General features: G+C 62.0%; 56 protein-coding genes (1 of these 56 cut by a window edge). 18 read left to right on the plus strand and 38 right to left on the minus strand.

Going from position 1 to position 55,363, the window contains the following annotated elements; translation table 11 throughout:
* Positions 1–856 precede the first annotated feature (856 nt).
* The gene (locus ROG8370_RS11325; RefSeq protein WP_085827195.1) at positions 857–1,186 is read right to left on the minus strand and encodes a DUF8846 family protein; all 330 of its coding nucleotides are present in this window, start codon (positions 1,184–1,186) and stop codon (positions 857–859) included.
* 61 nt (positions 1,187–1,247) lie between these two features.
* Positions 1,248–2,324 (minus strand): hypothetical protein, encoded by a 1,077-nt coding sequence (locus ROG8370_RS11330; RefSeq protein ID WP_085827196.1) that lies wholly within the window; start codon positions 2,322–2,324, stop codon positions 1,248–1,250.
* 150 nt (positions 2,325–2,474) lie between these two features.
* On the opposite strand from ROG8370_RS11330, the gene ROG8370_RS11335 reads away from it, so the two are divergent.
* The gene (locus ROG8370_RS11335) at positions 2,475–2,873 is read left to right on the plus strand and encodes a rhodanese-like domain-containing protein (RefSeq protein WP_085827197.1); all 399 of its coding nucleotides are present in this window, start codon (positions 2,475–2,477) and stop codon (positions 2,871–2,873) included.
* A gap of 16 nt (positions 2,874–2,889) precedes the next feature.
* Here ROG8370_RS11335 and ROG8370_RS11340 read toward each other — a convergent pair whose 3' ends face one another.
* The 11 genes from ROG8370_RS11340 to ROG8370_RS11390 form a co-directional block, all read right to left on the minus strand.
* On the minus strand, positions 2,890–3,564 hold the full coding sequence (locus ROG8370_RS11340; RefSeq protein ID WP_085827198.1) for a DUF6639 family protein: 675 nt from the start codon (positions 3,562–3,564) through the stop codon (positions 2,890–2,892).
* Positions 3,565–3,714: 150 nt separating this feature from the next.
* Positions 3,715–4,542 (minus strand): 2,3,4,5-tetrahydropyridine-2,6-dicarboxylate N-succinyltransferase, encoded by an 828-nt coding sequence (gene dapD, locus ROG8370_RS11345; protein ID WP_085827279.1) that lies wholly within the window; start codon positions 4,540–4,542, stop codon positions 3,715–3,717.
* A gap of 170 nt (positions 4,543–4,712) precedes the next feature.
* Positions 4,713–7,160 carry a GcvT family protein gene (locus ROG8370_RS11350; RefSeq protein WP_085827199.1) on the minus strand — a complete coding sequence of 816 codons (2,448 nt, stop codon included), beginning with the start codon at positions 7,158–7,160 and terminating at the stop codon, positions 4,713–4,715.
* Between the two features lie 110 nt (positions 7,161–7,270).
* Complete coding sequence (locus ROG8370_RS11355; RefSeq protein ID WP_085827200.1) at positions 7,271–8,167, minus strand: homocysteine S-methyltransferase family protein; 897 nt, start codon at positions 8,165–8,167, stop codon at positions 7,271–7,273.
* A gap of 63 nt (positions 8,168–8,230) precedes the next feature.
* Entirely contained in the window at positions 8,231–9,313 is a 1,083-nt protein-coding gene (locus tag ROG8370_RS11360; protein WP_085827201.1) for an alcohol dehydrogenase catalytic domain-containing protein, read from the minus strand.
* A complete protein-coding gene (locus tag ROG8370_RS11365) occupies positions 9,310–11,757 on the minus strand; it encodes a GcvT family protein (protein WP_085827202.1) in 2,448 nt (815 codons plus the stop codon). The genes ROG8370_RS11360 and ROG8370_RS11365 overlap by 4 nt, the downstream gene beginning before the upstream one ends.
* 14 nt (positions 11,758–11,771) lie before the next feature.
* Positions 11,772–12,143 carry a GFA family protein gene (locus ROG8370_RS11370; protein ID WP_085827203.1) on the minus strand — a complete coding sequence of 124 codons (372 nt, stop codon included), beginning with the start codon at positions 12,141–12,143 and terminating at the stop codon, positions 11,772–11,774.
* Positions 12,140–12,529, minus strand: coding sequence for a GFA family protein (locus ROG8370_RS11375; RefSeq protein WP_085827204.1), 390 nt, complete (start codon positions 12,527–12,529; stop codon positions 12,140–12,142). The genes ROG8370_RS11370 and ROG8370_RS11375 overlap by 4 nt, the downstream gene beginning before the upstream one ends.
* The gene (locus ROG8370_RS11380; RefSeq protein WP_085827205.1) at positions 12,529–13,149 is read right to left on the minus strand and encodes a LysE family translocator; all 621 of its coding nucleotides are present in this window, start codon (positions 13,147–13,149) and stop codon (positions 12,529–12,531) included. The genes ROG8370_RS11375 and ROG8370_RS11380 overlap by 1 nt, the downstream gene beginning before the upstream one ends.
* Positions 13,150–13,160: 11 nt before the next feature.
* Positions 13,161–13,733: a helix-turn-helix domain-containing protein gene (locus ROG8370_RS11385; RefSeq protein ID WP_085827206.1), complete on the minus strand. Its 573-nt coding sequence runs from the start codon at positions 13,731–13,733 to the stop codon at positions 13,161–13,163.
* 141 nt (positions 13,734–13,874) lie between these two features.
* On the minus strand, positions 13,875–14,801 hold the full coding sequence (locus tag ROG8370_RS11390; protein ID WP_085827207.1) for a threonine/serine dehydratase: 927 nt from the start codon (positions 14,799–14,801) through the stop codon (positions 13,875–13,877).
* 80 nt (positions 14,802–14,881) lie between these two features.
* Between ROG8370_RS11390 and ROG8370_RS11395 the strand changes: the two genes are divergently transcribed.
* The 3 genes from ROG8370_RS11395 to ROG8370_RS11405 all read left to right on the plus strand — a co-directional run bounded on the left by ROG8370_RS11395 (position 14,882) and on the right by ROG8370_RS11405 (position 17,290).
* Entirely contained in the window at positions 14,882–15,697 is an 816-nt protein-coding gene (locus ROG8370_RS11395) for an LOG family protein (RefSeq protein ID WP_085827281.1), read from the plus strand.
* A gap of 161 nt (positions 15,698–15,858) precedes the next feature.
* Positions 15,859–16,518: a hypothetical protein gene (locus ROG8370_RS11400; protein ID WP_139838118.1), complete on the plus strand. Its 660-nt coding sequence runs from the start codon at positions 15,859–15,861 to the stop codon at positions 16,516–16,518.
* A gap of 88 nt (positions 16,519–16,606) precedes the next feature.
* Entirely contained in the window at positions 16,607–17,290 is a 684-nt protein-coding gene (locus tag ROG8370_RS11405) for a hypothetical protein (protein ID WP_085827209.1), read from the plus strand.
* Here the strand turns inward: ROG8370_RS11405 and ROG8370_RS11410 are convergent.
* From ROG8370_RS11410 to ROG8370_RS11430, 5 genes are all read right to left on the minus strand, one after another.
* Positions 17,278–17,916 (minus strand): TetR/AcrR family transcriptional regulator, encoded by a 639-nt coding sequence (locus tag ROG8370_RS11410; RefSeq protein ID WP_085827211.1) that lies wholly within the window; start codon positions 17,914–17,916, stop codon positions 17,278–17,280. The genes ROG8370_RS11405 and ROG8370_RS11410 overlap by 13 nt on opposite strands.
* A 40-nt stretch (positions 17,917–17,956) precedes the next feature.
* Positions 17,957–18,757, minus strand: a complete 801-nt coding sequence (locus ROG8370_RS11415) for a DUF2145 domain-containing protein (protein WP_085827213.1) — start codon at positions 18,755–18,757, stop codon at positions 17,957–17,959.
* 20 nt (positions 18,758–18,777) lie between these two features.
* A complete protein-coding gene (locus ROG8370_RS11420) occupies positions 18,778–19,137 on the minus strand; it encodes a hypothetical protein (protein WP_139838119.1) in 360 nt (119 codons plus the stop codon).
* 107 nt (positions 19,138–19,244) lie between these two features.
* Positions 19,245–19,952 carry a sulfotransferase family protein gene (locus ROG8370_RS11425; protein ID WP_085827217.1) on the minus strand — a complete coding sequence of 236 codons (708 nt, stop codon included), beginning with the start codon at positions 19,950–19,952 and terminating at the stop codon, positions 19,245–19,247.
* A 39-nt stretch (positions 19,953–19,991) separates the two neighbouring features.
* A complete protein-coding gene (locus tag ROG8370_RS11430) occupies positions 19,992–21,026 on the minus strand; it encodes a succinylglutamate desuccinylase/aspartoacylase family protein (RefSeq protein ID WP_085827218.1) in 1,035 nt (344 codons plus the stop codon).
* A gap of 205 nt (positions 21,027–21,231) precedes the next feature.
* Between ROG8370_RS11430 and ROG8370_RS11435 the strand changes: the two genes are divergently transcribed.
* On the plus strand, positions 21,232–21,834 hold the full coding sequence (locus ROG8370_RS11435; RefSeq protein WP_085827220.1) for a methyltransferase: 603 nt from the start codon (positions 21,232–21,234) through the stop codon (positions 21,832–21,834).
* Positions 21,835–21,865: 31 nt separating this feature from the next.
* Here the strand turns inward: ROG8370_RS11435 and ROG8370_RS11440 are convergent, their stop codons facing one another.
* The gene (locus ROG8370_RS11440) at positions 21,866–22,519 is read right to left on the minus strand and encodes a peroxiredoxin (RefSeq protein ID WP_085827282.1); all 654 of its coding nucleotides are present in this window, start codon (positions 22,517–22,519) and stop codon (positions 21,866–21,868) included.
* Between the two features lie 134 nt (positions 22,520–22,653).
* Between ROG8370_RS11440 and ROG8370_RS11445 the strand changes: the two genes are divergently transcribed.
* The 4 genes from ROG8370_RS11445 to ROG8370_RS11460 all read left to right on the plus strand — a co-directional run bounded on the left by ROG8370_RS11445 (position 22,654) and on the right by ROG8370_RS11460 (position 26,842).
* On the plus strand, positions 22,654–24,096 hold the full coding sequence (locus ROG8370_RS11445) for an aldehyde dehydrogenase family protein (protein WP_085827222.1): 1,443 nt from the start codon (positions 22,654–22,656) through the stop codon (positions 24,094–24,096).
* A gap of 4 nt (positions 24,097–24,100) precedes the next feature.
* Positions 24,101–24,874: a glycosyltransferase family 25 protein gene (locus ROG8370_RS11450; RefSeq protein ID WP_085827223.1), complete on the plus strand. Its 774-nt coding sequence runs from the start codon at positions 24,101–24,103 to the stop codon at positions 24,872–24,874.
* Positions 24,871–25,719: an alpha-1,2-fucosyltransferase gene (locus ROG8370_RS11455; protein WP_170925227.1), complete on the plus strand. Its 849-nt coding sequence runs from the start codon at positions 24,871–24,873 to the stop codon at positions 25,717–25,719. The genes ROG8370_RS11450 and ROG8370_RS11455 overlap by 4 nt, the downstream gene beginning before the upstream one ends.
* Positions 25,720–25,795: 76 nt before the next feature.
* Positions 25,796–26,842, plus strand: coding sequence for a serine/threonine protein kinase (locus ROG8370_RS11460; RefSeq protein WP_085827226.1), 1,047 nt, complete (start codon positions 25,796–25,798; stop codon positions 26,840–26,842).
* Here ROG8370_RS11460 and ROG8370_RS11465 read toward each other — a convergent pair.
* The 3 genes from ROG8370_RS11465 to ROG8370_RS11475 all read right to left on the minus strand — a co-directional run bounded on the left by ROG8370_RS11465 (position 26,839) and on the right by ROG8370_RS11475 (position 29,269).
* On the minus strand, positions 26,839–27,483 hold the full coding sequence (locus ROG8370_RS11465) for an RluA family pseudouridine synthase (protein ID WP_085827228.1): 645 nt from the start codon (positions 27,481–27,483) through the stop codon (positions 26,839–26,841). The genes ROG8370_RS11460 and ROG8370_RS11465 overlap by 4 nt on opposite strands.
* Positions 27,484–27,607: 124 nt before the next feature.
* Positions 27,608–28,063 carry a free L-methionine (R)-S-oxide reductase MsrC gene (gene msrC / locus ROG8370_RS11470; RefSeq protein ID WP_085827230.1) on the minus strand — a complete coding sequence of 152 codons (456 nt, stop codon included), beginning with the start codon at positions 28,061–28,063 and terminating at the stop codon, positions 27,608–27,610.
* Between the two features lie 33 nt (positions 28,064–28,096).
* The gene (locus ROG8370_RS11475) at positions 28,097–29,269 is read right to left on the minus strand and encodes a thiolase family protein (RefSeq protein WP_085827231.1); all 1,173 of its coding nucleotides are present in this window, start codon (positions 29,267–29,269) and stop codon (positions 28,097–28,099) included.
* 96 nt (positions 29,270–29,365) lie between these two features.
* Between ROG8370_RS11475 and ROG8370_RS11480 the strand changes: the two genes are divergently transcribed.
* From ROG8370_RS11480 to ROG8370_RS11490, 3 genes are all read left to right on the plus strand, one after another.
* Positions 29,366–29,704 carry an STAS domain-containing protein gene (locus ROG8370_RS11480; protein ID WP_085827233.1) on the plus strand — a complete coding sequence of 113 codons (339 nt, stop codon included), beginning with the start codon at positions 29,366–29,368 and terminating at the stop codon, positions 29,702–29,704.
* 49 nt (positions 29,705–29,753) lie between these two features.
* The gene (locus ROG8370_RS11485; RefSeq protein WP_245827338.1) at positions 29,754–30,200 is read left to right on the plus strand and encodes an ATP-binding protein; all 447 of its coding nucleotides are present in this window, start codon (positions 29,754–29,756) and stop codon (positions 30,198–30,200) included.
* A gap of 235 nt (positions 30,201–30,435) precedes the next feature.
* Positions 30,436–32,013, plus strand: coding sequence for a gamma-glutamyltransferase family protein (locus tag ROG8370_RS11490; protein WP_085827286.1), 1,578 nt, complete (start codon positions 30,436–30,438; stop codon positions 32,011–32,013).
* Between the two features lie 45 nt (positions 32,014–32,058).
* Here ROG8370_RS11490 and hspQ read toward each other — a convergent pair whose 3' ends face one another.
* Entirely contained in the window at positions 32,059–32,385 is a 327-nt protein-coding gene (gene hspQ, locus ROG8370_RS11495; RefSeq protein WP_085827235.1) for a heat shock protein HspQ, read from the minus strand.
* Between the two features lie 203 nt (positions 32,386–32,588).
* On the opposite strand from hspQ, the gene ROG8370_RS11500 reads away from it, so the two are divergent.
* Positions 32,589–33,185 carry a transglycosylase SLT domain-containing protein gene (locus ROG8370_RS11500; RefSeq protein ID WP_085827236.1) on the plus strand — a complete coding sequence of 199 codons (597 nt, stop codon included), beginning with the start codon at positions 32,589–32,591 and terminating at the stop codon, positions 33,183–33,185.
* A gap of 87 nt (positions 33,186–33,272) precedes the next feature.
* Here the strand turns inward: ROG8370_RS11500 and ROG8370_RS11505 are convergent, their stop codons facing one another.
* The 5 genes from ROG8370_RS11505 to ROG8370_RS11525 all read right to left on the minus strand — a co-directional run bounded on the left by ROG8370_RS11505 (position 33,273) and on the right by ROG8370_RS11525 (position 40,416).
* On the minus strand, positions 33,273–33,878 hold the full coding sequence (locus tag ROG8370_RS11505) for a LolA family protein (protein WP_085827238.1): 606 nt from the start codon (positions 33,876–33,878) through the stop codon (positions 33,273–33,275).
* 117 nt (positions 33,879–33,995) lie between these two features.
* A complete protein-coding gene (locus ROG8370_RS11510) occupies positions 33,996–34,706 on the minus strand; it encodes a dimethylsulfonioproprionate lyase family protein (RefSeq protein ID WP_085827240.1) in 711 nt (236 codons plus the stop codon).
* A gap of 77 nt (positions 34,707–34,783) precedes the next feature.
* Positions 34,784–37,696, minus strand: a complete 2,913-nt coding sequence (locus ROG8370_RS11515; RefSeq protein ID WP_085827287.1) for a DNA translocase FtsK — start codon at positions 37,694–37,696, stop codon at positions 34,784–34,786.
* 17 nt (positions 37,697–37,713) lie between these two features.
* Entirely contained in the window at positions 37,714–38,892 is a 1,179-nt protein-coding gene (locus ROG8370_RS11520; protein ID WP_085827241.1) for an aminotransferase class I/II-fold pyridoxal phosphate-dependent enzyme, read from the minus strand.
* A 195-nt stretch (positions 38,893–39,087) separates the two neighbouring features.
* Positions 39,088–40,416, minus strand: coding sequence for an amidase (locus ROG8370_RS11525; protein WP_085827242.1), 1,329 nt, complete (start codon positions 40,414–40,416; stop codon positions 39,088–39,090).
* Positions 40,417–40,473: 57 nt separating this feature from the next.
* On the opposite strand from ROG8370_RS11525, the gene ROG8370_RS11530 reads away from it, so the two are divergent.
* Entirely contained in the window at positions 40,474–41,727 is a 1,254-nt protein-coding gene (locus tag ROG8370_RS11530) for a UbiH/UbiF/VisC/COQ6 family ubiquinone biosynthesis hydroxylase (protein WP_085827243.1), read from the plus strand.
* Here the strand turns inward: ROG8370_RS11530 and rsmD are convergent.
* Both rsmD and ROG8370_RS11540 read right to left on the minus strand, forming a co-directional pair.
* Entirely contained in the window at positions 41,724–42,284 is a 561-nt protein-coding gene (gene rsmD / locus ROG8370_RS11535; protein WP_085827244.1) for a 16S rRNA (guanine(966)-N(2))-methyltransferase RsmD, read from the minus strand. The two genes, ROG8370_RS11530 and rsmD, sit on opposite strands and share 4 nt — an antisense overlap.
* Positions 42,281–43,492, minus strand: a complete 1,212-nt coding sequence (locus ROG8370_RS11540) for an NAD(P)/FAD-dependent oxidoreductase (protein WP_085827245.1) — start codon at positions 43,490–43,492, stop codon at positions 42,281–42,283. The genes rsmD and ROG8370_RS11540 overlap by 4 nt, the downstream gene beginning before the upstream one ends.
* A gap of 91 nt (positions 43,493–43,583) precedes the next feature.
* On the opposite strand from ROG8370_RS11540, the gene ROG8370_RS11545 reads away from it, so the two are divergent.
* Positions 43,584–44,072 (plus strand): peroxiredoxin, encoded by a 489-nt coding sequence (locus tag ROG8370_RS11545; protein ID WP_085827246.1) that lies wholly within the window; start codon positions 43,584–43,586, stop codon positions 44,070–44,072.
* 217 nt (positions 44,073–44,289) lie between these two features.
* Here the strand turns inward: ROG8370_RS11545 and ROG8370_RS11550 are convergent, their stop codons facing one another.
* From ROG8370_RS11550 to ROG8370_RS11580, 7 genes are all read right to left on the minus strand, one after another.
* On the minus strand, positions 44,290–45,489 hold the full coding sequence (locus ROG8370_RS11550) for an MFS transporter (protein ID WP_245827339.1): 1,200 nt from the start codon (positions 45,487–45,489) through the stop codon (positions 44,290–44,292).
* Positions 45,455–45,754 carry a 4a-hydroxytetrahydrobiopterin dehydratase gene (locus tag ROG8370_RS11555; RefSeq protein ID WP_073196742.1) on the minus strand — a complete coding sequence of 100 codons (300 nt, stop codon included), beginning with the start codon at positions 45,752–45,754 and terminating at the stop codon, positions 45,455–45,457. Before ROG8370_RS11555 ends, ROG8370_RS11550 begins: the two co-directional genes overlap by 35 nt.
* Positions 45,751–46,938: a GNAT family N-acetyltransferase gene (locus ROG8370_RS11560; RefSeq protein ID WP_085827289.1), complete on the minus strand. Its 1,188-nt coding sequence runs from the start codon at positions 46,936–46,938 to the stop codon at positions 45,751–45,753. Before ROG8370_RS11560 ends, ROG8370_RS11555 begins: the two co-directional genes overlap by 4 nt.
* Positions 46,939–46,991: 53 nt before the next feature.
* The gene (locus ROG8370_RS11565; protein WP_085827248.1) at positions 46,992–47,759 is read right to left on the minus strand and encodes a glycerophosphodiester phosphodiesterase family protein; all 768 of its coding nucleotides are present in this window, start codon (positions 47,757–47,759) and stop codon (positions 46,992–46,994) included.
* A complete protein-coding gene (locus ROG8370_RS11570; protein ID WP_085827250.1) occupies positions 47,756–48,217 on the minus strand; it encodes a RidA family protein in 462 nt (153 codons plus the stop codon). The genes ROG8370_RS11565 and ROG8370_RS11570 overlap by 4 nt, the downstream gene beginning before the upstream one ends.
* Before the next feature lie 94 nt (positions 48,218–48,311).
* Positions 48,312–49,619, minus strand: coding sequence for an HlyD family type I secretion periplasmic adaptor subunit (locus ROG8370_RS11575; protein WP_085827252.1), 1,308 nt, complete (start codon positions 49,617–49,619; stop codon positions 48,312–48,314).
* A complete protein-coding gene (locus ROG8370_RS11580; RefSeq protein ID WP_085827254.1) occupies positions 49,616–51,355 on the minus strand; it encodes a type I secretion system permease/ATPase in 1,740 nt (579 codons plus the stop codon). Before ROG8370_RS11580 ends, ROG8370_RS11575 begins: the two co-directional genes overlap by 4 nt.
* 168 nt (positions 51,356–51,523) lie before the next feature.
* Between ROG8370_RS11580 and ROG8370_RS11585 the strand changes: the two genes are divergently transcribed.
* The gene (locus ROG8370_RS11585) at positions 51,524–52,324 is read left to right on the plus strand and encodes an MlaA family lipoprotein (protein ID WP_245827340.1); all 801 of its coding nucleotides are present in this window, start codon (positions 51,524–51,526) and stop codon (positions 52,322–52,324) included.
* Entirely contained in the window at positions 52,314–52,919 is a 606-nt protein-coding gene (locus tag ROG8370_RS11590) for an MlaC/ttg2D family ABC transporter substrate-binding protein (protein ID WP_085827256.1), read from the plus strand. Before ROG8370_RS11585 ends, ROG8370_RS11590 begins: the two co-directional genes overlap by 11 nt.
* 55 nt (positions 52,920–52,974) lie before the next feature.
* Here ROG8370_RS11590 and ROG8370_RS11595 read toward each other — a convergent pair whose 3' ends face one another.
* Entirely contained in the window at positions 52,975–55,101 is a 2,127-nt protein-coding gene (locus ROG8370_RS11595) for a transglycosylase domain-containing protein (protein WP_085827257.1), read from the minus strand.
* Between the two features lie 255 nt (positions 55,102–55,356).
* Here ROG8370_RS11595 and ROG8370_RS11600 point away from each other — a divergent pair, with 255 nt between their 5' ends.
* A protein-coding gene (locus ROG8370_RS11600) for a P-II family nitrogen regulator (protein ID WP_085827259.1) crosses the window boundary here: on the plus strand, positions 55,357–55,363 show its 5' end (the start). The gene runs 332 nt beyond the window's last position; only the first 7 of its 339 coding nucleotides appear in the window; its start codon is at positions 55,357–55,359; the stop codon falls past the right edge of the window.

The raw sequence follows: 55,363 nt of genomic DNA on the forward strand, positions 1-55,363 counted from the left end.
CCTCCGCCAACGTCATCTCCTCGCGGATCGCCTCAAGCGCAACACGGGCTTTGAATTCGGGTGAATGGTTTTTGCGTTTCTTCATACCGGATCACTTCTTTCGTCATGCGATCCACCTTAACAACTGATCCGAAATTTCGCGACCACCTCTTACTAACCATGGTAATCAAACAGTGCCACCTTATTTTCAGCGCAGCTTACTCTGAATAAATTCGCTCGACGCAAGGCGATGCCATCGCAGAGGATGGCATAAAAAATCGGCCACGACACCACGGTTGCAAAGACGTTTTTTGCGTTTGAAATGTAAATCTGAGCTTGAGGTTATCAAATGCGCTAACTGCGCATAGCTGACCTTGGTGCGTGTCGCAGAAAATGCCTGCTTTCCGCCCTTTTGGCATGCGTCACGAATGGCCCTTAGCGGTCATTCGTGATGGCCACAGCACAGGACGCGAAAGGGCTCGCGGCGTCGCGTGTCTGCGCTGCAACGTATGGTCCCGAATTTCAGCGGGTCAGCTGCCTGAGTTGATAGAGCGCGATGCCAGAGGCAAGCACGGCCAGAGACAGCCAAACTCCTCCGGACTGCTCCAGATAGACGACCCCGGAGTCACTGTCCAAGCATCGGCCCAATTCATTGAGACAGCCGCGCCATTTGAAATGAGACAGCCGCGCCATTTGAAATGAGACTCGTAATACGCAAGGCCGAAAACTGCCGCCAATCCCGCAGACACACCAAAGACCGTTTTTCGAACCCCCTGCTTCATCGCCTTAGATTACAGGCCATCGCGGCAAGTTCAATTGTTGCGTGCTCCGCAAGCCTTCTCCGCGCCAAGGCGGCTCACGGCCTGCAAGCGCGCCCTTAGTCGAAGAACGGGGTGACCTGCGCGACGATAACCGCGTTTTCATCACGGGCGCGCTGCATCAGGTGGCGCTCTTCGTCGGTAATGTCGTGGCCTTCTTCTTCGCGCTCGGCCAGCGTGCCATAGCCCGACACGTCAAGCGGCGCGGTATCGGCCTGTTTCAGGATCGCCACCGTTTCACGCACCGCCTCGGCCTCGTCCACGCCGCTGGCATAGACCATAAGCGCCGCGCCGGTCGCCTTTTCGGGCAGGCCGTCACCGTCTTTGCGACCGATTTCCACCAACAGGGTATAGACTTGCTGACGCGATGGTTTTTGCTCTTTGCTCATCCGCCCGCCGTACCCCGCCGCGCGCGTCTTGACAAGCCATAGCGCTCAACCCGCCTGCCATTTAATCAAGCGTCACGCCAAGCCCGTTTTTCAGACCCGCCTTGCGACAGAGCGCATCAAGCCTTTTGAGATCGCCCTTGTAGACCCCTGGCAGGTCCGCCTTGGGGATCACCTTGTCGGTGACGATATCATAGGGCATGGTCCGCCCCAGAGAAGGTTTGAGAACCGTCGCGCACCAGCTCAGGGTCGGGGTGGCAAAGCTCTCGTGACACTGCCCGCACCCGGTATCCGTCAGGGCCACCTTGCCGTCATTCTCCCAGCCCTTCTGGCGCACCGGCACCGGGCCATAGCGTTTATCGGGGAACTCCGAGGCCCCCTCAAGGCTGGTGCCGGGAAAGGCGATGAACACGTTTTCGCCCCGGTGACAGCCCGTGCAATTCAGCGCCAGATCATCGCCACCGCGCAGATCCTCGGGCTTTTTGCCGCGCAACTCCGCCGGGGTCGTAAGCCGCTTGCCGGTCTTTTTGTCCTGCGCCGCCCAGAAACAGGCCTTTCCGGTGGCCTTGCTCTGGCAGATAAAGCCGATTTCCTGAATTTGCGTCCCGTCATCCTTGTTGAACCGCGGCAAGGCGATGCAGGTGCCCTTCTCGGTCTTGAACTGCCAGACCTGCACCGGGTTGTAATCCGGGGCATTGAAAATCTTGTCTTTTGGCAGATCCTTGAGCCGCTTCCATGGCGGCGCGGCAAGCGGCAATGGCGGAAAGATCGGCACCCCGGCATCGCGGCAACGCTTGGTATATCCAAGCGCAAGCGCGCCTTTGGGGGCGGGGTCGTCGCCCTCTTTCGCGCCCTCGCCCGCTGGCCTGTCGTCCTCGCCAATCTCATAGGTCACCGGCCCCGGCGGCGCGCCTTTCTCACGCTCGAAATAGGTGCGTATCTCGGCCTCGTTGAGGTCAAGAAGGCGAGAGTCCTCGTCGAAAAACCGCACATGAAATTCGCCCGCGACCCGAGAAATATTTTCCATATCGACCTCAAGCGAGGCTTGCGCGCTCGCCCCTGTCACGCCGGAGGCGCTGATGAGGCAAACAATTGAAATCTTTTTGTAAAAACGCAAAACAGAGCCGGATTTACCAAACATAATCCCACTCCTTTTCATCCTGAAATACCGCCGCAGCCTACCATGATTTGGCCTTTGCGACAACGCGCCCGCGACGGCACACTCAATGCTTTCCAATCCGGGCTTGCCCAACTAGGCTTGGCCACATCAGATCAAAAAGGGACTACGCGGATGAAACACATCAAGGATATGGTGGCCGAGGCTAACAAACTAGTGGATCACGCCCCCGCAACCGAACTGCTTGATCTGCACGGCCAAAGCGGCGTGACCTTTGTCGATCTGCGCGACCCGCGCGAGCTTGAGCGCGAGGGCATGATTCCCGGCGCTTTTCACTGTCCGCGCGGGATGCTTGAATTCTGGATCGACCCCGAAAGCCCCTATGCCAAGCCACAGTTCCAGACCGGCAACCGGTTTGTGTTCTACTGTGCCTCTGGCTGGCGCTCGGCGCTTTCGGCGCGCACCGCAAAGGATATGGGGCTTGAAAACGTAAGCCACGTCGAGGATGGGTTTTCAGGCTGGAAAAAGGCCGGTGGGCCGGTCGGTGACAAGCCGCAAAAACCTGCGCGCTAAATCCCGCGCTGCGCGCTCATTCGAACCGTTCGTAATCCAGCAGGACAGTCCCTTCAACGATTTGGCCGATAAATCCGCAGGGATCTTCGCGCTGCGTAAAATGCAGCCAGGATTTGCGCGCAAAGATGTCGGGCGCCATGAAATATATCATTTGGTTCAACTCGTCCCGCGAGATTTTACTGTCAAGATCGGCCCCTTTGAGGAACTGAAGCTGCGCCTCGGGGGACAGTGACCTGATCTGCATGACATAGGCCAAGTATTCATTCGCAATCAGGCAATTGTCGAACGGGCATGGCACATCCTTGATCGCCGCATGGGTCAGCTCGTGTACGAGGATGCTCTGGAAAAAGGCGTCATCGGGCAGATCTGCGTAAATACTTCCGGGCAAATGCTTTGCCTTCATTGCAGAGGGCGACAACAGCTCGATCCAGTCTTCGCCGCAATGATATTGCCCAAAGCAATTGGCCTCTAGGGTCTCGACAAGGTCGATGCGCAGGGGCCGCGTGATCGGCGGAACATTGCAGCTTTCAAACGTCTGTTTTGCCCGTGCCACAGCCGCACAGGTCAGCTGCGCGTCTTGCGGGCGTGCGCCATACACCGTGACGTCAGAGCCGTCGCAGGAAACAGGCCCGGCCTGTGCAGACCAGGACAGCAGCATCAGAACCGCGGTCGTCGCTTTTAGCGCATGCATTGATTTCCCCCTCTGTCAGAGCCAGCAAATCACATCGTTTGCCCCCCGGCCTTGAGATTTATCAGCCCCGCCCGATTTGGGCAAACGCCCCGCCACAAAAAAACGCCCCTCGTGAAAGGGGCGCTTTGGTTCGCGAAAATCCTGAAGGCTTCAATCGCGCAACAGCTCGTTGATCGAGGTTTTCGAGCGGGTCTGCGCATCGACCTTCTTGACGATCACGGCGCAATAGAGGTTGATACCGTTCTTGCTCGGCATCGAGCCGGCCACCACGACCGACCCTGCCGGCACTTCGCCATAGCTGACCTCACCGGTTTCGCGATCGACGATCTTGGTCGATTTGCCGATGAACACGCCCATGCCCAGAACCGAACCTTCGCGCACGATACAGCCCTCGACCACCTCGGAGCGCGCGCCGATAAAGCAGTTGTCCTCGATGATCGTCGGCCCCGCCTGCATCGGCTCTAGCACGCCACCGATTCCGACGCCGCCCGACAGGTGCACGTTCTTGCCGATCTGCGCGCAAGAGCCGACAGTGGCCCAGGTATCCACCATGGTGCCCTCATCCACATAGGCGCCGAGGTTCACAAAGGACGGCATCAAAACGACGCCCGGCGCGATAAAGGCCGATTTGCGCACGATACAGTTCGGAACCGCGCGAAAGCCGGCCGTTTTCCACTGGTTGTCGCCCCAGCCCTTGAACTTGCTGTCGACCTTGTCCCACCAGCCGCCGCCCTGCGGACCGTTGTCGTGGATTTCCATATCCTTGATGCGGAAGCCAAGCAGAACCGCCTTCTTGGCCCATTGATTGACATGCCAGTCGCCATTTGCCTGGCGCTCGGCCACGCGCAGCTTGCCACTGTCGAGCGCGTTCAACGTGGCCTCGATCGCCTCGCGGGTTTCACCTCCGGTGCTTGTGGTGATGGTGTCGCGCGCCTCCCAGGCGGCTTCGATGGCAGTTTCGAGTTGTGCGTTCGACATGGTCTTATCCTCGGGTTCAACAATCAGGTTGCCCTCGGCTATATGCGCAAGCCGGGACAGGATCAATCCGCCTGCATGCAAATGCGCATTGTATACCTGCGCATTCACCGTTCCAGAAATACTCCCGCCGGAGGCATGACACGCGCGCCGCCATACCCCCGGCCCGTGGCTCAGACCTTTACCCGCTCCGAGCGCGGATCATACATCGGCCTAAGGCTCGCCTCGGCGCGCACCCGCGTGCCCGCCACGTCGATCTCATAGCTCGACGCAAGCACATCCGCCGCGCTCTCGCCCGCACAGGGCACATAGCCAAGTCCTATGGCGCCGCCAAGGTGATGGCCATAGGCGCCCGAGCTCAGATAGCCGACGATCTTGCCGTCGCGCAAAACCGGCTCGTTGTGGTAAAGCATCGGGTCGGGGTCGCTCAGGCGGAACTGCACAAGGCGGCGCTCTAGACCCGCCTCGCGCTTGCGCAGCACCGCGTCGCGACCGATGAAATCGGGCTTGTCGGTCTTGACCGTAAAACCAAGCCCGGCCTCAAGCACATGATCCTCGCAGGTGATGTCGTGGCCGAAATGGCGAAAGCCCTTTTCGATCCGGCAACTGTCCATCATGTGCATGCCGCAGAGCTTGAGCCCGTGATCCTGCCCGGCCTCAAACAGCGTCTCGAAGGCATGGCTGGCCATGTCGGCGCCGACATAGATTTCCCATCCCAGCTCGCCCACATAAGACACCCGGTGCACCCGCGCGAGGCCGAGGCCAAGCTCGATGTCCTGCGCGGTGCCAAAGGGGTTGGTGGCATTGCTGAAATCATTGGGTGAGACCGCGTTGAGCAGATCGCGCGCCTTGGGGCCCATCACCGCCAAAACGCCCTCGCCCGCCGTCACGTCGGTGATCACCACCGCGCGCTCGCCAAGATGACGGCGCAGCCATGTTTCATCCGCCAGCCGCGTCGCCGCCGGGGTGACCACAAGATAGGCGGTCTCCGTGAGCCGGGTCACGGTGACATCGGCCTCGATCCCGCCGCGCGCATTCAGGAATTGCGTATAGACGATCCGCCCCACCGGCACCGACATCTCGGCGCCACAGACGTGGTTGAGAAAGCCCTCGGCGTCGCGCCCCTCGACGCGCAGCTTGCCGAAGGAGGACATGTCATACATCCCCACCTCGCTGCGGATCGCGCGGTGCTCGGCGGCGGTGTTGTCAAACCAGTTCTGGCGCTTCCAGGAATAGGCGTACTCGCGCTCCTGACCGGGATTGGCGAACCAATTGGCGCGCTCCCATCCGGCAAGTTCGCCCATCACCGCGCCTTGATCGAGAAGCTGGGCGTGAAACGGCGTGCGCCGCACACCGCGCGCGGTGGCCTTTTGGCGATAGGGGAAGTGATCGGCGTAAAGCAGCCCCAGCGTTTCCGTGGAGCGCTCAAAGAGATAGCGCTTGTTGCCCTGAAACGGCTGCATCCGGGAAATATCGACATCGCCTAGGTCAAACGGTTTCGCGCCATCCTCCATCCATTGCGCAAGCGCCATGCCGGCCCCGCCAGCCGATTGAATGCCGATCGAATTGAACCCGGCCGCGACCCAGACGTTGTCCATCTCGGGGGCAATGCCAAGGTGATAGGCATCGTCGGGGGTAAAGCTTTCGGGGCCATTGAAGAAGGTATGAATGCCAGCCTCGCCGAGCATCGGCATGCGGTTCACCGCCCATTCAAGGATCGGCTCAAAGTGGTCGAAATCCTCAGGCAGCTGGTCAAACTCAAAGCTCTCGGGAATGCCCGCCATGCCCCAGGGCTTGGCGGTCGGCTCGAACGCGCCAAGCATCATCTTGCCCGCGTCCTCCTTGTAATAGGCGCATTCATCGGGCACCCGCAGCACCGGCAATTGGGTCAACCCGGCAATCGGTTCGCTGACGATATAGAAATGCTCGCAGGCCTGAAGCGGCACGTTGGTGCCCGCCATCCGGCCCACCTCGTGGCCCCACATGCCCGCGCAATTGACGACCATTTCGGCCTCGATATGGCCCGCGCTGCCGTCTTCTGCGGCCCAGTCAACGCCGGTCACCCGGCGGCCCTTGCGCGCAAGCCCGGTAACCTTGACACGCTCCTTGATCAGGGCGCCGCGCATCCGCGCGCCCTTGGCCAGGGCCAGCGCGATATTGGCCGGATCGCCCTGCCCGTCCTTGTCGAGGTAAACCCCCGCAACCACGTCATCGGTGTTGAGATGGGGGTATTTCGCCTTGACCTCGGTGGGGCTGATTTCCTCGACATCGACACCAAAGGCGCGCGCCATGGCGGCAGAGCGAAAGATTTCCTCGCGGCGTTCTTCGGTCAGGGCGACGGTTATCGAGCCGACTCGCTTGAAGCCGGTGGCAACGCCGGTTTCCTCCTCCAGCGCGCCGTAGAGTTCCTGGCTGTATTTCGCCAGTTTGGTCATGTTCGCGGTCGCGCGCAGCTGTGCGATGAGGCCTGCCGCGTGCCATGTGGTGCCCGAGGTCAGCTGCTTGCGTTCGAGCAGGACAACATCCTGCCAGCCAAGCTTGGTCAGGTGATAGGCCACCGAACAGCCCACCACACCACCGCCAATGATGACCACACGGGCCTTTTGGGGAATGTCAGTCATAGTCAGCCTCGCGTTATGAAGTGAGGGGTTTCGGACGCTTGCGCGTCCGACCGGCGCGAGGGGCTGCGCCCCTCGCGATTGAGTATTTGAACCAAGAAGAAGGGCGCAGGTCAGACAATCGTGTGGCCCGCCCCGGTGATGCGTCGCGCCAGTTCGGCGATGTGATCGGGGCCGACCTCGCAGCAGCCGCCCAAGATCGAGGCGCCCTGAGCAAGCCAGCCCATGGCGATATCGGCGTAGGCGGCGGGGGTCATCTCGGGGCGCTGTTCGAGGGCATCGACGGTCGGGGCGTCTTTGAGAAATCCGTCGGTGATACGGGTGAAGCCGTTGGCATAGGCACCGAAGGGTTTGCCAAAACCGGCTATGATATCAAGCGCGGGGGCGACCGCCTCGGGGCGGGTGCAGTTGATCAGCACGGTATCCGGCGCGTGCCGCGCCACCACCGGGGCAAGATCGCCAAGCGGTTCGCCCGAGCGCAGGCGCGTGCCGTCTTCGTCCATGACCGTCGCCGCGAGCCAGACCGGCATCCCCTGGCCGGTGGCCGCGCGCAAAGCGCCTTCGGCCTGATCGACGGAGGACATGGTTTCAAGCAGCAGGAGATCGACCCGCCCGGCAAGCGCCTGCACTGTCTCGGCGTAGAGCAATGCGGCCTTATCGGCAGGCGGGCAGATGTCGGGGCGGTAGGACGCGATCAGCGGCCCAATCGCGCCCGCCACCCGGCCACTGCCATGGGCGTCACGCGCCGCGCAGGCCGCGGTGATCGCGGCATCCATCAGCGCGCCAAGCTTGTCTTCCTGACCAACCCGCGCCAGCCGGTCGCGCAGCACCGCATAGGTATTGGTCGTGGCCACGCTGGCACCGGCGGCAAAGTAGGCGTCATGCACCTCGCGCACCAGATCGGGGTGCTCGATCATCACCTGCGTAGACCAGAGCGGCGTGGCCCGGTCGCCTGAGCGTTTGACGAGTTCCTGTCCGATAGATCCGTCCAGAAGGGTGATTGCGGTCATGGGAAAATCTCCGAGAATTTCTGTTCGTTGGGCGCCATCATGTCGCTCAGTGCTTTGACGTTATCATTCAGCGGCATCCGATACCTCGGCCGGGGGCAGCAAGACAAGCTTGCCGACATAACGTTTGCTCTGAAAATCGGCCTGCGCCGCGCCAATTTCGGTCATCGGATAGGTCTTTGACACCAAGGGGCGTAACTGACCGGCATTCACGCGGGCAATCAGGTCGGCGAAGACCGCGGGCGGCTGGAAGGTACAGCCGTGGATGGTGATGTCGCGCAGGTAGATGCGGCGCAGGTCGGCCGTCACCATCGCCCCGCCAATCGCCCCCGCCACCGCGTAATGCCCGCCCGGTTTGAGCGCCTCTATCAGGGCGGGCCAGATGTCGCCCGCGACCACGTCGATCACGCAATCAAACCGGTTTTCGGGGATCGGCGCACCGCGCTCGATCACCGTTGCGGCACCCTGATCGCGCACCGTTTGCGCCTTGCTGGCCGAGGCGATGCCGGTCACCTCTGCGCCCATTTTTGCGGCCAGTTGCACCGCCGCCAGACCCACCCCGCCCGAGGCGCCGGTGACCAGAACCTGCATGCCAGAGGCAACACCCGCGCGATGCAAAAGCCCCGCCGCAGTGCCGAAGGCGCAAGGTATGGCCGCGATTTCAACGTCGCTCAGCGGCGATCCGGTCACGTCATAAAGATCACGCGCGAAGACCAGACAGTACTCGGCAAAGGCCCCGTCATATTCCGAGCCGAGCGCGATAAAGCCGACCGGATTGTCGGCGTTGGGCCGCGGTTGGTTGATCGGGCAGGTCACCCGCTGGCCGGGTTCGAATTGCGTCACATCCGGCCCCACGGCCACAACCCGGCCGCACAGATCACCGCCCTGTATCAGTGGAAAGGTCAGCGCCCCGGACCAGCCACCGGCCTTGACCTCATCGTCGGTCTCCTCGGTGGCGCCGGTCACCTCGGGGGCGTACCAGCCGACGCGGGTGTTGATATCGGTGTTATTCACCCCCGCCGCCAGCACCTTGACCAGAACCTGCCCCGCCCCCGGCACCGGCACCGAGAGATCATCACGCCATTCCAGCGCCTCTGGCCCGCCGTGGCGGGTCAGGGTCACGCCAGACATGGTGGCGGGCAGGGTCATGCCCTTAGCCGCGCATTTTCGGGGTCCCAAAGCGGCGCGTCGGGTTGCACCACGGCGCGGCAACGCTCGCCATAGATCTCGACCTCGACCTCGGTGCCCGGCACAGCGAGATCGGCACGGATCATCGCCAAAGCAACCGAGGCGTTCACCCGATATCCCCAGGCGCCGCTGGTGGTTTCGCCGACGATCTCTCCACCCTGCCAGAGCGTCGACATATAGGGCGCATCGGCCTCTTTGGCGTCGACGACGAGGGTGACAAAGGCCTTTGTGCGGCCCGCCTGTTTCTCGGCCAGAAGCGCCGCCTTGCCGGTGAACTCCTGTGGCTTGTCGAATTTCACAAAGCGTTCAAGCCCGGCCTCGAGCATCGAATAATCGGTGCTGAGGTCGCCTTTCCACGCGCGATAGCCTTTTTCCATACGCAGAGAGTTGAGCGCGTACATCCCGAAGGGCTTTGCACCCGCCCCAAGCAGGGCGTCGTAGATCGCCGGGATCGCGGCGTTTTCTGCGTGCACCTCCCAGCCAAGTTCGCCGGTGAAACTGACCCGGACCAGAAAGGCCTTTTGCCCGGCCACGGTGCAATGCTGATGGGTGAGCCAGCCTTGCGACAGATCGGCATCCGTGAGACCCGCAAGCACCTCGCGGCTGGTCGGCCCGGCCACCAAAAGCGCGTCGCGCTCGGTGGTGGTTTCGCTCACCGTGACACCCTCGGGCACCGAGTTGCGCACCAATTCGCCGTCATGCCACTGCGCGGTGGCGGCGGTGATCAGCACGAAACTATCCTCGGCCAGACGGATGCAGGAAAACTCGGTCAGAACCCGACCGCGCGTGTCGGCCACATAGACTAGGTTCATCCGCCCCACGCGCGGCAAGCCACCGGTCACAAAGCCGCGCAGCCACTCGTCGGCGCCCTCGCCCGCAACCCAGAGCCGGGTAAAGCCCGGCAGATCGAGCACGCCACAGGCATCGCGCACCGCCTCGCATTCTTCGCGAATGCGCGCCTCCCAGGGGCCTTTGCGGTTCCAGGTCTGGGTGGCCTCTTCGCTGGTGTCATCACCGGGCTTGGCGAACCAGTTGGCCCGCTCCCAGCCGTTATAGGCCCCCATCACGCCGCCAAGATCCTTGACGCGGTCATGCACCGGCGACAGTTTGCGGTCGCGCCCGGCGGGCCATTCGTGCCAGGGGAAATGCATGGCGTATTCGTGGCCGTAGACCTCCAGCCCCTTGTCGACGCAATACTGGTGGTCGGTATAGTCGGTATAGCGGCGCGGGTCGCAGCTCCACATATCCCATTCGGTGACGCCATCGACGATCCATTCGGCCAGCACCTTGCCCGCACCGCCGCCCTGGGCGATGCCAAAGGTAAAGACGCAGGCCTCGAACGCGTTTTTCACGCCCGGCATCGGCCCCAGCAAGGGCATTCCGTCAGGCGCATAGGGGATCGGGCCGTTGATGATCTTGGAAATACCCGACTCCCCCAAGAGGGGCACCCGTTCCATCGCGTCGGTGACGATTTCCTCGATCCGATCAAGGTCTTCCTGCCAGAGCTGAAAGCTGAAATCGTCCGGCATAGGGTCGCTCGCGTCAGCCCAATGCGCCCTTCCCCGCGGCTCGTAGGGGCCGAGGTTGTAGCCGTGCTTTTCCTGCCGCAGATAGTACGAAACATCGACATCGCGCAACAGCGGCAACTTCTTGCCCGTCGCTTTGGTATGAGCCTCGACTTCGGGGATCTCCTCGGACAGCAGGTATTGGTGGCTCATCACCATCATCGGCACCGTCCGCCCGCCGTATGGCTTGAACCATTCGCCGACCCGCCCGGCATAATACCCGGCCGAATTCACGACATAATCGCAGTCGATATCGCCCTTCTCGGTGTGCACGATCCAGCTTCCGTCAGGCTTTTGCGTCACGCCGGTGGCAGGGCAAAAGCGCACCACCTTGGCGCCCATGTCGCGCGCGCCCTTGGCCAAGGCCTGGGTCACCTGCGCCGGATCAATATCGCCATCGTTGGGGTCATAAAGCGCGCCCTTAAGGTCATGGGTTTCGATGAACGGGTAGCGCTCCTTGATCTCCTCTGGGGTGAGGATATCCATGTTCATTCCCTGATGCAGCCCCATTCCCTTGGCACGCTCGAATTCCTGCATCCGTTCGCGGGAATGCGCCAGCCGGATTGATCCGGTCTGGTGGTAATTCATCGGGTAATCGACCTCTTCACCAAGGCGGGCATAAAGCTCGGTCGAATAGCGCTGCATGTTCATGACTGACCAGCTTGTCGAGAAGGTCGGCACATTGCCCGCCGCATGCCAGGTGCTGCCCGCCGTCAGCTCGTTCTTTTCCAGCAAGACGCAGTCGGTCCAGCCCTTCTTGGCCAGATGATACAGCGAAGAAGCGCCAACAACGCCCCCACCGATGATGACCACCCGTGCCTTGGTTGGTAAATCCGCCATTGGTACTCTCCCTGTCAGTCTTTTTGCGGCACGCCGTCCGCGATGTCGTAATAATCGCCCTTGTCGGCGACAAAGATGTGCTTCTCAATCGTTATGCCGGTGGGGTCATCGAGCGCGCCCAAGGCAAAGCTCATGGTGTCCTCGGCATGCGCCTTCCAGAACAGGAACGACCCGCAATTGGGGCAAAAGCCGCGCTTGGCCGTCGCGCTCGCCGCATACCATTTCACCGTTCCGGAAATACTCAAATCCGCCATGGCCACATAGGCCGACGCCCAGATATGCCCCGACTGCTTGCGGCATTGGCGACAATGGCAAACGCTGGCGCCTTGCGGCGTTGCATTGACCTTGAACGAGATATCGCCGCACAGGCATCGCCCCGTCGTCATCCCTCAAACTCCTGTTCCTGCGGCAAGCCATCGCCAATCCGGTAATAGTCGCCCTTTGAGCGCACCCAGACGTGTCGACCCAGCTTAAGTCCGGTCGGCTCATCAAGCGTCCCAAGAGCAATGGCAATCTCCCCGCCCTTGTCCGACCGCCAGAACAGGCTTGACCCGCAGGTCCGGCAAAACCCTCGCGATGCGCTGTCACTGGCGCGATACCAGGCAAGGCCCTCATCGTTTGCGAAAACCACATCCGCCTCGGGCGCATGTGCGGCGGCAAAATAGTGGCCTGATTGCTGGCGGCATTGCTTGCAATGGCAGGCCACCGGATCATTCAGGGCCGCACTGATGGAGAAGCTTACCGCGCCACAAAGACATGAACCGTGGTGCATTACACCCTCCCCGGCGTTGCGGCACTGCCCAGAAGGACGCCGTAGAGGATGAAGCACGCCGCAAGGCCGCGCCGCAGCCAGACGTTGAACACAGCGCCCAGCGCCGCGCGGCCAATCCCGGCACCAAGCGCCGTATAGGTGACATAGCTCAGGCAGGTGAGCGTCAGAGCCGTGGGAAATATCACCCACATCTGGCTTGTGATCGGCACATCGGCCTGGACAAACTGGCTAAAGGCGGCAAGGTACCCGGCCACCGATTTGGGGTTGATCGTGGCAATCGCGAAGGCGCGCCAATAGACCGATCCGCCGGGGCGCTCGTCGGCCCGCACAGGCCGCCTCGCCATGATCCAACCGCGAACTCCGAGATAGATCAGCACCCCCGCGCCCGCCAGTTTGGCCAGATGAAACGCCTCGGGCGAGGCCACGATAAGCGCCGTGATCCCCGCCGCCGACAGGCTCAGGAACAGCACCGCCTGCGTCAGGATCGCCAGCACCCCCCAAAGGGCGCGGCGAAACCCGATGGTCATGCCGTTGGTGATACAATTCACCGCATTCGGCCCCGGCGTGGTCACGAAGACCGCCCAGAACACCGCGAAAACAGTCCAGCTTTCCCAGTTCATCGCATCCCCCCTCAATAGACCGGCGGGGCGATGACCCAGATCGCCACAACAGGTTCATCATAAGGATTGGCCCAGGCATAGGGCTCGCCGCGAAAACGAAAACTATCGCCGGGGCCAACGCTAAAGCAGCGCTCTGCAATCGTAAGGTCAAGCCGCCCCGAGATGATATAACCGACCTCCTGCGTCGGGCGCTGTGCCGGGGTCTGCATCTTCGAGCGGGGGCGAAAGGTCGAGTGGATCACCTCAAAGTCGTCGGTCAGATCGGGCGACAACAATTCTTCGACAAGCCCCTCTTCGCCTGATCCCATCGGGCGGCGCGCGCCTGCGCGCACCACATATCCCTGCTCTTCGGCGGGTGCACTTGCATGACCGAACAAGAGCGACATCGGCACGCCAAGGGCCTCAGCAATCTGGCGCAGGTCGCTGATCGAGGGCTCGGACAGATCACGTTCCACCTGACTGAGCCAGCCAACCGAGCGGCCAAGCGTTTCGGCAAGATCGACAAGCGTCAGCCCGCGCGCCTTGCGCAACGCCCGAATATCGGCGCCAAGGCTTTGCGCCTGCCTGATTTCGCTTTGGTGCATAGCTTCCCGCTCGTGAAAAAAACTTGCCTAATTTCACGCTGCGCCGATTCCGTGAAATAATCAAATGAAATTTCACGCGCCCTGCACTTTCATCGTTCCAAAATACTCCCGCGCGGAGCGCATCCCGCCCCCTCCCCGCGCTCAGCCCTCACCAAAAGGATCGGGCGCTATGTTGCCGCCGCAGACAAGCACCGCCACCCGCTCGCCCGGCGCCGGGCGATAAGCGCCCGACATCAGCGCCGCCAAGGCCGTGGCTCCGGCCGGTTCCACCAGTTGGCGCATCTCGCGCCAAAGGGCGACCTGCGCGGCGGTGATCGCCGCATCGCTCACCAGAACGCTTTCGATCCCTTCGGCCCGCGCCAGATCGAAACAGATCTGCCCGATACGGCGCGCTCCAAGCGCATTGGCCGCCACGCCCGACACCTCGACATCCACCGGCGCCCCCGCGCTTAGCGCGGCGTGCAGCGCGCAGGATGTTTCCGGCTCGACCGCCACAACCCTGCGCCCCTTGCCAAGCCAGGCCAGCGCGCCGGCGATCAAGCCGCCGCCGCCCACGGCAATCAGCACCGTATCGGCCACAAGCCCCTGCTCTTCCCATTCGGCCATCACCGTGCCCTGCCCAATCACGGTGGTCTCGGCGTCATAAGGGTGCACCTGCATCGCGCCGGTTTCGGCCTGATAGAGCGCGGCGTGCTCTGCGGCCTCGCCGTAAGCACCGGGCACCACCACAAGGTCGGCGCCCTGCTCACGGATAAGGCCGATTTTGGCCGGGCCCGCGATGTCAGGCACATAGATCCGCGCCCTATGGCCAAGACGCGCCGCGCCGTAGGCCACCGCCGCGCCGTGATTGCCCCCCGAGGCCGCAACAAGCCCGGCCTCTGGCACCTCGGCACTCAGCAAGGTGTTGAACGCTCCACGCGCCTTGAAGCTGCCGGAGTGTTGCAGTTGCTCAAGTTTCATCTCAACCGGATAGGCCAGACCAAAGCCGTTCACCTGCACCACGGGCGTGCGCCGCACATGCGGTTTGATCCGCGCCATGGCCTTTGAAATTTCGCCCCGTCGTGTCATGCGTCACACCTCTGTCACTTCCCTTGCTCGCGCAAACCCTATACGCCTGAAACGAAAGACCCAAGCAAGGACAGCCCATGATGAAAGACGATCGCCTGAGCCAATTCCGTGATGCCCATTCTGACCGCTCCAGCGCCGAGCAGGTACCGGATACCGCCCAGACCCGTGCACCGGCCTACCGCCTTGCCTTTGCCGATCCCGACTTCATGTTGCGCGACGAATTGCGCCCGGTGCGGCTTCAGCTTGAGCTGCTCAAGCCCGAACTGATCCTGAATGAACGCGGCATCGAAAGCACCGTGGTGCTGTTTGGCGGCGCGCGAATTCCCGAGCCCGCCAATAAGGCCAGTGCCCGCACCGAAACCCTGGCTGACCTGTCGCGCTATTACGATGAGGCCCGCAAATTCGCCCGGTTGATCACCGAGAAATCCATGGCAACCTATGGCCGCGAACTGGTGGTGGCCACCGGCGGTGGCCCCGGCGTGATGGAAGCTGGCAATCGCGGCGCGGCGGATGCGGGCGGCGCGTCGATCGGGCTTAACATCGTACTGCCGCATGAACAGGCGCCCAATGAATACGTGACGCCGGGGCTGTGCTTCAACTTTCATTACTTCGCCATCCGCAAGATGCACTTCCTGATGCGCGCCAAGGCGATCTGTGTCTTTCCCGGCGGCTTTGGCACGCTGGACGAGACGTTCGAAGCCCTCACCCTTATTCAGACCGACCGGATGAACAAGGTGCCCTTCCTGCTGTTCGGCGAGGCGTTCTGGCGTTCGATCATCAACTGGGAAGCGCTTTCAGAGGCCGGCACGATAAGCGCCGAAGACCTGGAGCTTTTCCGCTTTGTCGAAACCGCAGAAGAGGCAATCGAGGCAATCGACACATGGCCAGCAAGTTAGGGGCCAGCGAGTCAGGGGCCGACAGGCCGGGAACTGGCGGGCAAATGGGCATCGGCCATCTTGCGCCCAGCCCCGGAAGGGCGGCATGATCGCTATTGATGCACCCGCGCCCCTCACCTATTGGAACCCCTGTTCGTCCAATCCGCATGAAAGACCTTGCGATGACCGTTGAAACCATCGACCGCATGCTAATGGCCCTGATTGCCGCGACGCTGGCGGCCACTGTCGTGATCGCCCTGATGTACCCGACCTATTTCCACATGGTGTTTGCCGCCGAGGACCGCCTTGTTGAAAACGGCACCGCGCTGTTTCTGCTGATTGCGAGCGGTGTTCTGGCCCGCAACGCCCTGAGCCTGCGCAGGCGCGGGCTCTGGCTGGCGACGGCGCTGACCGGGTTTTACGCCTTCCTGTTCTTCTTTGCCTCGGGCGAAGAGATTTCCTGGGGCCAGCGCATCTTCGACTGGCAGAGCGGCGATTTCTTTGCCGCGAACAATTACCAGGGTGAAACCAACCTGCACAACCTGATGGTCGGCGACATGCGTCTGGCGCGGGCGGTGTTCGGCGGGCCGCTGACCGTGGTGATCCTGCTCTATCTGGTGGTGTTTCCGCTTTTATATCCGCGCGTGCACTTTATCCGCTCCCTCGCCGACAGGTTTGCGGCGCCGGTGCCAGGGATGCGGCACGCGTTTTTCGCCGTCCTCGGCAGTGTGATCATCCTCTTGCTCGATGTGCCCCGCAAGTGGGAGGTTTACGAGCTTATTTTCGCGATCATGGCGACCTCGACCTTCCTGTTGCCGCAAAACCCGGACAAGACCCGCTAGCCATGACCGCCCAAACCCTTCATTCAGCGACGCACTCATGGCCCATCCCGGCCGCCCGTCGCCGTCTTCAGCCGAAAAGAGGTTACCCATGTTCCGCCTGAACGCGCCCTCGCGCCTTAGCGTTGCCGATAGTTTTCTCTTTGGCATGGCCAATGCCACCCTGCTTTTCACCATCATCTATTACATCACCGGGCTGCACGAACCCTTCCGCTTTGGCTTTGCCACCGAGGACGGGCCGGTGGAATGGGGCACGGCGATCTGCCTGTTCCTGTCGTCGGTGGTGCTGTTTCGCAATGCCTTTGTCCTCTGGGGCAAGCGCGGGGTGACGGTCGCGCTTTTGACCGGCTTTTACGGGTTGCTGTTCTTTTTTGCCTCGGGCGAGGAAATCTCCTGGGGGTTCCGGCTGTTCCATTGGCAGCCGAACGAATTTTTCCTGCAAAACAACGCCCAGCAGGAAACCAACCTGCACAACCTCGTGGTGGGCGATGTCAAGCTGGTGAAAACCGTCTTCGGCAGCGGCCTCACGGTGGTGATCATGCTCTATCTGCTGGTGATGCCGCTTTTGTACACGCGCCTTGGCTTTGTGCGCCGGATCGCCGATGCGGTTGCCGCGCCGGTGCCCGACACGCGGCATATGATTATGACCGTAGCGGCGACCGTAGTGATCCTGAGCGTGCAGATGATGACGAAATGGGAACCCTACGAGTTCATCTTCAGCCTGATGACCCTGTCGATCTTTCTCAAACCGCGCAACGCGGATCAGGTCACTTGAACGGGGCGGCGGCGCAGGTCTCCGGCGATTGGAAAAGTGTTAAGCCCCGCCTCAACCAGATCACCGATATAGGTGCGGGCAACCTCTGGGTTGATCGCCACGATGGTTGGCCGACACGCAAGCGACACCAATCCATGCACCGACGCCCATAACAGAAGAAAGAACTGTCGGTGCTGCTCCGATTTCGGATCGCCATCGCCCGCCCGGATCAGCATTTCCAGAAGCCCGAGCTGAAAGTCCTGAACCTTGCTATCGGGTGGCGCGTTCGATTTATACTCGAACAGCAACCACCACCGCTGTGGCTCTGCTGTGGCAAAATCAAAATATGCTTCGCCCAGGGCGACGACCCGCGACCGCCTGTCCTGTGGCGCGGTCTCTACCGCCGCGTGCAGTGTGTCCGCAAGCATCGCGGCGGATTTTGCGATGACGGCGCGAACCACCGCATCCAGATCTGCGAAGGCATTATAGAGCGAGCCGACAGAGACCTTGATATCCTTGGCAAGCCGACGCGCACTCAGCGCATTGATGCCTTCTTCAAGAACGATGCGCTCGGCAACCGTGGTTGCGCGTTCACGAATATCCGCAAGGTTACGGTCGCGTTTGGAAAGGCGGTCGGTTTGTGTCATGGCACGCTACTTGAGACAACTTTTCAACCAAGTCAATTTTTTAGAAACGCATAACCTTGTCAGGGGTGAACCGATAGACATCCTTAACCAGATTGTTTGCGGTCATGAACCGGGCGATTGACCCGAATGTGGCCGTCGCAACGCCAGAGCCGTGATCCGCAGTGGTGAGCGCTTGCGAGGCGGCCGGGGCCAGAAGCCGCTTCAATCCACCAAGGCGAATGGCCTGCGGCTTGAAATGGGCCTCTATGTTGGCTTTGATCTGGGGTACGCTTCTGGTGTTGTAAAGGCTGGCCATCAAGACATCGAGCGTGTGCTCGGTACAGTTCTGGAATTGGATGGAATTGGGATTGGCGAGCACCGAATAGTTCGCATTGTGCAAGGCGGCGTAAGTCGGGCTTGCAATCACCTTCAACAGCTTTTTCTGCAACCGCACATCAGGGATGATGATGCCTGCATCCAACTTGTGCGCGCCTGCAAAGAAATCCGCCGGGGTGTCCTGAACAAGGCGGCTCCGGGTTTTGTTGCCGTCCTCCTGGTAGAGGTTATAGACTTGATAACCCTGCCCGCGGCTTCCATCGCTGCGCGTGATTTTCGAAAAGACCCAATAGCTTACATGCGTGTATTGCACGCCGCGCGGCAAGACCCGCGGGTCGCGCCCCATCCGCGCCACGATGGCAACATGCGCACCACGCGCGGCAAGGTCCTGCTGAACACGATTTGAGAATTCCGCCACCTCGGCGGCCGGAAGGACAGCTTTTCCCGCTTCGCTGCTCCCGGCAAGTGCAAAGGATGGCAAGACAGCGACCAGCGCGATGAACATCAATGAAAAAAGACGGGCCATAAGGTTATCCTTTGAGTGGGTCAGTCGAGAACCGGAGCGCCATTCGGCTTGACGCGACCGGTTTGGACGGGCTTCCCGGTGCCGACGCGTGACAGGTCATTGCCAAGCGCAAGCGAGCCTTCACCAACCTCTTCAAGTGCGGCGCCGGACACTGCGAGCGCGGAGCCGAAGGCGAAAATCGGAACTGCGGTGACCGATGCCGCCCCGGTAGAAACGGCAGCCGAGCCGTGGCTGGAGCCCTGAGCACTATGATCGACGGACTGCGCAGAATGCTGACCGCTTGGGCCGGCAAAGGCCGGTGTTACCAAAAGACTGGCAAACACAGCGAAAGAGGTGGCGCGAATGAGCATGACAAATTCCCATTTGTGAACGTTGTTCACAAGAGGTACGCCGTCACGCTCGCTGCGTCAACGCTCTTGTGAACGCAGTTCACGAAATGCCACGCCGAGTCCCCGCGGGATCGGCTGCGCTAGCGGGTCAAATCAGGTTATTCGACAAAGCGAAGGGTATCTCGTGCAGCCAAAAGCGCGGGTTGACGTGCACCGTGAAGTTTCGACACAAGACAACCGCGACCGGCCTCTTCCACGAGGTCGAGCGCCTCCAGCGCGGCCTCGATGTTGGCGGCGTTCTGTTCCAGCTTGGGGCGGTTCGAGACATTGTTCACCGCGCCCTCGGGCGGCTCTTTCACGGAAAAATCACAGAAATCGGCGACCGCGCGCACCGCGCCGGGGGCCTCAATATTGACGGCGATGAAATCGTCGCGGCCCTGAAAATGCTCAAGCACCCAGGCGAAATAATCGGCCCGGCGATAGGCCTCGTTGATGAAATTCTGCACGCTGAACACCTTTTGATGGTGCGTTGCGATGCTGTTGAGGTATTTGCGCAAGGGGCGGAAATTCAGGATGAACCGGGCGTTGGGATAGGTCCGGTCATAGGCCGCGACGGGGCGCACCTGGCCGAAATCCGAGAACGCATCATAACGCCCGGTTTCCCAATCGCGGGAATCGTGAAAGCTTTTGAGCCCATTGGCCACGAACAGCTTGTGCATCGTGGTGGTGCCGTTGCGCGGATGGCCGATCACGAAATACTTGACCGCCTGGCGGTCGCCCTTGGGCGTCACAATGAAATGAAGCCGCATGCGCGTGCGGATCACGCCAAAGGCGATGTCGTTGATATCGGTGGTGCGTTTTGCCATGTCGTTGTCCTTTCATCCCTCCAGGCGCGGCGCGCGGGATCAGATGATTTCATCCTCGTCAAACAGCGGGGCGGCGTCCTGATGGGCGCTGATGTCTTCGGCGGCGGCCTCGCCGCGCGTGGTTTCGGCGACATGGAACAAGGCGTCGCCCTCATAGACCACCGGCATGTTGGTGCGCCCGATCACGATGCCGGCCACCTCGGCCAGCACCTCGGATTCGACATCGCCAAAGGCATTGGCAATCGCGCCAAGCACCGTGCCCGGCTGTACCGCGTCGCCAACCGCTAGATAGCCCCGGAAAAGCCCGCCACGCGGCGCGCGATACCAGCTTGAGCGGCTTGCACGCACCGGCACACCACGGGTGCGCGGCACGCCCTTGCCGCCGATCATCTGCAATTGATGCATGACGCGCAGGATACCGTTAAGACCGGAGCGCGCGGCAAATTCGTCGAACCGAAGCCCCTCGCCGCCCTCGTAAAGCAGCACATCAACCCCGGCCTCTTCGGCGGCCATGCGCAAAGACCCCTCGCGCAGCTTGGATTCCATCATCACCGGCGCACCAAAGGCAAGGCCCAGCTCGGCCAGCCGCGCATTGCCCGGCGTCAGGCGGATCTGCGGCAGGTTGGTGCGGTGGATCGCCGCAGAATGCAGGTCGATCCCGAAATCGGCGCGCTTCACCACCTCGGTCATGAAGATATGCGCCAGCTGTGACGCCATCGACCCTTCGGGCACGCCCGGAAAACAGCGGTTGAGATCGCGCCGATCCGGAAGATAGCGCGAGTGGTTGAGAAACCCGAAGGTATTGACGATCGGCACCGCCAAAAGCGTGCCCGCCACCGATTTTAGCGGCGTTGCGCGCAGCAGGCGGCGCATGATCTCCACGCCGATCACCTCGTCGCCATGAATGGCCGCAGAGACGAAAAGGACCGGCCCCGGCCGTTTGCCGTGGATGACATGCACCGACAGGTTTACCGGCGTGTGGTTGGACAGGGTGCTGACCGGGATATCGACGGTGCGGCGAGTGCCGGGTGCGATTGCCTCGCCGTTGATCTCGAAGGGGGCGCGCCGATCCATACTATCCTCGCTTGTGTCACCTGGCCAAGCGATAGGCAAAAACGGCGCAACTGTCCATGCCAGAGCAAGTTCCTCAAAAGTGGCAACCGGTTTTGGGCGTCTCGAACATGCGACACCCTCTGCCCCCGCTTGATCCCGACCCGCCCGCGGGGCTAAGGCAACGGGGCAACAGCAAGGACGCGCCCGAGATGCCACCGATCACGCCATGACAACTGCCCTGCACGAAGATCGCCTGCGCGCGATCATCGCCGCCGTGGTACAAAGCGGCGCGCGCACCCTGCTTGATCTGGGCTGTGGCGATGGCGACCTGATCCTGCGGCTGGCGCCCCTTGACCAGATCACCCGGATTACCGGGCTTGATATTCACAGGCCCTCGCTCACGGCGCTTCAGGCAGAGATGCGCACGCTGCCCGACGCCGCCCGCGCCAAGATAAGCCTTGCGCAGGCCTCGATGACCAAGGCGCATCCCAATCTGCGCGGCTATGATTGTGCCTGCCTTGTGGAAACCATCGAGCATCTGCCGCTTGGCGATCTGCCCCGGCTGGAAAACGCATTGTTTGGCGATATGCGCCCCCAAACCGCGCTGATCACCACGCCGAATGCCGATTACAACCCGGTTCTTGGCGTGCCCGCGCACCGGTTTCGCCATCCGGGTCATCATTTTGAATGGGGTCGCGAGACCTTTGGCAAATGGGCAAGAGGGGTTGCGGCGCGGCGCGGCTACGCCGTCAGCCTGAGCGATATCGGCGGCGCACATCCCCATCTTGGCGGCGCCAGCCAGATGGCAGAATTCCGGCGCGACAGATAGGGCCTAACCCGCCGCGCCGGTGGGTCGGGGCTTAGCCCGGAAGCTTGGTCTTGCGCAGATAGGGCAGAACGGCATCGAAATCGCCGAACTTGGCCTTGGCATCCTCGTTATTGACCGAGGGCGGGATGATCACATCCTGACCGACGGTCCAGTCGGCGGGCGTGGCCACGCCATTCTTGGTGGTGGTCTGAAGCGCATCAAGCGCGCGCAGCACCTCGGCAAAGTTGCGCCCCACGCTCATCGGATAGGTCATCGACAGCTTCAGCTGCTTGTCGGGGCCGATGATAAAGACGCTGCGCACGGTGGCGCTGTCGTTGGGGGTGCGGCCGTCGGGCATATAGGCCTCGGCGGGCAGCATATCAAAGGCTTTTGCCACCGCCAGCCCCTCGTCGGCGATGATCGGAAAGGTCGGCTTGGCGCCGCCATAGCTCTCGATATCGGCCTTCCATTTCTTGTGATCTTCGACGCCGTCAATCGACACGCCGATCACCTTGGTGCCGCGCTTTTCCCATTCATCGGCCAGCCGCGCCACGGCGCCGAATTCGGTGGTGCAGACGGGAGTAAAATCCTTGGGGTGCGAGAACAGGATGGCCCAGCTGTCGCCAATCCACTCATGCAGTGCAAACCTGCCCAGATCTGTTTCAACGCTCAGATCGGGGATGGTGTCATTGATACGAAGGCCCATAGGAAGCATCCTTTCTTGTGTTTCAGTCGTCCGGAAGCCCCGGAATTTGATCAAATCCCAGAGCCGCGGAGAATCCAACCTTGCAGGTCGGCATTACCCCTGACACAGTGCCGCCAAATTTATGGAGGTCAACCATGATCGAGAAACGTCAGTTCTATATTAACGGTGCCTGGGTCAACCCCACTGTGTCCAATGACCACACCGTAATCAACCCCTCCAATGAGGAGCCCTGCGCGGTGATCTCGCTTGGCGGACAGGGCGATACCGATGCCGCCGTCGCCGCCGCCAAGGCCGCCTTTCCGGCATGGATGGCAACCCCGCCCGCCGAACGGATCGCCTATTGTGAAAAGATTCTAGAGGCTTACAAGGCCCGCGCCGAAGATATGGCGCAGGCGATCAGCCTTGAGATGGGCGCCCCGATCGACATGGCCCGCGAACAACAGGTCGGCGCCGGAAGCTGGCATATCTCGTCCTTCCTCAAGGTCGCGCGCGATTTCCAGTTTGACGAACCGCTTGGCGATCATGCGCCAAACGACCGCATTATCCACGAAGCCGTCGGTGTCGTCGGCATGATCACGCCTTGGAACTGGCCGATGAATCAGGTCACGCTCAAGGTGATTGCGGGTCTGGTTGCGGGCTGCACCATGATCCTCAAGCCTTCGGAAGAATCGCCGCTGAACGCCGTTATCTTTGCCGAGATCGTTGATGCGGCCGGCCTTCCCAAGGGCGTTTTCAACCTTGTAAACGGCGATGGCGCCGGTGTCGGAAGCCAGCTTACCGCGCATGCCGATGTCGACATGATCAGCTTTACCGGCTCGTCACGCGCGGGCGAACTCATCTCGAAATCCGCCGCCAACACCCTCAAGCGCGTCAGCCTTGAACTTGGCGGCAAGGGCGCCAACCTGATCTTTGCCGATGCCGATGAAAAGGCCGTGAAACGCGGTGTTCTGCGCTGCATGAACAACACCGGCCAATCGTGCAACGCCCCCACCCGGATGCTTGTGCAACGCGAGATCTATGACGCCGCCGTTAAAACCGCTGCCGCCGCCGCCAACAGCATCGCCGTCGGCCCGGCAAGCGTCGAGGGCCGTCATATCGGCCCGGTGGTCAACGAGGTGCAGTTCAACAAGATCCAGGGCCTGATCCAGAAAGGCATCGACGAGGGCGCGCGCCTTGTGGCCGGGGGCACCGGTCGCCCCGACGGGCTTAACCGCGGGTTCTTCGTAAAGCCCACGGTATTTGCCGATGTGAACAACGACATGACCATCGCGCGCGAAGAAATCTTCGGGCCGGTTTTGGCGATCATCCCGTTTGACAGCGAAGAAGACGGCATCGCCATCGCCAATGACACGCCTTACGGCCTGACCAATTATGTCCAGACGGGCGATCCGGCACGCGCCAACCGCTGCGCGCGCGCGCTGCGCTCTGGCATGGTGGAAATGAACGGTCAGTCACGCGGCGCCGGGTCGCCGTTTGGTGGCATGAAGCAATCGGGCCACGGGCGCGAAGGCGGCAAATGGGGCATCGAGGATTTCCTCGAGGTCAAATCCGTTTCGGGCTGGACGCCGGGCGCCTGAGGTTATGCAGATACACGCATTCGTCCTGCATCTTTTGCGTGCCACGGCACGACGGGACAACGTGCGCGATCTGCTTGCCACCTGCGCGCTTGAGGGCGAAATCTGGGAGGCGGTCGACGGCGCGACACTGTCGTCGACCGAGCTTTCCGCAACCATCGGCGCGGGGCTTTTCGCCCCCGCCTATCCGTTTTCTCTCAAGACCGGCGAAATCGGCTGTTTCCTGAGCCATCGCCAGATCTGGGCCGAGATCGTGCGCCGCGACCTGCCCGCCGCGATGATTATCGAGGATGACGCGGCAATCACCCCCGAGATCTATGGCGCCGCCCTTGGCCTTGCGCGCGCGCATATCGAGACCCTCGGATATATCCAGTTTCAGACGCGCGCCCAAAAGGGCCCCTCGACATTGATCGACATGGCGGGCGCCTGTGCGCTTAGCGTGCCGGAACGCGGCGGGCTGCGCACCACCGCGCAAATGATAAGCAACGCGGCCGCGCGCCAGCTTTTGGCACTGAGTGATCGGTTTGACCGGCCTGTCGATACCTTCGTACAAAGCCATTGGCAGACCGGGCTTCGCCCCGCCACGATCCTGCCTTCGGGGATCAGCGATATCGCCGATCAGCTTGACGGCTCGACCATTCAGGGCGGCGCGCGCAAACCGCCGCTGGCCAAGCTTGGCCGCGAATGGGCGCGCTATCGCTATCGCCGGGGCGTGGTGCAGGCCTCGCGGCACAGCATGGCGCCCACCGAGGGCGGCTTTGCGCCGAGGGATTCAGAATGATCATCAGCCGGTTATTTGGCGGGGCTGGCAATCAGCTTTTCCAATATGCGGCCGGTCGCGCGCTTGCCGATCATCTGGGCTGTGATCTGGCGCTTGATAGCCGCTATGTCGGCAGCGGCAAAACCCGGAACGATTGTTTCGAGCATTTCGGCGCCGCGCGTTTTACCCGCGATGTTGCCTTGCCACCGGCCAAGTCGGACGGCGCCTTGCGCTATGCTCTGTGGCGGGCGTTTGGCCGCAATCCACGTTTTCACCGCGAAGCGGGCCTTGGCTTTGAACCGGGGTTTTTCAACCTTGCCCCCGGCACCTATCTGCACGGCTATTGGCAGTCAGAGCGCTATTTCGCCCCGATTGCCACGCAGTTGCGCGATGATCTGGTGATGACCAGCCCGCTGACGGGCGCCAATGCCGAGATGGCCGCGCGGATCAAGGCGGCAAAACTGCCGGTATCGGTGCATGTGCGGCGCGGCGATTACCTTGCCACCGGAAGCTATGCCGCCTGCACCTCGGCCTATTATCGCCAGGCGATCGAGCGGCTGGAACGCGATCTTGGGCACCCCCCCGCGTGCTTTATCTTTTCGAACGATCCCGGCTGGGCGCGCGCCAATCTTGACCTCGGGCAGGATCAGGTGGTCGTGGATATCAATGACGAAGAGGGGGGGCATTTCGATCTTGCCCTGATGTCGCGCTGTGCCCATCACGTGATTGCCAATTCAACGTTTTCCTGGTGGGGGGGCTGGCTAAACCCGTCCGCCGAGAAGCGCGTGATCGCGCCGCAAAACTGGTTCGGGACAGACAAGCTTTCGAACCCTGATCTGATCCCTGATGGCTGGACCCGCCTCTGAGGGGCTTATCCGCCTCTTGCGTGGCGGCCTCGCAAGGCATCTTTCACACCGTCGAAAAACCCACTACACCCGCGCCATGACCCAGATTCAAGATATCGCCAAAGCCCGTTTTGTGGCCGAAACCGTGCACAAGCGCGATATCTTTTCCGAGACCATTTCGGGGCATCTTGAGGGGCATCCGGATTTTCCGGTGGTGTTGCGCAAGCTTGACGGCGTGCCGCTTTATGCCCGCCCCATCGCCTGGTTTCTGGCCCGCAAGGAAATTCGCGGCCTTGCCGCCGTGCAGGGGATCGAGGGCTGTCCGATCCTGATCCGCGCGGACAAGACCGGCCTGTTGCGCAGCTGGACCAGCGGCACGCCGCTGCATCTGGCCAAGCCAAGTGATCCGGCGTGGTATCGCGATGCCAGGCGCCTGTTGCGCGAAATGCGCCGCGCCGGGGTAACCCATAACGACATCGCCAAGCCGCAGAACTGGTTGATGACACCGGAGGGCCGCGCCGCCGTGATCGACTTTCAGCTGGCCAGCACGCATCGTCGTCGGGGGGCCTTGTTCCGCACCATGGCGCGCGAAGACCTGCGCCATATGCTGAAACAAAAGCGCGCCTATGCGCCGCATCTTCTGACCCCCTGCGAGCACCGGATGCTGACGCAAAAGGCGCTGCCGACGCGACTCTGGATGGCGACCGGCAAGCGCGCCTATAACTTCATTACCCGGCGCCTGATGAACTGGTCCGATGGCGAGGGCACCGAAGACCGCAGTCTGCGCGACGGCCCGGCGTTGCGCGCGGCGCTTTTGGGGCACGAGCAGGTCACCGAAATTGCAATCTGCACCTATGCTCTGCCCGCCAAGGGTGTCGGGCTCTATGTCTTTGCCGAATGCGATCTCTCTGCCAGCGCGCTTGCGAAACTGGCCCCTGCCCCCAAGCCCGAGCTGATCCAGCCCGTCGCCGCGCTTCCGCGCCACGCTGATGGCAGCCCGCGCATGGATGCGCTGACGCTCATTGCCACCAATCGGCTGGATGAGTTGGAGCAGATGATGGCGCATGAGCCCGGTCTTGCCGAGGGTCTAAGGCCGATTATCGCTGCGCGCCTTAATCTCACCGATCGCGTGCTGCGCGCCTAGAACGGCACCTTGGCGCGAAATTTCACGCCCGCGCCGCCGTCGGGGTGACGAATCCGAAGCTCTTCGGAATGCAGCATCAGCCGGGGGAACTCCAACGCCGCGCCTTCGGCATAGAGCGGATCACCAAGGATCGGATGGCCAAGCGCCAGCATGTGCACGCGTAACTGATGGCTGCGCCCGGTCTTAGGGATCAGCCGCACGCGGGTTTCATCGCTGCCATAGCGCATCACCCGCCATTCGGTGAAGGCCGCGCGCCCGGTCTCATGACAGACCTTTTGCAAGGGCCGGTTGGGCCAATCCACGATAAGCGGCAGGTCAACCTCGCCGGTCTTCGGCTCAAGCTTGCCCCAGACCCGCGCGACATAGGTCTTTTTCGTCTGCCGCTTTTCAAATTGCAGCCCAAGATGACGCTGTGCATGCGGAGTCAGCGCGAAGATCATCACACCAGAGGTGTCGCGGTCCAACCGATGCACCAAAAGCGCCTGCGGATAGGCATCCTGCACCCGTGCCAACAGGCAATCGGCCAAATGCTCGCCCTTGCCGGGCACGGACAAAAGGCCGGCGGGCTTGTTCACCACCACGATCTCGTGATCGTCGTGCAGCACGTCAAGCGGGTCGGTGGGCGGGTTATAGTCAGACATGGGTGCCGCTTACACCACCCCGCCCTGTTAGGCCACTGCCGGGTTTCTTCTTGCTCGAAATATCCCCGCCGGAGGCTCCCGCATCACCCACAAGAACGATCCCCTGCGGTGGCCCCGCCCGTGATCAAAGCCGCCCAAAGACCATCGCCACGATCTCACTCAGACGCTCTGCATCCGTTTGCGTGAAGGCCGCAGCCTGATCACTGTCGATATCCAGCACCCCCAACAACGCGCCCTGCCCGTCACGCACCGGCAGGACAATCTCAGAGCGGGTAGAACTGGCGCAGGCGATGTGATCCGTGAACGCCTCCACGTCATCGACAAGCTGTACCTCGCCGCTGCGCGCGGCCGCGCCGCAAACACCGCGCGAAAACGGGATTTGAAGGCACCCGTGCCCGCCCTGATATGGCCCGATCTTGAGCATCTCCGGCCCCGTCACCCGATAAAACCCGGTCCAGTCAAACCTGTCATCGGCGTGATGCAATTCGCACACGACCGTCGCCATCAGCGCCACCGCATCGCTCTCACCCGCCGTGAGCGCAGCGATGGTCCTGGTGATCTCATCATAGTCAATCCGCATGCTCAGCCCCTTTTACACCCGCAAAACGTCGGCTCAGACCCGCTCGATTGCGATGGCCGTGCCTTCGCCACCGCCGATACAGATCGCAGCGACCCCGCGTTTCAACCCGCGTTTTTCAAGCGCGTTGAGCAGCGTCACCATGATCCGGGCGCCGCTTGCGCCAATCGGATGGCCAAGCGCGCAGGCGCCGCCATTGACGTTGACCTTGTCGCGGCTCAGGCCCATTTCATGCATGAAGGCCATCGGCACCACGGCAAAGGCCTCGTTCACCTCCCAGAGATCGACATCCTCGACCGACCAACCGATGGTTTTCAGCAGCTTTTGCGCTGCGGGAACGGGCGCAGTGGTAAAAAGACCGGGGGCCTGGGCATGGCTGGCATGGCCCATGATGCGGGCGCGAATGTTAAGCCCGCGCGCTTCGGCCGCGCTGCGCGACGCAAGCACAAGCGCCGCTGCGCCATCGCTGATAGAGCTGGAATTGGCCGCCGTGACGGTGCCGCCCTTGCGAAAGGCGGGCTTGAGCTGTGGTATCTTGTTGGGCCGGGCCTTGGCGGGTTGCTCGTCTTGGGAAATGGTCACCTCGCCCCTGCGGGTCTGGAGGGTCACAGGGGCGATTTCACCGTCAAACGCACCCGAGGATTGAGCATCAAGCGCACCTTGCAGCGAGGCAAGCGCGTATTCGTCCTGGGCCTGGCGGGTGAATTGGAATTTCTCGGCGCAATCTTCGGCGAAAGTCCCCATGAGGCGCCCCTTGTCATAGGCATCTTCCAGCCCGTCAAGGAACATGTGATCCACCACCGCTGCATGGCCAAGCCGCGCGCCGCCGCGCATCTTGGGCAAAAGGTAGGGCGCGTTGGACATTGATTCCATACCGCCCGCGATCATCAGGTCGGTCTGGCCAAGCGCGATCTGGTCAAAGCCGATCATCGCCGCCTTCATCCCCGATCCGCACATCTTGTTGAGCGTGGTGGCGGGCACCTCTTCACCAAGGCCCCCGGCAAACCCGGCCTGGCGCGCCGGCGCCTGCCCCTGGCCTGCGGGCAGAACACAGCCCATCAGCACCTCGTCAACCGTTTCAGTACGGGCATCGGCAAGGGCCGCGCGAATCGCTGCGCCGCCCAAAACGGCGGCCTCGACCCCGTCGAAGTCTCCCTGAAACCCACCCATCGGGGTGCGCGCCGCCCCTGCGATCACGACCTCATTCATTAACCTGCCTCCTGAAAATTTCTGATCCTGCATACCGAATGGTAACCAATTGGGTCTAGCCTTGGCTGTATTACTACGTACCCCGCCGGAGGCACCATGGACCTGCAATCAACTTATCACAACGACATGAATATCATAACCGTGGCCGAGACGCGGATCGATGCTGCGGCAGCGATCCGGTTCAAGGACAAGATGCGCGATGTCACATCCCAAGGCCCGGCGCATATCGTGCTCGACCTCAGCAATGTCACCTTCGTGGATTCAAGCGGTCTTGGCGCGATCGTGGCCGCCATGAAGCAGCTAAGCGGCGAGCGACGCCTTGATCTGGCCGGGCTGACGCCCGATGTGGCCAAGGTCTTTCGCCTGACGCGGATGGATACCGTCTTTGTTATCCATGACGATATCATTGCCCTCAAAGCGCGTGCAACAGGTTGATCAAAGGCCGGGTTCCCCGGCGATCCGCCACTTCAAAAGGGACATCGCGGTGACTTTAGAGGGCACTCCGACGGATTTCACGCTTACGGCGACGGCCTCGGAACTGGCGGTGCGCGACACATTGCTGGCGGTGCGGTCGCGACTTTCCGAGCGCGGCGTGTGCGAAGACACCTGCGGATCGGTCGAGCTTGTCATGGCCGAAGCCCTGAATAACATCGTCGAGCATGCCTATGCCACCGATCAGGAGCGCGACTTTCTGCTGAAGGTGTCGATCAAGCCGGACCGGCTCTGCTTTCATCTCCGCGATGGCGGTGCCCCCTTGCCCGGATTATGCCTGCCGCAAGGCAAGTTGCCTGACCACACGGGTCCGCGCGATGACCTGCCCGAGGGGGGATTCGGCTGGTTCTTGATTCGCGACCTGACGGAACGTGTTGCCTATGAAAGACGCGATGGAATGAACCATCTGACGCTGGAATTCCTGCGCAACGCGCCCTGATGCAACCTATCCGTGCTGGCGCCCCAATCTAACCCCAATTTCTTCCAAATGGCGCCTCAGAGTCCAGCCATACGTTAGGGTGTAGCTGCATATGGCTTCCCTCGGCGCCGTGCGTAATAGCCCCCACCCAGTGTGCGGCGCCGAGGTTTTAAAATCCCCCAAATATCAGCCCTGCAATTGGCAAATCATTGCGCTGGCCCTACTGTCCGACGAACATCAGGATAACGGAGCTGACATGCGCGATTTTCACCTGCCCGGCCGATCGGCCACCTTTGCGACAAACGGAATGTGTGCCACCTCGCACCCGCTGGCGGCCAAGGCTGCGATTGATATCCTTCAGCAAGGTGGCAATGCCATGGATGCGGCGATTGCCGGAGCGGTGCTTCTGGGCATTTGCGAACCACAGATGACCGGCATCGGCGGCGATTGCTTTGTGCTTTTCACCAAGCCGGGACAAGATCAGATTCATGCCCTCAACGGGTCTGGCCGGGCCCCCGCCGCCGCAAGTGCCGCCGCGCTGCGCGCGCAAGGCCTCGGCACTGTTCCGCTCAACAGCGCGCATGCGGTGACCGTCCCCGGCGCGATTGATGCGTTTTGTCAACTGAGCGCCGATCACGGTCGCCTTGGCCTTGATACGCTTCTGGCGCCCGCGATCCATTATGCCGAACACGGCGTTCCCGTGGCACCGCGCGTGGCGCATGACTGGCCCACGGCGGGCAAGGCGCTACAGGGCCATGGGTTGCGCCATTTCATGCCAAGCGGCACACCGCCCCTGCCCGGCGAGATGTTTCGCGCCCCCGGTCAGGCCGAGGTTCTGCGCCGGATCGCCAAGGACGGGCGCGCCGCGTTTTACGAAGGCGAGATTGCCGAGGACATGCTGGCCACGCTCAACGCCATGGGCGGCGCGCATAGCGCGGCGGATTTCGCCGCTCAGCGCTGTGATTATACGACGCCCGTGAGCGGTGAATACAAAGGCGCCAATCTGGTCGAGCATCCGCCCAACGGTCAGGGCGCGACTGCGATCCTGCTTTTGAACATTCTCAAGCATTTCGACATCGCCGGTATGGACCCTTTTGGCGCAGAGCGCGTTCATATCGAGGCAGAGGCCACCAAGCTTGCCTATGACGCGCGCAACCGTTTTATCGCCGATCCGGCCAGCACGACGCGGCTTGATTACATGCTGGCGCCCGAAACGGCGGCCAATCTGGCCGCGCTGATTGACCCCAAAAAGGCGATGGCGGCCGCCAAACCGCTGACCGAAGCGGTGCATCGCGATACGATCTATATCACGGTCGTTGATCGTGATCGCATGGCTGTCTCGCTGATCTATTCGATCTTTCACGGGTTTGGCTCGGGCATCGCATCAGAGAAATTTGGCGTTTTGCTGCAAAACCGGGGCGCGGGCTTTACCCTTGAAGAGGGGCACCCGAACGAGCTTGGCGGCGGCAAACGGCCGATGCACACGATCATTCCCGGCATGCTGACCGAAGGCGGTCGCGTGAGCATGCCGTTCGGGGTGATGGGCGGGTCATATCAATCGACGGGCCATGCGCGATTTGTGTCAAACCTGCGCGATTTCGGCCTTGACCCGCAGGCCGCGATTGATGCCCCGCGCGCCTTTGCCGATCCGACGGGCCTCAAGCTTGAGCGCGGCTATGGTGCGGATGTGGCGCAGGCGCTTGCGGACAAGGGGCATGACGTGATCACCGATCCGGATGCGATCGGCGGCGCGCAAGCGATCCAGATCCGTGACAGCGGCGTCCTTGAAGGCGGCAGCGATCCGCGCAAAGATGGCTGTGCCCTGGGATATTAAGGTGAAAAGGGTGGGCGGAAGCCCGCCCTTGCCCGCAATCGACGCTCAGTTGAGCTGGAAATGCAGCGGGTAATGCCCGTCCTCGAACGGACCGAACAGATCGGGGATATCGGGATGATCGACCGGCTCGCCGGAGTAATCCGCGACAAGGTTCTGTTCGCTGACATAGGCCACGTAATAGCTCTGCTCGTTCTCGGCCAGAAGGTGATAGAACGGCTGTTCTTTCGACGGGCGGCTATCCTCGGGGATCGAGGCATACCATTCGTCGGTGTTCGAGAATTGCGGGTCCACGTCAAAGACCACCCCGCGAAAGGGGTGTTTCTTGTGGCGGACAACCTGGCCCAAGTGATATTTTGCGCGTGATCTAATCATAATAAACAGCCCCTACAGAGACATAGTAAACGTTTCAAGGGTGGTTTGTCCAACCATCCACCCGATTTTCGGCGGAAACAGTCTGTGAACCTCATCCCTACAGTCAGGCCGCGCAGGGCGGCGCCACAAAATCGGGTAATTCGTGATTTCCACCGCTCGCAGATTCGGCTAAACTCCAGAAAAAAGAAGAAAGCGAGAGGCAGATGAGCAGAACTCTTCGCGCATTTATGGTGTTGTTGTTGCTGGCCTCCTGTGGCGGCGGAAGCGGCTATGGCACAGCACCGCGCAACCTGGACAACGCCTGCGCCATCCTGGGTGAGCGCCCGGAATATGCGCGCGCCTTCCGAGCGGCCGAACGCCGGTGGGGTGTGCCCGTGCATGTGCAGATGGCGACGATTTACCAGGAAAGCAAATTCATCAGCGATGCGCGCACGCCGTTTCGCTTTTCGCTCGGGGTGATCCCGATGGGTCGGCAAAGTTCGGCCTATGGGTATAGCCAGGCGCTGGACGGCACCTGGGATGAATACAAGCGCGATAACAACCGGTTTGCCGCGCGCCGCAGCGATATCCATGACGCCGCCGATTTTATCGGCTGGTACATGGCCAAGTCCAGTGAACGGCTTGGGATTTCCATGGGCGATGCGCGCAGCCAATACCTTGCCTATCACGAAGGGCGCACCGGCTTTTCGCGCGGCAGTTACAATGGCAAGCCCTGGCTGTTGCGGGTGGCAGGCGAGGTTGGCGCGCGCTCGACAACCTATCAGAGCCAGCTTTCGCAATGTCGCGGGCGCCGCGTGTGATCTAGGGGTCGGCTCATCCGCCCTTGCAGGCGGCCTCGCGGAGAGACCCCTCCCGAGGCGCGCAGGCAAGGGCGCGAAGCGGGCCGCCTAGCGGTCGATCACGACCCGATCCTTGCCGGGGATGACAAAGCTTTCGTCGTCAAGGCGCATGCCGGTTTTCAAGTCACCCAGCACCACCGTCGTGCGGCTGCCGCCACTGTCGTTGATCACCCATTGGCGCAACTCGACCGGATCACCGGTAAAGACAAGCTCGATGCTGCCGTATTCAGGGTTATCGGGGTCTTGCGCGCGCACCGTTGTCGATTTGCCGTCGCTCGAATGGCCGGTGACCATCCGCTCGCGGGTCAGGTCGACATTGCGCGCAAGGATGATCTTGAGCGGCGTGCGGTGCAGCGGATAGGCCTCGGTTCCGGTGTTCGACTTGGGATCGACGATCCCCACCGTATCGCCATCGGCAACCACCAGCGTTTTCTCGGGCGGATCATATTCGAACCGCACCCGCCCCGGACGCTTGATCAAGATGCGCCCCGTGCTGATCGTGCCATCGTCGTTGATCTGGGTAAACGCGCCCTGCGCGGTCTTGAGACCGTTCAGATAGCCAGAGATTTGCCCAAGCGACAGCTGTTGCGCCGCCACCGGGAGGGTCATCGCCAGCATAACTGCCGGGACCGTCAAGATACGCATATATTTCATAACGTCTGATCTAAGCCTTTCCACAAGCCTTTGCATCCTGTCTTGGTCAAAAACATGGGGGCGCGCGCCAAGAGACGCAATAACACGCCGGGTGTTATCCGATAGCAAAGCGCGCGTTTATGGAGCCAATTTGGTTTTGCGGGTCGATGACAGCTTCATATCCGGCTTGGCAAGGCGCGCCTCGGGGCCGGTCCAGGCATAGGCCAGCAGACAGGGGTCGCGATCACCCGTGGTGATGCGATGCTCATCCCCGGAGCGATTGAGGATCAGCGAACCGGGCGCAAAAACCGCCGAGTTGTTTTCCGACCAGGCGCCGGAGACCGAGATATAGCTTTCCTCAATCTCGTTATGGCTGTGCTGTGGATAGGTCGTATTCGGCGCGAACAGCACAAACCCAAGGATCAGGTTGTCGCAGTGCACCGGGCCTTGTGGCCCAAGGATTTCGCAATAGGCATATTTCTGGCTCAGCGCCCTGGAGATCTTCTCATAGCCGTATTCCCAGGTCAGCTCGTCTTTCACCTCGCGCAGCGCACGCGCCATGCCCTGCATCGCGGCGCGCTCGCCAAGGTCAAGTGCGCGCGGAAGATGCGCCGTGACTGGCTTTGTTTCGCTGGCGCGTTGGCTTAGTTCCGGGTTGCGGGCCATGACCGCAGACAGCCTGTCGCGCACCCGCTTGCGATGGCCACGGATTGCCGGGCTGCCCCCGGCAGAGCCATAGCGATAAAGCGAATCGAATTCCCGCAGAAGATAGAGCCAGTTCGGGACATCCAGCAGGCGTTGGCCATTTTCCGGCTGAGCGCCCGCTGAGGGCGTGGGATCGTCGGGCATATCTGTCTCCGCCTTTGGAGGTCGCTGTGATCTCTGCCCGCGCCCAATCCGAAACCCGGTGGAGCGCGGGAAAGTCTTTATTGCTCCGGCACCAGAATTTCGCGTTTACCAACATGGTTGGCAGAGCTGACGATGCCCTGATCTTCCATCTGTTCGACAAGCCGCGCGGCCTTGTTATAGCCGATTGCAAGCTTGCGCTGGATATAGGAGGTCGAGCATTTGCGATCCTTGATCACGATGGCAACCGCCGTATCGTAAAGCGCGTCTTCCATATCGGTATTGCCGCCCGAACTCAGCCCGAGAACCGCGTCGATGCTGTCGGCCTTGTCCTCATCGGGGCCCTGAAGGACGCTGCCGACATAGGTGGGCGGGCCGTAAGCCTTGAGGTGGTTGACGACTTCTTCGACCTCTTCATCGCTTACAAACGGCCCGTGACAGCGGGTGATCTTGCCGCCGCCCGCCATGTAGAGCATGTCGCCCATGCCCAAAAGTTGTTCTGCGCCCATCTCGCCAAGAATGGTGCGGCTGTCGATCTTGCTTGTGACCTGGAACGAAATCCGCGTCGGAAAGTTGGCCTTGATCGTGCCGGTGATCACATCGACCGAGGGGCGCTGTGTGGCCATGATAAGGTGAATGCCGCTGGCGCGCGCCATCTGCGCAAGGCGCTGAATGCAGGCCTCGATCTCTTTGCCGGCCACCATCATAAGGTCGGCCATCTCATCGACGATGACCACGATATAGGGCATCCGCTCGGGGGCGAATTCGTCGGTCTCGAACACCGGCTCGCCGGTATCGTCGTCAAATCCGGTCTGTACCGTTCGGCTGAACAATTCGCCTTTCTTGAGGGCCTCATCGACCCGGCCATTATAACCGTCGATGTTGCGCACACCCATTTTCGACATCTTGCGATAGCGGTCTTCCATTTCCGCCACGACCCATTTGAGGGCCACGACCGCCTTTTTGGGGTCGGTCACAACCGGCGACAGAAGATGCGGAATGCCGTCATAAACCGACAGTTCAAGCATCTTGGGGTCGATCATGATCATCCGGCATTCTTCCGGCGTCAGCTTGTACAAAAGGCTCAGGATCATCGTGTTGATCGCCACCGACTTACCCGACCCGGTGGTGCCCGCAATCAAAAGGTGGGGCATCTTGGCAAGGTTGGCAACCATCGGATCGCCGCCGATATCCTTGCCAAGCGCCAGAGGCAGGCGCTGATTGCCGTCGCCATAGGCGCGGCTTGACAGGATTTCGCGGAACCCAACCATCTCGCGGTGATCATTGGGCAATTCGATCCCGATGACCGAGCGGCCCGGCACGGTTGAAACCCGCGCCGAAAGCGCCGACATCGAGCGCGCGATATCATCGGCAAGCCCGATCACCCGGCTCGCCTTGAGGCCCGGCGCCGGTTCAAGCTCATACATTGTCACCACCGGACCGGGGCGCACGCTGACGATCTCGCCCTTTACGCCGTAATCGTCGAGCACGCTTTCAAGCATGCGGGCGTTTTCCTCCAGCGCTTCGTCGCTCAGGTGATGGCGCTGAATGTTTTCGGTGCTCGACAAAAGGCTGAGCGGCGGCAATTCGTACTCGACGCCCGCGCCTTCATCGAATTGCAGCACCGGCTGTGCCTCGGCAATGGCGCGCGTCGAGGGTTGCGGCGCGCGGCGCGTGGCATGCTGTACCACCTTGCGCGGCTCGGGCGTGGGGATGCGCGGCGCCTGTGCCGTGGGCTTCGGCTCGGTCTCATAGGCGGCGAAATCATCGGCGTATGTCTCATCCTCCTCGACCAGCGCCTCGTCGTCAAAGCCATAGGATTGCGGCACCGGCGGCACCGGCGGCACATCCGTCACCCGGCGCGCGGTCAGCGGCGGCTCTGGCGGCAGGGCAACCTTCGGCCCCGCGCTCAGGATAAGGGGATCAGGCCCGCGCCCGCGCCCCTTGGTCAGCGGTGCCACGGATTCGGCGCGTACGGCCGGGTTTTGACGCACCCGCGCCCGGATCACATCGGAAATCTTGGCGCTGATCCGGTCATCGCCCGGCATGTCCGCCTCGCCTTCAAAGGCGGCGGTTTCGACCAATTCCGGCTCTGGCATCACATCGGGTTTGCGCATCAGCATCGGCATCCGCGCCAGCAGGCCACCGGGCTTTTCCGCAACCGGGGCATACTCCGGCGCGTCCTCGAACGCGGGCTCGGCATAGGCGCGCTGCACGACCGAGGGCTGAACCTCTGGCTCATAATAGGCGGCGGCGGCGGCCTCTGCGGCCTCTGCCCGGCGCGCACGGCGATCCGCAAGCCGCGCCTGCATGGCCTGCCCCGCCTGCGCCGCGCCCCCGGCGCCCTTGCCCAAAAGGGTCATGATACCCGCATAGGTCATGATCACACCAACCAGAAGGAAGCGGGTGATCTGCGACAGCTCCAGCTTGGTAAACCCAAGCACAAACGCCCCAAGCACAAGCATGCCCGCGCCCAAAAGCACCGACAAAAGCTTGAGCCCAAGGCTCGCCCCGATTGGCAAAATACCCAAAAACGTGCCCAGAACCGTGTCGCCGAACAGCCCGCCAAGCCCAAAGCTATGGGTTGCGGCCCACTCCGCCCCCGGCGTCAGCGACGAGGCATAAAGCGCCAGAACCGCAAGCCAGATAGGCGCAAAGATAAGACGCCCGATGGCGCGCTCTTGCCCGCGATGAAGCGCAAAGCGCGCGCCCCAGAGCGCAAGAACGATGGCCAGACCCCAAGCGCCCCAGCCGACGATCATGAACAACGGCGCGGCAATCGACGCCCCGACCTGCCCCATCCAGTTCTGCACCGGCGCATCGGTGGCCGACATCCAGCTGGGATCGTCCGGGCTATAGGAGGCCACCATCGCCGCCGCCATGGCCGCCAATATCAAAAGCGTCAGGCCCAGCAATTCCTTGCCGCGCTTTTCAATCGCCTGTGTCATGGTGCTGTCCAGCAGGGGGTCACGCCCGCGCGTTTGATATGCCATCTTCTTTTCGCCCTCAATCATCCGTACAGACAGTCACGCAAGCGGTTCAGCCCGCGCGCCATCTCTTGTTCTTCGGCCACCATCGCGACCCTGATGTATCCCTTGCCGGGGTTCACGCCGCCGGCCTCCTGGCTAAGATATGCGCCGGGCAACACCCGAACGCCGGTCTCTTTCCAGAGCTTCACGGTCGCCTCTTCGCCATCAGGCACCGGCAACCACAGGAAAAACCCCGCCTCGGGGCTGTGATAGCCGGGCAGATTGCCAAGGATCTCGTCCGCAACGCGGTATTTTTCACCGTAAAGGCGGCGGTTCTCGACCACATGCGCCTCGTCGTTCCAGACCGCCGTGGCGGCATGCTGCAATGGCATCGGCAGCGGGCTGCCGGCATAATTGCGAAGCTGTTTCATCGCCTTGATGCTCTCGGGCCCGGCCGCCACAAAGCCAGAGCGCAGCCCCGGCAGGTTCGAGCGCTTCGAGAGGCTGTGAAACGCCACGATCCGCTCGGGATCGGCGCCCATCTCATGGGCCACCTGCAACAGGCCCACGGGCGGGCCGTCGCGGTAAATCTCGGCGTAGCATTCATCGGCGAAGATGCGGAAATCGTGTTTTTCCGCCAGAGCGATAAGATCAGCCCAATACTCGCGGCTCGCCACCGCGCCCTGCGGGTTGCTCGGCGAACACAGATAGGCCACCGTCACCCGGTTCAGAACCTCTTCCGAAAGACTTGTGAAATCAGGCAGATACCCGGTCTCGCGGGTGGCATTCAAAAACGCCGGCTCTGCGCCCACGCTCAGCGCGGCAACCATGTAAACCTGGTAAAACGGGTTCGGCACCAGAACCACGGGCCGCTTGCCCGCCTTGGTTTCCGGGCAAAGCGCCATCATCGCATTATAGAGACCCTCACGGCTGCCATTCAGCGCCATAATCCGGGTATCTGCGGCAAGATCAACGCCATAGCGCCGCCCAACCCAACCGCTCATCGCCTCCAATAGCGACGGCATGCCTTCGTTGACAGGGTAGTTGCCAAAGCCATCCGCGTGCTCTGCGATGATATCGACAATCCAGCGCGGGAAATCGTGCCGGGGCTCGCCAATCGTCATATGCAAGGCCTCGCCGCCGGGCGCATGGGCGTCCAACAAGCTCCGCAGGCGCGGAAACGCATAGGCCGGAAGGTTCGAAAACCGCTCGGGAAACATCTGATACTGCCTCAAAGATTGGGATCGTTATCGCCCCATTTGAAACCGAATCTACCCAAGCCCCGGCTTCAGGTCCAGCAAAACCAATACCTTGACAGACAAATTGTGGCATTTTGGCAGGCACGCCCCCTGCCCCGCTTTCATCGTTCCGGCAAATACTCCCGCCGGAGGGGTCCCTCACTTGCCCCGCGCGCCCTAGGCCAGGGCGTCTTCGGCGGCCTTGGCCACACGCAAAAGCCGCTCTTCCTGAAACGGTTTACCACAGAACATGATCCCGCAACTCGGCTGGCCCGTGGGCAATGTCACGGCGCAAAGCCCCATCAGGTTGCCCACCCGCGTGTTGCGCAGGGTCAACAGGTTCTCGGTCACGTAATAGGCCTCATCGCTCATCAACCGCTCGGCATTGGGCGGCAGGTTCGGGGCCGAGGGCATGATCACCGCATCATAGCCCGCCACCCGCGCGGCCCAATCGCGGCGCAACCCGTCAAGCATGCGCCATCCGGCCACGTAATCGGCGCTGCTGACCTCTTTGCCACCGCGGAAGCGTTCGAGAATGGGCGCGAACATCCTTTCGGGCGCGGCCTCGATCACGTCGCGCCAGATGCCATAGGCCTCGCCGGTGAAAAGCGCCGCCGAAAGCGGCATCGCTTGCGCCACCTCGGGCGCGTCGATTTCCTCGACCACCGCCCCCGCCTCGCGCAGACGCGCAATGGCGGCCTCATAGGCGGCGCCCGGTTCGGGGCGGATGTCATCCAAAACCACCGTCTGAAGCGCGGCAAAGCGCAGCCCGTCAAGGCGGGCACCGCGCAGATCGGCGGGTTTGCCGCCCTCAAGGGCCGCCAGCATCAGCGCCGCATCCTCGACCGAACGCGCCAGCGGGCCGACCGTGTCGAATTTAGCGCAAAGCGGCACAACGCCTTCAAGCGACACCCGCCCGGCGGTGGTTTTCAACCCCACCAGATCGTTCCAGGCCGAGGGAATACGCACCGACCCGCCAGTGTCCGAGCCGATCCCACAGGCCGCAAGATCAAAGGCCACACTGGCCGCCGCCCCCGAGGATGACCCCCCCGGCACCGCGCCCGCGTCATTCACGCAAGGCGGCGTCGCCGTCACCGGGTTAAGGCCAAGCCCGGAAAAGGCCAGCTCGCTCATGTGGGTCTTGCCCAAACAGACAAGCCCCGCCGCCGTGGCATTGCGCAAGACTTCGGCGTCACGCTCGGGCACCCGCCCGGCCAGCAGGGCACTGCCGGCCTCGGTGGCGACGCCAGCACTGTCGAACAGGTCTTTCCAACTGACCGGCACGCCATCCAAAAGGCCAAGGCGCTGTCCTGCGGCGGCACGCTCGGCGGCGGCCTCGGCCTCGGCGCGGGCGCGCCCTTCGGTCACCGCGCTATAGATACGGTCGCGCGCCGGGTGGGCGTTGATCGCCGCAAGATAGGTCTCGGTCAGGGCCTGCGGGTCGATTTCGCCGCGCCCGATGCCGCGCCCCAGATCGCCTGCCGTCATCTTCAGCCAGTCTTGCATTGCCTGTCCCCCGCCTCACGCTGCATTCAAAAATCATTGGTAGCGGCAGAGCGGCGCATGGACAATCCCGCCTTGGCAAACATATTGAGGGGTATGGAATATAACAGCGATATCGTGATTGTTGGTGGCGGGCTCAATGGCCCGGCGCTTGCCTTGGCCCTTGCGCGCGCCGGGTTGCGCAGCACGGTGATCGACGCACTCGACGAGCCGGTGCGCAAAAACGCCGCCTTTGACGGGCGCGCCTATGCCTTGGCCCTGGCCTCGGTGCGGCTGTTGGACAATCTCGGGGTCTGGGCTCGGGTCGCGGACCACGCCCAACCGATGCTTGAAATCAAGGTCTCGGACGGGCACGCGGGCCAGGGGCCTGCGCCGTTCTTTCTGCATTTCGACCATGCCGAGATCGAAGAAGGCCCGATGGGTCACATGCTTGAGGATCGGTTTTTGCGCCGCGCCCTGCTAGAGGCGATGGCAGAGACGCCGTTGATCATCCAAGTGTCCGGCGACCGCGTGATCGCGCAAGAGGTTGGCCCGAAAGGCGTAAGCGTCACGCTTGGGTCGGGCAAGGTGATGAGCGCGCGGCTGATTGTCGGCTCGGATGGGCGCGGATCGGGCACCGCAATGCGCGCCGGGATCAAACGCACCGGCTGGGGCTATGGGCAGACCGCTCTGGTGGCGGCGATTGCGCATGAGCGGCCCCACAATGGCATCGCGCATCAGTTTTTCATGCCCCATGGGCCGCTGGCGATCCTGCCGCTGCCCGGCAATCAAAGCTCGATTGTCTGGAGCGAAACAGATGAGACCGCCGCCCGCTTTGCCGCCCTGTCGGATGCGGATTTCATGGAAGTGCTGCGCCCGCGCTTTGGCGATTTCCTCGGGGACATCACACTGGCGGGCAAGCGGTTTACCTATCCGCTGAGCCTGAGCGTCGCCAATCAGTTCGTTGCAGAGCGGCTTGCGCTGATCGGCGATGCGGCGCACGGGATGCATCCGATTGCGGGGCAAGGCCTCAACGCCGGACTGCGCGATGTGGCCGCTCTGGCGCAGGTGCTGGACGAGGCCAGCCATCGCGGCGAAGACTTTGCCGCCGAGGATGTTCTGGCGCGTTATCAGCAATGGCGCCGGTTCGACACGGCGACGCTTGCGATGGCGACGGACCTTACCAACCGGCTGTTTTCCAACGATAACCCGCTGCTGCGCGCGGCGCGCGACCTTGGGATGGGCGCGATTGGCGCCCTGCCCGGCCTGCGCCGTGGGTTCATCCGCGAGGCGGCGGGGCTGTCCGGGGATCTGCCCGACTTGATGCGCGGCTAAGAAGGTCGCTCCAGAAAGCGGATGACGGTATCGCCATATTTGCGTTCCTCGATAAGCTGAACGCCTTCGGGCGGGATAATGCCTGCGCTTTCTTCCCAGACGATCAGCGCCCCTTCGGCGATCCAGCCCCCGGCGAGGGCGGCGGCAAGCGCCGCTTCGCCAAGGCCTTTTCCATAGGGCGGATCAAGGAAGACCAGATCATGCGGCGCACCGGGGTTTTCACACGGACGGCGCGCGTCGGTTTTGAAAATCCGGGTTTCGCCCTCGGCGCGACAGAGCGCGATATTCTCGCGCAGAATACCCAGCGCCTTGCGGCCATCCTCGATAAAACTGACCGTCGTCGCCCCGCGCGACAGCGCCTCAAGGCCAAGCGCACCGGTGCCGGCAAAGATATCGAGCACCCGAGCGCCGGTAACCGGGTCGCCATAGCCGCCTGCCAAAACGTTGAACAGGCTTTCGCGCACCCTGTCGCTTGTCGGGCGAAGGTGCGCGGCGGCATCCCCTTTGCCAACGCTGGCAAGGGCGCGGCCACGATGTTTTCCAGCGATGATCCTCAAGGCTTCAATAACGCCTTGAGGTCAACGCTTGCATCGCCCACCAGATCCGGGTCGGCGGTTTTGCCTGCATCAATCAGACGCTTGCCGACCATATAGGCGCGCGGGTCATTCATCGCGTCGACCGCCAAAAGCTGTGCGCCCTTGAAGTACCAAAACGACACCGCATCCTCGCCTTCGGCGGCGCGGGTGACGATGCGGTCATAGCCGGTGTTCAATCCGGCGATCTGTAGTTTGACATCATACTGATCCGACCAGAACCACGGGCGCGGCACATAGGCCACCTCCTTGCCCATGATGTTGCCCGCCACGCAATCGCCCATGTCGATCGCATTGGGCACGCTTTCAAGCCGCAACCGGCCGCCCTTATAGGGGAAAGAGGCACAATCGCCGATCGCCCAGATCGACGGATCGCTTGTGCGCCCCATGGCATCGACGGCAATCCCGTTGTCGATTTCAAGACCTGCGGCCTCGGCAAGGGCCGTGTCGGGGGTGATGCCGACACCGACGATGACCATATCGAGCGAAAGCGCGCTACCGTCGCTCAGGCGCGCGCCGCTCACCTGGCCCTCGCCCATCAGCCGCTCAAGCCCGATGCCTTCGCGGATATCAACGCCGTGGCGTGCATGCAGCGCGCGGAAATAATCCGAGGTCTCTTTTGCCGCCACGCGCTGCAATATCCGCTCGCCCATTTCGACCAGAACCACCTGCATACCGCAGCTGGCCGCAACCGCCGCCGCCTCAAGCCCGATATAACCGCCGCCGACGATCAAAACCCGCGCGCCGGGCACAAATCCGGGCGCCATGGCATCGACATCGCCGAGCGTACGCACCACATGCACGCCACCAAGATCGCCACCAATGGAAGCCGGCAAGCGCCGGGGCAGCGACCCGGTGGCAAGCACGAGATCGTCATATCCAAGCCGCTCTTGCCCGATGACCACCTCTTTGGCCGCGCGGTCGATGCCCGTCACCGCAGAGCCAAGGCGCAGATCAATATCGGCCTCGGGGTAAAACCGCTCGGGGCGCAGGTAAAGCCGCTCGAGCGCCATGTCGCCAAGCAGGTATTTCTTGGACAGCGGCGGGCGTTGATAAGGCGGAACAGGTTCGTCGCCGATCAGGGTAATCGCCCCCTCGAACCCCTCAGCGCGCAGCTTGGCCACCACCGATGCGCCGGCCTGTCCGGCCCCGATCACTACTACCCTCGGCATTCGCCCTCTCCTTAATTTTTCGTGGTCACTTGCCTGTCACCCGCCTATATCTACAGTCAATTGAAACACGTTTGATAGACGAGGAACGACCATGAGTATTTCGAAAGGCGACAAACTTCCCGATGCGACGCTTTTGCAACTGGGCGCAGACGGTCCGCAAGAGGTATCGCTGAGCGCACATACCGCAGGGCGCAAAGTGGTGATCTTTGCCGTGCCCGGCGCCTATACGCCGACCTGCCATTCGGCACATGTACCAAGCTTTGTGCGCACCAAGGCAGAGTTTGACGCCAAAGGCGTGGATGAGATCATCTGTATCAGCGTCAATGACCCCTTCGTGATGAAATCCTGGGGCGAGGCAACCGGCGCCAACGAGGCGGGCCTGAGCATGATGTCAGACCCGCAAAGCGCGTTCACCAAGGCGATCGGCATGGATTTCGACGCACCGCCCGCCGGGCTTTATGGTCGCTCCAAGCGCTATGCCATGCTGGTCGAGGATGGCACCGTTACCCTGCTGCATGCCGAGGAAAGCCCCGGCACCTGCGAAGTGAGCGCCGGTGAATCGCTTTTGGCGGCTATGTAAGCCACACCCATCTTGAAGGGGTGCGGAAAAGAGCGGCTGAGGTCGCTCTTTTTTGTTGGGGTGAGGGGCGCTGCCCCTCACACTCCCCGGGATATTTTCAGCAAGAAGAAAAGGATCTTGACGCGTCAATTGGCAGGCGCCGGGCGGCGATGATCAGAACGGTTAGGAAAATCAGGCCGCCGATGACGTAATGCCCCAGGATATGCTGGATATCGGCTTAGGGCATCGTGCCATCGCTGGCCGTGCCGAAGGAGGCGAGATAGAGCGTCGCGGCAAAGGCGAGCCGTGCGCAAAAGCTCTGTAGTGACAGGTAGGTGGCGCGGCTGGCATCCTGCAATTCCGGCTGAACCCGCGCGGCGATTAACGCTTTTGACAGCGAATCCGGCACCATCCGAAGGAACATCATCGCGATGACGATGGTGTTGATGCTGAGCGCCAGAACACCGATCAGGGCGATCTGCATCGTGAAGGCCACCATCAGGATCGCAGACAGGCCAAGCCAATGGCGAAGCCGCAGGGCCCACCATGAGGCGAGCACCGAAATAACCATCATCACCGCCGAAACTGCGCCGCTGACCATGGGCGCATTGGCGCCGTGACCACCGTCGTTCAGGGCCGCGAGGATAAAGGGCTGGCCAAAGACGAAGGGCAAATGGCTGAAGCCATACATCAGCACGCTGAGCGCGAAGAGCCGGATCAGAACCGGTTGGTTCAGTGCGTATTTGAGCGACTGCAGGCGCAACACCTCGGCCCCTTCGGGCAAGGGCGCGCCGGATTTGGGTGGCTCGTGAAAGCGCAGCGCAAGTAAAAGCACCCCACCAAAGGCAAGCGCGCCTGCGTAGAACGGCGCAGTCGGCGCAAGCGTTGCCATGGCGCCGCCGGTGATGGCGGACAGCGCAAGCGCGGTGAAGGAAAACCGCCAAGCGCGGAGTTCCTGTTGCTCGACCTCGGCCTTGCGACCGGCGGCCACGAGGGATTCATAGAGCATGGCGCTTTCGGTGCCGGACGCGAAGGCCATGCTTGCCCCCATCAGGATCTGCGCCAGGGCAAAGGTGACGAAATCATTGCCAAGCGCCAGCAAGACCGCCCCGGCAAGCCCCGCCACAGCCGAAGCCAAAAGGGTAAAGCGCCGCCCAAGCCGGTCGGACATATAGCCCGAGGGCACCTCAAGTGCAGTGGTGCCGATGTCATAGATGGCATAAAGCACAATCGCCTCGGTGGCGGAGAGTTGCGCCTGGAAATAGAGAAACCAGACCGCCTGCCAGAAGATCAGGCTTTGGCAAAAGCGAAACCATGGATAGATCGCAATGTTGCGCGCGGCCTGTTCGCAAGGCAGGGTCAGCGCCCGCGTCACGGCATGCCGGTCACACGCAGCGGTGCCGTCATCCCTCGGCCAGACCGTCCATCTTGCGGGCAAGCTTGAGGTCAAGCGCGCTAAGCCCATCGACGTCATGGGTGGTCAGGACCACGTTTACCTTGTTGTAAACATTGAACCATTCCGGGTGGTGGTTCCACTTCTCGGCCCAGATCGCGGCGCGGGTCATAAAGCCGAAGGCCTCGACGAAATTGGCGAACTTGAACTCTTTGAAGATCGCGTCCCGCTCTTCATCGAGCGTCCAGCCGTTTTCAAGCAAGGGCGTCAGGGTCGTCTTGCGGGCGGTCTCGCTCAGGTGTTCGCTCATTCGTGATCCTCCATATCGGTTTTGCGGAACGGGCCATAGCCGGTGAGAAACTCGATATCCTCATCCACCGCCGCGCGCTCTGCCTCAAGGTAATGCGCGACAGCCTCGGAGAACCCCTCATCGCGCAGCCAGTGCAATGAATGGGTGCCCACCGGCAAATAGCCGCGCGCCAGCTTGTGTTCACCCTGCGCACCAGCCTCTACCCGATCAAGCCCCTGCGCAATCGCGAAATCCATCGCCTGATAATAGCATAGCTCGAAATGCAGGCAGGGGTGCTCCTCGGTGCAGCCCCAGTATCGGCCATAAAGTGCCGAGGTGCCAATCAGGTTCATCGCCCCCGCCACCACCCGGCCCTCGCGATGCGCCAAGACCAACAGGATGTCATCGCGCAGCCGCTCGTGGGCGAGATCAAAGAACGCCCGCGTAAGATATGGCGTGCCCCATTTGCGCGCGCCGGTGTCCTGGTAAAACGCCCAGATCGCATCCCAGTGGTGCGGCTTGATCTGATCGCCGGTCAGCTGCTCGATCTCGCCGCCAAAGCCCTGCGCGCGGGCGCGTTCCTTGCGGATGGTCTTGCGCTTGCGCGACGAAAGATCGGCGAGGAAGGCGTCAAAATCGCCATAGCCGCGATTGACCCAGTGATATTGCTGGTTTTTGCGCGCCATAAGGCCCATGGCTGCGCCGGCGCGGGCCTCGTCCTCGGTGCAAAAGGTCAGGTGCAGCGACGAGAGCGCATTGCGCCCGGCGGTCTCGACCGCGCCCTGAACAAGGGCGGCGCGCCCGATCTCTTCAAAGCCGGGGCGCACCAAAAGCCGTCGTCCGGTGACCGGCGTGAACGGCACGGCAACCTGAAGTTTGGGGTAATAGCGTCCGCCCGCCCGCTCATAGGCGTCGGCCCAATTGTGATCGAAGATATATTCGCCCTGACTGTGGGATTTGAGGTAGAGCGGCGCGCAGGCGATGATTTGCCCCTCGGCCTCGGCGGTCATGTAATGTGGTTGCCAGCCGCTTCCGACGCCGACAGAGCGGCTGTCTTCCAGTACCTTGAGAAACCGATAGGTGGTGAAGGGATCATTCGGGCGCCCGCCACTTGCGGCCTCGGGGCAGGCGCAGGCATCCCAGGCCTCTGGCCCGATCTGCGCCAGGGCGTCGTGCAGGCTTATCACTAGCTCGCTTTGCGTCATCGGCCCCGCCGTTCTCTTGCCACAGGTTCTATCTGGCCCGCCTTGCGCGCGGATCAAGCGGCGGGCGTGGGAAGATAGCCCTCAAATGTGATATTATCTGCGATCCTGCGCGCCTCTGCCTCGGCTTGCGCCGAACGCACGGTCCAACAGAACACGCCGGCCCCCTCGGCCTTGAGGTCGGCCAGGCGCGGGTTGTCGAGATCGTCGATATCGTGGCTGACAAAAACCGATCCGGTCGCGCCGTAATCGGGGATATCGCGAAGCCGCGCGCGGGTCTCGGCGCGCAACAGCGGCCAATCCTCGGCGCTATAGCCACAGGTGACGATCCCGCGCGCCACATCCGGCGCAAGGCTGGCGAGGCGAGCAACCATATGCGGGTTGAACGACATCAGCCCGACCGGGCCGGTGTAATCCGCAAGACACCGCGCCGTGGCCCGCTCCAGCGTGCCATCGGTGTCGCCCATCTGGCCATGCTGATCCTTGAGCTCTACCAAAAGCGGGGCGCGCCCGGCGACAAGCGCCAGCACCTCGGCGAAATCGGGAATGCCCTCATCGCCGCCCAAGAGCGGGATTTGCCCAAGCTCGGCGGCATCGCGTTGACGCACCGGGCCCTTGACGCCGGCCAATCGGCCAAGGTCGTAGTCATGAAACACCATCGCACGCCCATCGCGCGACAGTTGCAGGTCAATCTCGATGCCATAGCCCGCGTCAATCGCCGCACGGATTGCCGCGCGCGAATTTTCGGGTCGCCCATCCGCCACGTCATGCAGCCCGCGATGCGCCAGCGGCAGGCGGAAAAACACCTCTGGAAGGGCCGTCATCTGATCTGGAACACCCCGTCGATTTCAACCGCCACGCCAAACGGCAAGGACGGCGCCGAGACGGCGGCGCGCGCGTGTTTGCCCGCGTCGCCAAGCGCCTCGCCGATAAAGTCGGAAGCGCCGTTGATCACCTGCGGCTGATCGGTGAAATCGGCGGTGGAATTGACGAAACCGGTCAGTTTGACCACCCGGACAAGGCGGTCGAGATCGCCGCCACAGGCGGCCTTGACCTGCGCCAAAAGCGCAATCGCACAGACCTTGGCCGCCGCGGCACCTGCCGCCGCATCCATGTCGTCGCCAAGTGTGCCGATGATCAAACCGTTGTCATCCTTGGCAATCTGGCCCGAGACATAGAGCATGTCACCGGCTTGCACATAGGGCACATAATTGGCCGCAGGGGCCGGGGCCTCGGGAAGGGTAACCCCCATCTCGGCAAGCTTTGATTCAAATTGACCCATGTTCACATCTCCCTTGGTGCAGCGTTGCCCCGACGCTAATCGCTGTTTTTCTGGAATGAAATCGAAAAACGGCGCGGCGTGCCATCAAATCCGCCTATCCGCGGAAGGCTTTGCTCAGATAATCGGTGAAAGGTTTGACCAGATAGGCGATCGGGGTGCGATCCTCGGTGCGGATAAAGGCCTCGACCGGCATGCCGGGGATCAGGGTCGTGCCCTCGGGCAGGCGCGCCTGTTCGCCCTCGACAAGCACGATTTCGGCCCGGTAATAGCTGGCGCGCGTCGCCTCGTCCTGAAAGGCATCGGCAGAGATCTGGGTGACGCGCCCGGTCAGTTCGGGGGTGCGCCGCTGATCAAGCGCGGTGAAGCGCAGGGTGACCTCCTGATCAAGGAAAAGCTTGTCCACATGGATCGCATCGACCTGCGCGTTGATCACGAGGGCGCGATCCTGCGGCACGATGAAAAGCACCGGATCGGCCGGGCGCACGACCGAGCGCAGGGCAAAAACAGTCATGTCATAGACCACCCCCGCCACCGGCGCGGTGATCTCGAGGCGGCTCATCTGTTCGATCAGGGCGCGGCGTTGCTCGCGCAGCTCAAGCTCGCGGAATTGCAGATCACGCAGGGTGGTGATCGCCTCTTCGCGCCGGTCCGAGCCAAGTTTGAGAATCTGGATCTCGATCTCGGTGATGCGCCCGCCCGCCTGTGCCTTTTGTGCGGTCAGCTCGCCGACAGAGCCGGTCAGGCGCGCCTGTTCGCGTTGCAGGGCAAGAACCCGCCCGGCCTGTGCCAGGCCACGATCAAAAAGCGACTGCTGGTCGCGCAATTCCTGTTCGATCAGCTCAAGCTGACGGGTCAGCGCGGCCTGCTGTGCGGCGATGCCTTCGATCTGATTGGCGGTCTGGGCGCGCCGCTTGTTGAGCTGGTCGATCTCGGCGGCACTGGTTTCGGCGCGCGCACGCAACAGGTTTTCCTGTCCGCTCATAAGGTTGGCCGCATCCGGCATTTGCGCGGCCAGTTCCTTCAGAAGCGGATCAAAGACAATCTCGGTGCGCCCGTCACGCTCGGCCTCAAGGCGACCGCGCCGCGCCATCAGTTCCGCAAGCTGGTTTTCGGTGATCGAGAGGGTCGATCGCAATTGCGTCGGGTCCAGCCGCAGCAGAACCTGCCCTTCGGCCACGTGATCGCCCTCTTTCACATCAATCGCGGCGACAACACCGCCATCGGGATGCTGAACCACCTGGCGGTTCTGATCCACCTCGATGCGCCCGCTGGCGATGATCGCCCCGGAAATCTTGGTCAGGGTGGCCCATGTTCCAAAGCCGCCGACCAGCAACACCAACCCGAAAAGCCCGATAAGGACCGGCACGCGCGCCGACCACGCGTTGTCAGTTGGCGCGCTCATTGGATGCCTCCCATGGCGGGTGTCTTCGCCGTTTCCTTTGGGTTTTGCAGAACCTCCTGCAGAACCTTGTCACGTGGCCCGAACGACCGCATCATACCGTTGTCCAGCATCAGCAAAAGATCGCATTCCTTGATGACAGTGGGGCGATGCGCCACGATGACCACGGCCTTGCCTTCGGCCTTGAAGCCGCGGATCGCCGTGTTCACGGCCTCGCTTCCCTCGTTGTCGAGATTGGAATTCGGTTCGTCCAGAACAAGGATCTTCGGGTCGCCGTACATTGCGCGTGCAAGGCCGATCCGTTGCATCTGCCCCCCCGAAAGACGCCCGCCATTGGCGCTTACCTTGGTGTCATAGCCATCGGGCAGCTTCAGAATCATGGCATGGGCATCGGCCTTTTGCGCCGCCTCGACCACCTTGGCCGCGTCTGGTTCTGGTGACAGGCGGGCAATGTTCTCGGCGATTGTGCCCTCGAAAAGCTGCACGCGCTGCGGCAGGTATCCGATATGGCGTCCAAGAACCGCCGGGTCGTATTGCTCAAGCGACGCGCCATCAAGCCGGATTTTACCCCCCGCCGGACGCCAGACGCCGGTAATGGCCCGCGCCAGGGTCGATTTGCCCGCCCCAGAGGTGCCGATCACGCCAAGCGCCTGCCCCGGCTGTAGCTTGAACGTAATCGACTTGAGGGCCGCCTGACTTTCGCCCGGCGCCACCACGGTGACCTGCTGCATTTCCAGAATGGCGCGCGGATCGGGCAAAGGTGTGCGCGGCTCTTCCGGCGGCACAGAGGCCAGCAATTCGGCCAGGGTGGTCCAGCCCTTGGCGGCGCGCTGAATCAGCGCCCACTGGCCGATGGCCTGTTCAATCGGCGCCAGGGCGCGGCCCAAAAGGATAGAACCGGCGATCATGCCGCCCGGCGTCATCTCGCCCTGCAGCACAAGATAGGCCCCAAGCCCAAGCATGGCCGATTGCAAAAACAGCCGAAACGCCTTGGTGGTGGTCGTAAAGCTACCGCCGATATCAGCCGAGCGAATCTGCTCGACAAGGGCGGTTTTGCGCGCCATCTGCCAGCGGTCAAATGCGGCGTCGCGCATGCCCATCGCCTGAACCATTTCGGCCTCGGCGCGCAGTTTCTGTGAGGTTGCTTCGGCCTGGACGCTAGCGTTGTTGGCGCGGTTGAGCGGGTTGCGGATCACGAACTGGTTGATCACGGTCACAAACACCAGAACAAGCCCGCCAAGAAGCGCCAGCGTGCCCAACCACGGATGAAACACCCAGATCGCAGCAAAGAAGAACGGAGTCCAGGGCATGTCGAAAATCGACAGCAGGACCGGAGATGTCATCAACCGCTGCACCGATTCCAGATTGCTCAGGCCGGTGGCACTTGTGGCATCCGGGGCAACGGCAGATTTGCGAATGACCGCGTCAAACACCCGCCGGTCAAGACGCGCCTGAAAGCGGGCGCCGACACGGCCCATGATTCGCCCTCGGGCATAATCCAGAAGCGCCATCATGCCGTAAAGGAACACCACAAGCACCGACAGCGCGATCAGCGTCTCGACAGAGCCGCTTCCCAACACCCGGTCATAGACCTGAAGCATGTAAATAGGACCGGTCAGCATCAGCAGGTTCGCAAAAAAGCTGAACACGCCGACAAACCAGTAAAGACCTCGGCTTTCACGGCGGGCGGCGCGCAATTCTTCGTGCCCGGCTTCAAGTTTTCGCTTATCCAATCGCATTATTATCCCGTATGCTATAGGTGTGATCATGCAAAGAAACGGTTTTTCCGTGTAATGCCAATGTCACCATTCTGCCACAGCATTGTGAACAAGCTTTCTACGATGCTGGGTTTGTTCGCCCGATCGTATATGTAACCCTGTGCCTACCTAAATTTGCGGATATTTAAATTGCTGCCTTTACCTATTGAACACCTGTCCCGGCCCGCTTGTCGTGTTGCCGCCCTGATCGGGTTGGTGCTGCTTGCGGCCTGTGCCAAGCCTGATCCGTCGCGGACCACGCAAGAGGCGTTTGACCCCTACGAGAGTCAAAACCGCGAGGTGCATCAGTTCAACCGTGGCGTTGACCGGGCCTTACTGCGCCCTGTGTCCAAGGGCTATACCAGCGTGGTGCCCGACGACATCGAGAACGCGATTGTGCGGTTTGCGGTCAACCTGTCGCTGCCAAGCGACATCGTCAACAATGTGCTGCAGCTGAACATGCGCGGCGCGCTCCGGGATACTGCGCGCTTGCTGGTGAACACCACTGTCGGTCTTGGCGGGTTCTTCGACCCGGCCAGCGAAATGGGCATGGCTGCGGGCACCAATACCGATTTCGGCCAAACCCTGCATGTCTGGGGCGCACGCGAGGGCGCTTATGTCGAGCTGCCGATTCTCGGCCCGTCAACCGAGCGCGACACCTGGGGCATGGCGGTGGATCTTTTCACCAACCCGCTCAGCTATGTGCTTGAGTCGCCCGAAAACCTCTATGGCACCGCCGCTGCGGTTTCGGCCGGTCTTAGCAAACGCGAGAAATATGGCGATACGATCGATTCCATTCTCTATGAGAGCGCGGACAGTTACGCGCAGTCACGATCACTTTATCTTCAAAATCGCCGGTTTGAACTGGGCGGAACGTCAAGCAGTGCCTATGTAGACCCCTACGATGTACCCGCCACTTCCCGCTCGATGGAGGACCCTTATGACCAGTAACCTTTGTCGCCGCCATGTTCTTGCCACCGGTCTTGCCTTTTCAGGGCTGGCCGCCCTGCCGTCGGGGGCCTTGGCTCTGACCGATGCGCGGGCGCGCACGCTTGTTGATGCGATCGTGTCGGATATCAACCGCGTGATCGCCTCGGGCAAACCCGTGTCCGGCATGATTGCGGATTTCGAGCGTATCTTCACGCGCTATGCCGATGTGAACATCATTGCCCGCTCGACCCTCGGGGCCGATGCCAACCGCATTTCCAGTGGCCAGATGGCCGCCTTTACCAAGGCCTTCCGGAGCTATATCGCGCGCAAATACGGCAAGCGGTTCAATGAATTCGTCGGTGGGCGGATCGAGGTGAACTCGGTCAAACAGGTGAAATCCTGGCACGAAGTCAAATCAACCGCCTACCTGCGCGGCGAAGCGCCCTTCGAGGTCAGCTTTCTGGTCTCTGACCGCTCGGGCAAGGACCTGTTCTTTGACATGATCATCGAAGGCATCAGCCTGCGCCTGAGTGAACGCACCGAGGTGGGCGCGATGCTGGATCGGCGCAACGGTGATATCAACGCGATGATCGCGGACCTCAAGAAGGCCGGCTGATCCCGGATCAAACAGATCCGAACCCTGCTGAACGGCGCCCCTTTGGGCGCCGTTTTCAGTTGCCCCCGAAGATACCACGCAGGATATTTTCAATCGGGTTGTTGCTGCGTGGTCTCTGCTCGCGCCGCTGTCGCGGGGCGGGTGCCGGTGCGGGCTTGGGCGCCGGGCGCAGCATCGGCAGCGGCTTGACCGGCACGCCTTCATGCACCCGCACCATCGTCTCGTGCCAGATTTCCGCCGGAAGCCCGCCGCCCGTCACCCCGGTGAGGGGCGTGTTGTCGTCATAGCCCATCCAGACGCCGGCCACGTAATCGGCGCTAAAGCCCAGAAACCACGCATCGCGCGCCGCCTGAGTGGTGCCGGTCTTGCCGGCCGCCTCGCGGTCCGGCAATTTGGCGCGCCCGCCAGTGCCGCCATCGACCACCCGGCTCATCATATAAATGAGCTCGCGGGCGGCCTCTTCGCGGATCACCCGCTCACCAATACCGCCGCCACTGCCCATCAGCGGGGTGCTGTCGCCCAGAAGGCTAAGTTCGACAAGGCCATAGGGCGTCACCGACGAACCGCCGTTGAGAATGCCGGCATAGGCCCCGGTCATCTCGATCAGCGTGCTTTCCGAGGCCCCAAGCGCCAGCGCCGGCCCCGCCGCCAGATCGCTTTCGATACCGAAATCGCTGGCCACCTTGCGCACAAGTTCGCGGCCCACGCTTTCCGATATCTTGACCGCCGGTATGTTCAGCGACTGGCGCAGCGCCTCGGCGAGGGTCACGCGGCCATAATGCTTGCGGGTATAGTTCTCCGGGCACCAGCGCCCCGACCCCGCAATGTTAAGACAATAGGGCTCATCCACCACGACGGAATCATAGTGGTATCCCAACTCAAGCGCGGTGGCATAAACGAAGGGCTTGAACGCCGATCCGGTCTGGCGATTGGCCTGTGTCGCGCGGTTGAAGGCGCCCACGACCTTGGTCTTGCGCCCGCCCACCATGCCGCGCACCGCGCCATCGGCGGACATGACGACAATCGCCGCCTGCGCCTTGGACCCCTCGCGCACCTTCTCCTCGAAGATGTACTTCAAGGCATCCTCGGCGGCGCGTTGAATGCGCTGATCGAGGGTGGTCTTGATGATCACATCCTCGGTGGTGTCGCGGGTAAAGAACTCTGGCCCCGAGGCCATCACCCAATCGGCGAAATAACCGCCGGCCTGCGCCTCTGCCGCCGCCGATAGCTCTGCGGGGTTGGCCAGGGCGATGGCAACCTCGCTATCGGACAAATACCCCTGACGGCGCATCAAGCCGATCACCACCGAGGCCCGGTTTTGCGAGCGTTCAAGGTTGCTTGTGGGGGCCAATGTCGACGGCGCCGTCAAAAGCCCGGCCAGCATCGCCCCCTCGGAGGGGTTGAGGTTGGCCGCCGATTTGCCGAAATAGCGCTGTGCCGCGGCCTCGGCGCCGTAAGCCCCGCCACCAAGATAGGCCCGGTTGAGGTAGACCGACAAAACCTGATCCTTGGTGTATTTCGCCTCCATCGCGAGGGCATAGATCGCCTCTTTCGCCTTGCGCCAAAGCGATGAGCGGCGGCAATCGGCGATATACTCGGCCTCATTCTTCCATTGTGTTTCGTCGAACTCGACGCCGAAACACAGCAATTTCGCAGTCTGCTGGGTGATGGTCGAGCCGCCATTGCCCGACAGCGGACCACGGCCCTCGCGCAGGTTGATGCGGATCGCGCTTGCAATGCCAATTGGATCAACGCCGGGATGCATGTAAAACCGCCGGTCTTCGGTGGCGATCACCGCGTTCTTGAGGTGTTTGCTGACCGTGTCGGCATCAATCACGCCGCCAAACTGATCGCCGCGCCAGGCAAAGACGTCGCCCTTGCTATCCAAAAGCGTGACCGAGCCTTTTGCGCGCCCGTCCAGAAGCGAGGCATATTCCGGCAGGGTGGTATAGGTATAGGCCACCGCCACACCGACGATCAGCGTGATAACCACGCCAATCCGCCAGCTGATCCCCCAGATGACCCGAAAGACCCAGCCGATAATGCGCGTAAAGAAGGCGATGATCGGGTTGCGGCTGCGCGCCGGTTTGCGCCGCGCCCGTTTGGCCGCCGGTTTCGCCGGGGTCTTGCGCGTGCGCTTGGGCGCCACCAAGGGCGGCCTTTTACGTCCTGAAGTACTCATGCTCGTCCTGCCCGGACCTGTTTCTTTGCGCCACTCTACCCTGCCCTTTCCCAAAAGTAGAGACCCCGGAACACGACTCGCAGCTTTTCCGTTCGCCCATTTATTAGGCGGATTAACCTTTGCGCCTCTTTTTTAATCAAAAGACTGCGACAATCGCCCCCAAAACCCGCCTTGCGACTTCAAGAATCTGCGCCCGGCGCTTTTTCTGCAGGTGCAAATAACGCGCTGAGCCACAGGAAACCGAAAGGGGTAGACGTGAAAC

It is taken from the genome of Roseovarius gaetbuli, assembly GCF_900172365.1.
Lineage (GTDB): Bacteria > Pseudomonadota > Alphaproteobacteria > Rhodobacterales > Rhodobacteraceae > Roseovarius > Roseovarius gaetbuli.

What these genes read in the sequence shown, in the direction of transcription:
- ROG8370_RS11325 (WP_085827195.1), bottom strand. Translation starts at nt 1,186, where the DNA reads ATGAGCAAAGAGCAAAAACCATCGCGTCAGCAAGTCTATACCCTGTTG.
- ROG8370_RS11330 (WP_085827196.1), bottom strand. Translation starts at nt 2,324, where the DNA reads ATGTTTGGTAAATCCGGCTCTGTTTTGCGTTTTTACAAAAAGATTTCA.
- ROG8370_RS11335 (WP_085827197.1), top strand. Translation starts at nt 2,475, where the DNA reads ATGAAACACATCAAGGATATGGTGGCCGAGGCTAACAAACTAGTGGAT.
- ROG8370_RS11340 (WP_085827198.1), bottom strand. Translation starts at nt 3,564, where the DNA reads ATGCATGCGCTAAAAGCGACGACCGCGGTTCTGATGCTGCTGTCCTGG.
- dapD (WP_085827279.1), bottom strand. Translation starts at nt 4,542, where the DNA reads ATGTCGAACGCACAACTCGAAACTGCCATCGAAGCCGCCTGGGAGGCG.
- ROG8370_RS11350 (WP_085827199.1), bottom strand. Translation starts at nt 7,160, where the DNA reads ATGACTGACATTCCCCAAAAGGCCCGTGTGGTCATCATTGGCGGTGGT.
- ROG8370_RS11355 (WP_085827200.1), bottom strand. Translation starts at nt 8,167, where the DNA reads ATGACCGCAATCACCCTTCTGGACGGATCTATCGGACAGGAACTCGTC.
- ROG8370_RS11360 (WP_085827201.1), bottom strand. Translation starts at nt 9,313, where the DNA reads ATGACCCTGCCCGCCACCATGTCTGGCGTGACCCTGACCCGCCACGGC.
- ROG8370_RS11365 (WP_085827202.1), bottom strand. Translation starts at nt 11,757, where the DNA reads ATGGCGGATTTACCAACCAAGGCACGGGTGGTCATCATCGGTGGGGGC.
- ROG8370_RS11370 (WP_085827203.1), bottom strand. Translation starts at nt 12,143, where the DNA reads ATGACGACGGGGCGATGCCTGTGCGGCGATATCTCGTTCAAGGTCAAT.
- ROG8370_RS11375 (WP_085827204.1), bottom strand. Translation starts at nt 12,529, where the DNA reads ATGCACCACGGTTCATGTCTTTGTGGCGCGGTAAGCTTCTCCATCAGT.
- ROG8370_RS11380 (WP_085827205.1), bottom strand. Translation starts at nt 13,149, where the DNA reads ATGAACTGGGAAAGCTGGACTGTTTTCGCGGTGTTCTGGGCGGTCTTC.
- ROG8370_RS11385 (WP_085827206.1), bottom strand. Translation starts at nt 13,733, where the DNA reads ATGCACCAAAGCGAAATCAGGCAGGCGCAAAGCCTTGGCGCCGATATT.
- ROG8370_RS11390 (WP_085827207.1), bottom strand. Translation starts at nt 14,801, where the DNA reads ATGACACGACGGGGCGAAATTTCAAAGGCCATGGCGCGGATCAAACCG.
- ROG8370_RS11395 (WP_085827281.1), top strand. Translation starts at nt 14,882, where the DNA reads ATGAAAGACGATCGCCTGAGCCAATTCCGTGATGCCCATTCTGACCGC.
- ROG8370_RS11400 (WP_139838118.1), top strand. Translation starts at nt 15,859, where the DNA reads ATGACCGTTGAAACCATCGACCGCATGCTAATGGCCCTGATTGCCGCG.
- ROG8370_RS11405 (WP_085827209.1), top strand. Translation starts at nt 16,607, where the DNA reads ATGTTCCGCCTGAACGCGCCCTCGCGCCTTAGCGTTGCCGATAGTTTT.
- ROG8370_RS11410 (WP_085827211.1), bottom strand. Translation starts at nt 17,916, where the DNA reads ATGACACAAACCGACCGCCTTTCCAAACGCGACCGTAACCTTGCGGAT.
- ROG8370_RS11415 (WP_085827213.1), bottom strand. Translation starts at nt 18,757, where the DNA reads ATGGCCCGTCTTTTTTCATTGATGTTCATCGCGCTGGTCGCTGTCTTG.
- ROG8370_RS11425 (WP_085827217.1), bottom strand. Translation starts at nt 19,952, where the DNA reads ATGGCAAAACGCACCACCGATATCAACGACATCGCCTTTGGCGTGATC.
- ROG8370_RS11430 (WP_085827218.1), bottom strand. Translation starts at nt 21,026, where the DNA reads ATGGATCGGCGCGCCCCCTTCGAGATCAACGGCGAGGCAATCGCACCC.
- ROG8370_RS11435 (WP_085827220.1), top strand. Translation starts at nt 21,232, where the DNA reads ATGACAACTGCCCTGCACGAAGATCGCCTGCGCGCGATCATCGCCGCC.
- ROG8370_RS11440 (WP_085827282.1), bottom strand. Translation starts at nt 22,519, where the DNA reads ATGGGCCTTCGTATCAATGACACCATCCCCGATCTGAGCGTTGAAACA.
- ROG8370_RS11445 (WP_085827222.1), top strand. Translation starts at nt 22,654, where the DNA reads ATGATCGAGAAACGTCAGTTCTATATTAACGGTGCCTGGGTCAACCCC.
- ROG8370_RS11450 (WP_085827223.1), top strand. Translation starts at nt 24,101, where the DNA reads ATGCAGATACACGCATTCGTCCTGCATCTTTTGCGTGCCACGGCACGA.
- ROG8370_RS11455 (WP_170925227.1), top strand. Translation starts at nt 24,871, where the DNA reads ATGATCATCAGCCGGTTATTTGGCGGGGCTGGCAATCAGCTTTTCCAA.
- ROG8370_RS11460 (WP_085827226.1), top strand. Translation starts at nt 25,796, where the DNA reads ATGACCCAGATTCAAGATATCGCCAAAGCCCGTTTTGTGGCCGAAACC.
- ROG8370_RS11465 (WP_085827228.1), bottom strand. Translation starts at nt 27,483, where the DNA reads ATGTCTGACTATAACCCGCCCACCGACCCGCTTGACGTGCTGCACGAC.
- msrC (WP_085827230.1), bottom strand. Translation starts at nt 28,063, where the DNA reads ATGCGGATTGACTATGATGAGATCACCAGGACCATCGCTGCGCTCACG.
- ROG8370_RS11475 (WP_085827231.1), bottom strand. Translation starts at nt 29,269, where the DNA reads ATGAATGAGGTCGTGATCGCAGGGGCGGCGCGCACCCCGATGGGTGGG.
- ROG8370_RS11480 (WP_085827233.1), top strand. Translation starts at nt 29,366, where the DNA reads ATGGACCTGCAATCAACTTATCACAACGACATGAATATCATAACCGTG.
- ROG8370_RS11490 (WP_085827286.1), top strand. Translation starts at nt 30,436, where the DNA reads ATGCGCGATTTTCACCTGCCCGGCCGATCGGCCACCTTTGCGACAAAC.
- hspQ (WP_085827235.1), bottom strand. Translation starts at nt 32,385, where the DNA reads ATGATTAGATCACGCGCAAAATATCACTTGGGCCAGGTTGTCCGCCAC.
- ROG8370_RS11500 (WP_085827236.1), top strand. Translation starts at nt 32,589, where the DNA reads ATGAGCAGAACTCTTCGCGCATTTATGGTGTTGTTGTTGCTGGCCTCC.
- ROG8370_RS11505 (WP_085827238.1), bottom strand. Translation starts at nt 33,878, where the DNA reads ATGAAATATATGCGTATCTTGACGGTCCCGGCAGTTATGCTGGCGATG.
- ROG8370_RS11510 (WP_085827240.1), bottom strand. Translation starts at nt 34,706, where the DNA reads ATGCCCGACGATCCCACGCCCTCAGCGGGCGCTCAGCCGGAAAATGGC.
- ROG8370_RS11515 (WP_085827287.1), bottom strand. Translation starts at nt 37,696, where the DNA reads ATGGCATATCAAACGCGCGGGCGTGACCCCCTGCTGGACAGCACCATG.
- ROG8370_RS11520 (WP_085827241.1), bottom strand. Translation starts at nt 38,892, where the DNA reads ATGTTTCCCGAGCGGTTTTCGAACCTTCCGGCCTATGCGTTTCCGCGC.
- ROG8370_RS11525 (WP_085827242.1), bottom strand. Translation starts at nt 40,416, where the DNA reads ATGCAAGACTGGCTGAAGATGACGGCAGGCGATCTGGGGCGCGGCATC.
- ROG8370_RS11530 (WP_085827243.1), top strand. Translation starts at nt 40,474, where the DNA reads ATGGACAATCCCGCCTTGGCAAACATATTGAGGGGTATGGAATATAAC.
- ROG8370_RS11540 (WP_085827245.1), bottom strand. Translation starts at nt 43,492, where the DNA reads ATGCCGAGGGTAGTAGTGATCGGGGCCGGACAGGCCGGCGCATCGGTG.
- ROG8370_RS11545 (WP_085827246.1), top strand. Translation starts at nt 43,584, where the DNA reads ATGAGTATTTCGAAAGGCGACAAACTTCCCGATGCGACGCTTTTGCAA.
- ROG8370_RS11555 (WP_073196742.1), bottom strand. Translation starts at nt 45,754, where the DNA reads ATGAGCGAACACCTGAGCGAGACCGCCCGCAAGACGACCCTGACGCCC.
- ROG8370_RS11560 (WP_085827289.1), bottom strand. Translation starts at nt 46,938, where the DNA reads ATGACGCAAAGCGAGCTAGTGATAAGCCTGCACGACGCCCTGGCGCAG.
- ROG8370_RS11565 (WP_085827248.1), bottom strand. Translation starts at nt 47,759, where the DNA reads ATGACGGCCCTTCCAGAGGTGTTTTTCCGCCTGCCGCTGGCGCATCGC.
- ROG8370_RS11570 (WP_085827250.1), bottom strand. Translation starts at nt 48,217, where the DNA reads ATGGGTCAATTTGAATCAAAGCTTGCCGAGATGGGGGTTACCCTTCCC.
- ROG8370_RS11575 (WP_085827252.1), bottom strand. Translation starts at nt 49,619, where the DNA reads ATGAGCGCGCCAACTGACAACGCGTGGTCGGCGCGCGTGCCGGTCCTT.
- ROG8370_RS11580 (WP_085827254.1), bottom strand. Translation starts at nt 51,355, where the DNA reads ATGCGATTGGATAAGCGAAAACTTGAAGCCGGGCACGAAGAATTGCGC.
- ROG8370_RS11590 (WP_085827256.1), top strand. Translation starts at nt 52,314, where the DNA reads ATGACCAGTAACCTTTGTCGCCGCCATGTTCTTGCCACCGGTCTTGCC.
- ROG8370_RS11595 (WP_085827257.1), bottom strand. Translation starts at nt 55,101, where the DNA reads ATGAGTACTTCAGGACGTAAAAGGCCGCCCTTGGTGGCGCCCAAGCGC.